Below are 55,470 nucleotides of genomic sequence, written 5' to 3'. Positions count from 1 at the left end.
GCACGCCCCAGAACAGCACGCGGTGCTGATGCAGGCGCGGAATGCCAAAGGCGCTGAAAATCATGGCGATGACGAAGACATTGTCCATCGCCAGGCTCTTCTCGATGGCGAAGCCGGTCAGGTAGTCCAGCCCGCTGTCCGCCCCCAGCCGCACCCAGACCCAGATCCCGAACAACAGGGCGACCGCAATATAGAAGGCTGAAAGCAGCAGGCTTTCGCGCACCCCGATCTCGTGCGCCTTGCGATGCAGGACGCCCAGATCAAAGGCCAGCAAGGCAACCACGATCACCAGAAAGGCCGCCCACATCCATGCGGGCTTGCCCATCCACTCGACTGTCAGGAACTCCATCGGGACCTCTGGACCGCATCAGCCGCCGACGTCCGAACGGACGACCGGCGCGGCCCGACATCACGACCAAGATCGCCAGAGGGGCCCGGTCCGCTGTGCCTAGAACGCGAAACTGACCGGGACGTTCAGAACGCTGTCCTCAGGGGCTACAGGGCGGATAGTGCGCGAAGTTGGTTTCATACTCCGCCAGCGTCTGGCGGAACCCCATTTCGGCTCGCCGCTTGTCGGCGTTAACGGGGTCCTCAAGGTTTTCACGATCAATGGCCCAGCGACCGTCCTTGCACGCCATCTGCGTGCCGTAGCGCTGCGGACGCTGCTCGTTGATGGCCAGACGGTCGTACATCAGGCCGAACTGCTGCCCATCAACTTCACCCGTCGCAACTAGCGGCTCAAGAACCGGCACGAAGCGACGCCATTGCTCAAGGTCAGAGTGTTGAATGATGAGAAAGGCGGTCTGCGACGGCCCTTCGCCATATCGGCTTTTATAGAACCACCCCTCGGGGGGCAGCATCTTCAGCAACGCGTCCAGATTGGCGTCATCGACAGCACTTTGCGCCGCCCACATGGCGCCCTCAGCCGCCTTTGCCTGATCCAAAGGCAGGTCGCTCAGATCCACGTCTTGCATGGCCTCGCGGCCGATCTGATCCAACCGATACATCCGCAGGAAGCGCTCGGTATCGTCAGCTGGCGGCGGGGCTTCAGCCTGACGTTTTTGTTCGTCTGCCAGGACCGCCAAGACAGGCGCGATCTTGGCACGTGCTTCGGCATCAAGCACGGTAGATGGGGCTGCTAGCCCGACCTGAACCAAGGCCAGCACAAATACGAAAGCTATCATCAGCCCCTCCCTTTCGGGATTGAAGCTGTAGATTTCAGGCAGAATTACGTCGTTCGACTAGTGCTCGCCCTCTGCCGCCGCGAGCGCCGCCGGGCGGTGGGCGCGCACGCACCAGACGACGCTGACGACCATCAGGATCATGGCCGCGATCTCGATCACGGTCGGCCCTCGGCCTTCCCACAGGAAGCCGTAGAGGAAGGCGAACAGGGTCTCGGACACGATCATCTGGCCTAGCATGGTCAGGGGCAGCAGACGGCTGGCCTGGTTCCAGAAGGCGTTGCCGATGATGGAGGCGAAGACGGCCACGCCAATGCTGACACCCAGGAACCGCACCCAGGCCTCGCCAGACCAGACGCCCAGGGTCAGGACCGCCGGGACCGCCAGCAGCAGGGCGAACCCGCCCGTCACGACGCCCGTCAGCAGCGACCAGTCATGCGGCGACACATCGGGCAGCCGCCCCATCCAGCGGCTGTTGCCCACCGCAAAAGCCGACCATGACAGCAGGGCCGCCAGGGCGCAGGCCAGACCAATCAGGGTCTGAACCCTGTCATGACCCGCATTGCAGGTCTGGCTCAGGGATTCCCAACCGATCAGGCCGACCGCCAGGGCCGCCACGAGGATCGGCGGCGCCACGCGCGTCAGCGGCGGCGAGTCCTTGTCCTTCAGCCCCCACAGGGCGACCACGACCGGCACCATGCCAACGATCAGGGCCGAGGCCCCGACGCCCGCAAAATGGACGCTGGCCACCAGAAAGACGAAATAGACGATGTTCCCGGCCAGGCTCAGCCAGGCCAAGGCCCGCCACGCCTTCCAGTCCAGCGCCGCCGTCACCCGCCGCCAGCGCGGTGCGATCAACAGGGCCGCTATCAAACCATAGGCAAGGTAGCGCCCCGCCGTCAGCATCATCGGCGAGGCCTCGGGCGCGACCTTGGGCGCCAGGAAGACCAGCCCCCACAGGGCGCCCGCCGCCATGCCGCTGGCGACGCCCCAGAAGCGCTGGGACTGCTTCAGGCTCACTGTTCGCCGGGCTCCACGATACGCCCGCCCGTCATGGGCTCGGGCACGCCCGTCGTGCCGGGGAAGCTGATCGGCAGGCCCAGCAGGCAGCGCGCCGCCAGGAAGGCGAAGGCCTCGGCCTCGATGCTATCGCCGCGCCACCCCTCGCCCTCGGCCGTCGTCACCGGCACGCCCGCGCGCTCGCGGATCGCCGCCAACAGGACCGGATTATGCCGTCCGCCGCCGCAGGCCACGACCTTGGTCGGCTTCTCCGAGCAACGCGCCACGCCCAGGGCCGCCGCCTCGGCGGCAAAGGCCGTCAACGTCGCCGCCGCGTCTTCCAGCGACAGGCCCGCCACCGGGTCCAGCGAGAAATCGAACCGGTCCAGCGACTTCGGCCCCGTCGCGGCGAAATAGGGATGGGCCAGATAGCCAGCCAGCACCGCCTGATCGACCGTCCCCGCCGCCGCCAGACGACCACCTTCGTCCATGCGCTTCTTGCCGCGCGACTGAACCAGCAGGTCGACCATGCCGTTGGCCGGGCCGGTGTCGAAGGCCTCCAGCCCACCGTCGGCGCGGATCAAGGTGATGTTTCCCACCCCGCCCAGGTTCAGCACGGCGACCGGCCCGCTCAGGCCCGCCTTCTTCACCAGGGCCGCGTGATAGACCGGGGCAAGCGGCGCCCCCTGCCCGCCCGCCGCCACGTCGGCGCTACGGAAATCATAGGCCGTGCGCACGCCCAGGCCCTCGGCCACGCTCAGAGCGTCGATCAACTGCACCGTGCGGCCCGGCAGTTCCGGCGTCGGCGCCTCGTGCAGCACCGTCTGGCCATGCACCCCGACCAGATCCAATGCGCTGGACTTCACGCCGTTGACCGCCATGAAGCTGAGCGCCGCCGCCAGATGGGCGTCGGCCACCGCCATGCGGGCGTCCTCGAAGCTGTCGGGCTCTTCCTCATCACGCTCCCAGTCCAGGGCGTCCTCGATGGCGTCCTCGACGATGGCGCGGGTTTCGGCGTCCAGCTTCATTTCGCCCGCCGGGCCGAAGCTGATGATGTTTTCGCCGTCGGTTTCGATCACCGCCATGTCCACGGCGTCGAGCGAGGTGCCGGTCATGAAGCCGAGCACGCGAAGGGTCTTTGTCGAGGAGGTCGTCATGGCGGGTTGACTGCCACGTCACGCACGCCGTAGCTAGCGCCCATGATCGCCGCCCGCGCCATTTCCGGCCTGTATTACCGTTCGCTGAGCTAGCGAGCGGCCGCGATCTCGTGCCGCCTTCGCTGGCGGCGCGACTTCCCGACAAGGAAGACGGCCGCCGGCATCCCTGCTACGGAGCCGTCCATGACCGACCAAGCCTTCAAGTCCGACTTCCTCAAGACCCTGCAATCGCGCGGCTATATCCACCAGGTGACCCACCCGGTGGAGTTGGACGACGCCGCCTCGAACGGGATCGTGACGGCCTACATCGGCTTCGACGCCACGGCGCCCAGCCTGCACGTCGGCAGCCTGATCCAGATCATGATGCTGCGCCGCCTGCAGCAGGCCGGGCACAAGCCCGTCGTCCTGATGGGCGGCGGCACCACCAAGGTCGGCGACCCGACCGGCAAGGACGCCTCGCGCCCGCAGCTGACCGACGAAACGATCCAGGCCAACATCGCCTCGATCAAGACCGTGTTCGAGAAGTTCCTGACCTTCGGCGACGGTCCGTCCGACGCCGTCATGGTCGACAACAACGACTGGCTGTCCAAGTTCGGCTACGTCGAGTTCCTGCGCGACTACGGCACGCATTTCACCATCAACCGGATGCTGAGCTTCGACTCGGTCAAGCTGCGCCTCGAGCGAGAGCAGCCGATGACCTTCCTCGAGTTCAACTACATGCTGATGCAGTCGGTGGACTTCCTGGAGCTGAACCGTTCGCTGAACGTGACGCTGCAGATGGGCGGCTCGGATCAGTGGGGCAACATCACCTCGGGCGTCGATCTGGTCCGCCGCGTGGACCAGAAGGCCTCCTTCGGCCTGACCACGCCGCTGCTAACCACGGCCTCGGGCGGCAAGATGGGCAAGACGGCGCAAGGCGCGGTCTGGCTGAACGCCGAGCAGCTCAGCCCCTATGACTACTGGCAGTTCTGGCGCAACGCCGAGGACGCCGACGTCGGCCGCTTCATGCGCCTGTTCACCGACCTGCCGCTGGATCAGATCGCGCTTTACGAAGCCATGGAAGGCGCCGGCATCAACGAGGCCAAGAAGGCTCTGGCAGACGCGGCCACCTCGATGCTGCACGGCTCGGAGGCGGCCCAAACAGCCCGCGCCGCCGCCGAGGCCGCCTTCGAGAAGGGCCAGCTTTCGGCCGATCTGCCGACCGTCGAACTGCCGAAGGATGAGGTGATCGGCGCCATGATCGCCGCCGTCGTGACCAAGGCTGGCCTGACCACGTCCAACGGCGAGGCGCGCCGCCTGGCCCAGGGCGGTGGTCTGCGTCTGAACGACGAAGCCATCGCCGACGGCGCCCGTCTGATCGAGGACGCCGACGTCAACGCCGACGGCGTGCTGAAGCTGGCAGCGGGCAAGAAGAAGATCGTGCTGGTGCGTCCCATCTAAACCCCGCTCATCCCGGCGGACGCCGGGATCCAGTGCTTTGGCTTCAAATGCAGCAGTTGGTTTTGCTGCCATCACTCAACCGGCGTCGCCGGGGCTCTCACTGGGTCCCGGCGTCCGCCGGGATGAGCGGAGAGATTGAGATGACCGACATCACCGAAGGCCAGGCCGCCCCCGCGTTCGATCTCGCCACCGACGGCGACGGCCGCGTCACGCTGGATGCGCTGAAGGGCAAGTCGTTCGTCCTCTACTTCTACCCCAAGGCCGATACCCCCGGCTGCACGACGGAAGGGTTGGACTTCTCGGCCCTGGCCGATCCGTTCGCTGCGGCGAACACCGTCGTCATCGGCGTCTCCCGCGACGCGGTGAAGAAGCTGGACCGCTTCAAGGCCAAGCACGACCTCAAGGTCATCCTCGGCTCGGACGAGGACGGCGTGGTCTGCGAGGCCTACGGCACTTGGATCATGAAGAAGCTCTACGGCCGGGAATATATGGGTGTCGAACGCGCCACCTTCCTGATCGACGGCACGGGCGTGGTGCGCCGCGTGTGGCGCAGCGTCAAGGTCAAGGGCCACGCCGAACAGGTGCTGGAAGCGGCCCAATCACTTTGATCCGCCGAATGCTCTGAGGCCAAGCTTGCCTCCATCGCCGACCTGCCCCTAACTGCCGCCCAAGGGGCAACAGTAGGATTAGGCCGGCCTTGCTGGCGAGATGCGGAGAGCACCATGTTCAACAAGAGCAAACCCTTCGACAACGGCCCGTCCAGCGGCATGGGCATTCCCCCTGCGCCGGAACCGACGCCCGCCGCCACGCCTTCGGTCACGCCTGCTGCACCGCGTGCGCCTGAGCCCTCGCGCCCGGCGGCGAGCTCGCGTTCGTCCAGCCTGTCGACCCTGTCGGCCGGGGTAAAATACGAGGGCAATATCTCGGGCGCGGGCGAACTTCAGGTCGATGGCTCGCTGAAGGGCGACATCCGCGTGGTGCGCGTCACCATCGGTGAAGGCGGCTCAGTAGAGGGCACCGTCCACGCCGACGTCCTGGATGTGCGCGGCCGCGTCTCGGGCGCCATCGTCGCCAAACAGGTCAAGCTGTTCGCCACAGCTCGCATCGAGGGCGACATCACCCAGGAGCAGTTGTCGATCGAACAGGGCGCCTGGTTCCAGGGCCGCTGCACCCAGGCCAAGCGCGACACGCCCGGCGCCAATATGCTGGATACGCCGGCTACGGCTGAAAAGCCCGCCGCCGCCAACGCCAAGACCGACAAGGTCGAGGCCAAGCCCGCCGCCTGAATCCGCCGATCGGACAAATGAAAAGGGGCGGCCCTGCTGGGCCGCCCCTTTTTTAGTTCCCGTCGCGGGTTTCTCCGACCCGGGCCGCCAGGGCTGCGCCCATGAACCTGTCCAGGTCGCCGTCCAGAACCCCTTGCGTGTCCGAGGTCTCAACCTCGGTGCGCAGGTCCTTGACCATCTGATACGGCTGCAGGACATAGGATCGGATCTGGTGACCCCATCCGATGTCGGTCTTGGCGTCAGCCAGGGCCTGAGCCGCCGCCTCACGCTTCTGCAGTTCCAGTTCGTACAGTCGGGCGCGCAGCATCTTCCACGCCATGTCGCGGTTCTGGTGCTGCGAACGACCAGCCTGACAGGCCACGACCGTGTTGGTCGGAACGTGGGTCAGACGCACGGCCGAGTCCGTCTTGTTGATGTGCTGACCGCCCGCGCCCGAAGCGCGATAGGTGTCGGTGCGCACATCCGACGGGTTGATATCGATCTCGATCGTATCGTCCACGACGGGCGACACCCCAATGGAGGCGAAGCTGGTGTGGCGCTTGGCCGCCGCATCATACGGGCTGATGCGGACCAGCCGGTGCACGCCCGATTCCGACTTCAGCCAGCCATAGGCGTTCGGTCCCTCGATCAGGATTGTGGCCGACTTGACCCCCGCCTGCTCGCCCTCTTCGTGGGCCTCGATCGTGACCTCATAGCCGTGGGCCTTGGCCCACCGCGAGTACATACGCAGCAACATGCCGGCCCAGTCGTTGGACTCGGTGCCGCCAGCGCCGGAGTTCACTTCCAGATAGGCGTCGTTGCCGTCAGCCTCGCCGGACAGCAGAGCTTCAAGCTCGGCGCGGGCGGCGCGATCCTTGACGCCGCGCAGCTGTTCTCGGGCCTCCTCAAGGGTGGCTTCGTCGCCCTCCTCGTCGGCCATTTCAGCCAGCATGACGCCATCTTCCAGATCGGTTTCCAGCGCACGAACGCTATTGATCTGACCTTCCAGGCGCGAGCGATCGCGGCTGACGGCCTGGGCCTGTTCAGGATTGTCCCAAAGGGTCGGATCTTCGACCCGAGCGTTCAGCTCATCCAGTTTTCGAAGCGAGACATCCCAGTCAAAGACGCCTCCTGAGCAGAGCGACGCTCTGCTCGATGTCGGCCTTCATGGCCTCGACATCCGGTCTCATCGCAAACTCCTGCGAAACAAACGCCCTCCCTCAAGCAGAGCCGCACCGCGTGCGGACCGATAGGGAAAGCAACGAAAATAAACGGCGCGCCTGCGAACAGGCGCGCCGGTTGATGGGTCTAACTAGAGCCTCAGTAGAGTCCGCTCAAGTCCTCGGCCGGTTCCTTCTTGGGCGGCGGCGGTGCAACGGGCGCCGGCGCGGCGCTGGACGGCGCTGGTCCCTTGGCGGCCTCCTGCTCGCGGCGGACCACGTCGTAGTAGTTCTGCGGCCCTTCCGGCTGGACAGGGCGCGGCGCTTCTTCGCGGATCTGGCGCTCGGTGCCGGGTCGGAAGGCCTCCTCGATACCGTTGACCGTGCGGAAGACAGCGTTCTTGGGTCGGACGAAGGGTCGTGCCGGACGTTCCTTCAGCGCGACCTGCATGAAGTCGGTGAAGATCGGCACGGCGGTCGCTGCCCCGGCCTCACCGCCGCCCAGCGAACGGTTGTCGTCAAAGCCGACGAAGACACCGACCACGATGTCGCTGGAGAAGCCGACGAACCAGGCCGAGCGGTATTCATTGGTCGTGCCAGTCTTGCCCCCCACCCACCGGCCCAGGCTACGCGCGCCTGCGCCGGTGCCGCGCTGGATCACGCCTTCCAGCATGGAGCTGATCTGATAGGCGGTGATCGGATCGATGACCTGGGTCCCGCGGTCCTGCAGACGCGGCGATTCCTGACCGCTGAAGCCCCGGCCGCAATCGCGGCACTGGCGACGGTCGGCGCGGTGGATGGTCTGGCCGTTTCGATCCTGAACCATCTCGATCAGATAGGGGTCGACGCGACGGCCGCCGTTGACGAAGGCCGCATAGGCAGCGGTCAAGCGATAGGGCGTCGTCTCCCCTGCCCCCAAGGATACGGACAGGTTGGGCTGCATATCATCAGCCACGCCCATCTTCTTGGACAGTTCAACGATGTTCTTCATGCCCACGGCCTGCGCCAGGCGGACGGTCATGACGTTGCGCGACAGCTCCAGCCCCCGTCGCAAGCTCTGAGGTCCGTAGTACTGACGGCTGTAGTTCTCAGGCGTCCAGCGGCCGCCATTGGCGCCGCCGGCAAAGCTGATCGGCGCGTCCAGCACGATGCTTGTCGGGTTGAAGTCGCCCTCAAGCGCCGCCGCATAGACGAAGGGCTTGTAAGCAGAACCGGGCTGGCGTTCGGCTTGGGTTGCTCGGTTGAAGCTGGACAGGGCGTAGGAATAGCCGCCGACCATTGCCAGGACACGGCCCGACTGGGGTTCGATGGCCACCAGGGCTCCGTTCACGGCTGGGACCTGTTTCAGCGCAAACTGGCCGCCTTGCGGCTCGACAAAGACCAGGTCGCCGCGCTTCAACTGGCGATTGGCGTTGGCCCAGGCGGCGTCGGAGACGATCAGCGAGCCCGTGCGGTTGTCCCGAGCCGTGCGAACGCGGACGTTGTTGCCGACGACGCTTTCGACGGCGGCGGCCTGCCAGGTACGGCGTTCGGGCGGGGTGTTCTTCTTGAGCGCGTCGGCCTGCCAGCCTTCAGCGAAGTCAGTCGTGCCCCAGGCGCCGCGCCAGCCGTGACGGCGGTCATAGCGTTCCAGCCCGTTCATCAGCGCGTCGCGGGCCGCGGACTGCAGTTTGGGGTCCAACGTGGTGCGCATGTAGTAGCCGCCGCGGTTGACCTCTTCCTGACCGAACAGGCCAATGGCGCGACGCCGCGCCTCTTCGACGAAGAAGTCAGCATCGGCGTATTCTGCCCGACGCGGGGCCGCGCGGGTGTTCAGCGGGCGCGCCAGAGCCGTCGCCAACTCTTCTTGCGTCAGCCACTTGTTGTCGGCCATCTCGCCCAGCACCCAGTCGCGACGCCCCTTGGCGGCCGCGGGGTGACGCTTGGGATTATAGTTGTTCGGTCCCTTGGGCAGGGCCGCCAGGAAGGCCGCCTCGTCCGGCGTCAGCTGGTTCAGCGACTTGCCGAAATAGTTGTAGGCCGCCGAAGCCACGCCATAGGAGCGATAACCCAGGTAGATCTCGTTCAGATACAGCTCAAGGATCTGTTCCTTAGTCAGAGTCGCTTCCAGGCGGCTGGAAAGGATGGCCTCTTTCAGCTTGCGGTTCAGACTGGATTCGTTGGTCAGCAGGACGTTCTTGGCTACCTGCTGAGTGATGGTCGAACCGCCCTCAAGGCGCCGCCCCGACACAACATTGAACACGTTCTTGAACATGGCCCGGCCGATGCCGGACACGTCGATGCCGCCGTGCTGGAAGAAGTGGCTGTCTTCGGCGGCCAGGAAAGCGTGGATCACCTGGTCCGGCACCTGGTCATAGGTGACGTAGATGCGCCGCTCGTCCGAGAACTCACCGATCAGGGTGCCGTCGCCGGCGAAGACGCGCGTGGCCGTCGCCGGGCGATAGTCCGCCAGCTCCGACGCATCCGGCATGTCGTGCAGGACCCAGGCCGCATAGATGGCCACGACCAGCCCGGCCACGGCAATGCCGCCCAGCAAGGCGACGCCCGCCATAACGAACCAGCGTTCGGCTATCTTCACCGTGAACTCCGCAAGACGCGCCCCAGGAATTGTCGTTTATCGCGCGTCGCCCGCGCCGCAAAGCGGAACCGCAAACTCAGCCCTTGTCGCGCAGCAGGCGAGCCTTGTCGCGCTGCCAGTCGCGTTCAGCCGAGGCCTCGCGCTTGTCGTGCAGCTTCTTGCCCTTGGCCAGCGCGATCTCGAGCTTGGCCTTGCCCTTTTCGTTCAGGTAGAGGCGCACAGGAATGATGGTCCGCCCGTCGCGCTGAACAGCGCCGATCAGCTTGTCGATCTGCTTGCGGTGCAACAGCAGCTTCCGGTGACGGCGCGGCTCGTGGTTGAAGCGGTTGGCCTGCTTGTAGGGCGGAATGTCCGAGTTGATCAGGACGATCTCGCGCCCCTCCACCGCCGCATAGCTCTCGGCGATATTGGCCCGACCGTCGCGCAGCGCCTTGATCTCGGTCCCCAGCAACTGGATCCCGGCCTCGATATAGTCCTCGAGGAAATAGTCGAAGCGCGCGCGCCGGTTCTCGGCGATCACCTTCTTGGGCGCATCGGCGGCCATCAGATGACCCCGGCTTCCGCCATGGCTTGATCTATGGCGGGTTTCACGGCGTCGCGGGTCAGGGACAGAGGCAGACGGACTTCCTCGCTGCACAGGCCGAGCCTGGCCAGGGCGTATTTGGCCGGTGACGGCGAGTTATCGAGGAACAGCGCCTTGTGCAGGCCGATCAGACGATCCTGCAAGGTCCGCGCTGTAGCGAAATCACCCGCGGCGACCGCGTCATACATGGCGACCATGGCTTCCGGCGCGACGTTGGAGGTGACCGAAATCACGCCCACGCCTCCGGTGGCGGCATAGCCCAGCCAGGTGGCGTCATCGCCGCTGATCAGGTCGAACGGGCCGTTGATATGGCTCCGCATCCAGCTCACTCGCGAGATGTCGCTGGTGGCGTCCTTGATGCCGACGATGTTCGGATTGTCCGCCAGATGCGCGACCGCCTCGTTCGACAGATCGACGCCGCATCGGCTCGGCACGTTGTAGAGCAGCATGGGAATCTGCACGGCGTCGGAGATCGCTTCGAAGTGGGCGATCATCCCTTCCTGCGAAGGCTTGTTGTAATAGGGCGTCACCACCAGGGTCGCGTCGGCGCCGACCTCCTTGGCGAAGGCCGACAGCTCGATGGCCTCATGCGTGGCGTTCGATCCCGCGCCGGCGATCACGCTTACGCGGCCCGCCGCGATGTTCACGCACTGCTCGATGACGCGTTTGTGCTCGTCCATCCTCAGGGTGGCGCTTTCCCCCGTCGTGCCGACCGGCACCACGCCATGGACGCCTGCGGCGATCTGGCGTTCCAGGAGTTTTTCGAATGCCCCTTCGTCCACGTTTCCGTCACGAAGAGGTGTGATCAAGGCGGTGATCACGCCCTTGAACAAGGGGGCGGTCATTGAAACAAGTTACCTGCGCGGTGTTTCGGGCGGCATGGGCCGTCCTTTTGAAGAGGCAGGGAGCGTAGGTTGCTCGCCGCTCGGCCGCAACCAGTGATGAATGAGGATCGGACATCTGATGATCGCGACGACCGTGGCCGCCGCCCTGGCGATTCTGACTCCGCCGACCCAGGACGTGTTGACCAGCACGCCTGTGGGCTATTCCTCCAGTCAGAATGGCGTCATCAGCGGCCAGGACATGGCCCTGTTCCAGCAAGGTCTGGCCTCGGCTCGCGCTCGCGATGTGATCGGCACGCAATCGGTGATGACGCGCATTTCCGATCCCACGGCCAGGAAGCTGGTCGAATGGGCCCTGGTCGATACCTCGGACAAGCAACTTTCCTACGCCGATCTCGCCCGCGCCCAATCGGACCTGGCCAACTGGCCCCGTAGTGATTCGCGTCGTGCGGCGGGCGAGCGCGCCCTGGGTCTGGCCAATGCGTCACCCGACACCGTCGTCGCCTTCTTCAACGGCTCGGCCCCCACGACTGCCGACGGCGCGATCGCCCTGGCCGGCGCGCTCGAACAAAAGGGCCAGCGCGACGAGGCTCAAGCCCTAATCCGCGACTGGTGGCGCACCCGTTCGTTCGAGGAAGCCCAGCAATCCGTCATCGCCAACCGCTGGGGCGGATGGCTCAACACTGACGATCACGCCACGCGCCTGAACATGCTGCTGCTCGGCCCGCACGGCCCGGCGACCCGCGCCATGGTCTATATGGTCCCGACCGACCGTCAGGCCGTCGCCAACGCCGCCATGGCCCTGCGCACCGCCTATTCGCCGGACGCCATCGTGGCCGGCCTGTCGCCCGCCGTCGCCAATGACCCGGCCGTGGTCCTGGAACGCGTCCGCCTGCTGCGCTCGGCCGGTCGCCAGTCCGAGGCCTTCCCCCTGCTGTCCGCCCTGCCCGCCGCGCCCTCGCACAAGGAGGGCCAGGACACGCTGTGGAGCGAACGCCGCAACTACTTCCTCGACGCCCTGCAACAGGGCAACCCCCGCGCCGCCTACGCCGCCATGAACGGCCATGGCTTCCCCTCGGGCGAGCGCAAGGTGGACGCCGAGTTCTTCGCCGGCTGGGTCGCCCTGACCAAGCTGAACGACCCGGCCGCCGCCGCACAGCATTTCGAGGTCCTGCGCAACAGCTCCTCGACCCCGATCACCCAGGGCCGCGCCCTCTACTGGCTGGGCCGCGCCGCCGAGGCGCGCGGCGACCGGCAGAACGCACAGGCCTATTATCAGGCGGGCGCCGAACACTGGCAGACCTTCTACGGCCAACTCGCCGCCGAGAAAGCCGGGATCACGACCCTGACCCTGCCCGGCGAGCCCGCCCCGACACCCGAGGACGTCAACAGATTCGAAGGCAATGAGGTCGTCCGCGCCACCCGCATCCTGGGCGCGGCCGGCGAAAAGACCCTGATGCGGGTCTTCGCCTACCACCTCGACGACACCCTGCCCTCGCCCTACGACCTGACCCAGTTGTTCGACCTGATGCAGGGCTATGGCGACCAGTTCGGCTCCATGATGGTTGGCCGCGCCGCCAGCCAGCGCGGCTTCGTCATGCCCGAGCGCATGTATCCGGTCCGCATGCCGCCCCAGACCTCGGGCGCCGCCCCCCTGGAATTCACCCTGGCCATCACGCGTCAGGAATCCAGCTTCGACCCCCTGGCCCGCTCGCACGCCGATGCGCGCGGCATGATGCAGCTTCTGCCCGCCACGGGTCAGGGCGTGGCCCGCCGCATGGGCATCGGGTACTCGGCTGAACAGCTGTGGGACCCCGACGCCAACATGCGTCTGGGCAGCTATCACCTCGGCGAACTGATCAACAACTTCGGCGGTTCGCCGCTTCTGGCCACGGTCGGCTACAACGCTGGTCCGGCCCGCCCGCCGCAATGGGTGGCCCGCTGTGGCGACCCGCGCAGCCAACAGGTCGATCCCATTGACTTCATCGAGTGCGCCCCCTTCACCGAGACGCGCAACTACATGATGCGGGTGATGGAAAACATGCAGGTCTATCGCGCCCGCCTGAACGGCGGCTCGGCCCCGCTGACGCCCTCGGCCGACTTGGCCCGCGGCACCCCGCCCAACAGCGGCCCGCGCGCCTATCAGCCGTAGCCGCGCCAGCATCGTCCCTTAGCCTTGACCGCAATGGGGTGAAAAACCGCCGTTGACTCAAGGCCTGTGGCCAGTATGCCTTGGCTGTTCGAGGAGGGGCGGCTTTTTAGATGCAGGGTAGAGATCCGGCGGCCGACCAGGCTCTGGCGCAAGCGCATGATCGACTGCTGAAAGACGATTCTCTTCAGTTTGATCGCATCGGTTTCGATCCACCCCCGCCGCCGGAGTGGTTTCGCTGGCTCGGAGATCTACTGCAGGCGATAGGGCCTGCCCTGAAATGGGTGTTCTGGATCGGACTGGCGCTTCTGGCGGGTTTGATCCTGTACGCCATCGTACGCGAGATTTTGCGTCTGCGCGCGCCACGCGCCAAACTGACCGCTCCGCCATCCATCCCCGACGAATGGCGGCCGAACGCTCAGGCGGCTCGAGATCTTCTGACGGAAGCCGACGCCCTGGCCGGTCGGGGCCTATACGCCGAGGCGGCCCACCTGCTGTTGCTGCGCAGCGTTCAGGACATCGAAAAGCGCCAGCCCCGCGCCGTCCGCGTCTCCCTGACGACACGCGAGATCGCTGCGCTGAAAGCCGTGCCCGACGCGGCGCGCCCCGCCTTCGCCCTGATCGGGGCCGTGGTCGAGCGCAGCCTGTTCGGTGGCGACGCCATTGGCGCGCCCGACTTCGCTGATTGCCGCCGGGCCTACGAAGCCTTCGCTCTGCCCGAAGGCTGGCGCGCGTGAGCCGCTCGGCGAAGGCCACTGGCGGAGCCTTTTCGCCCGCCGTCATGATCGTCGCCGTCCTGGTCGGGGTGGTCTGCTTTGCAGGCTTGGGGCTGCTCTCGGCCTATGCGCCGGAACTGAAGTCAGGAAACAACGGCGGCGAACATGCGCTGTCGCGCGCCGCCACGGGCTACGGAGCCCTGCCCAATCTTCTGCGTAATCTCGGCGTGCCGGTAGTGATGAACCGCGGCGTTCTGACCGAGAAAGCGAGCGACAGTCTTCTGGTGCTCACCCCCAATCCCGACACCCAACCCGAAGAGATTGAGGATATACGACATGACGGCGCCATCCTGATTGTCCTACCCAAATGGCAAGCTATTCCTGATGCCAAGCATCCGGGCTGGGTGCGGACAATCGGCGCCCTGCCGCCTGACGCAACGCTCGCCCCCCTTCCCGATGCCCTGCGCGAGAACTCAGAACTGATCGCACGCAAGGGACCAGCCACGGTCGCCCTGCGCCGCCCTTCCGGCACGCCCTTCGGCGCCGCGATCAAGGTTGAAGGCCTGCGCACCCTGTCCGGCCCACATTGGATTCCGGTCGTGGTCGATGACCAAAATCATCCGGTGCTGGTCATGCACAAGGAACTTCGCACCTATGTTCTGGCCGATCCGGACCTGATCAACACCCAGGGTTTGAAGACCCTGGCGGGCGCCAGGACGGGGGTTGCGCTAATTGACATCGCGCGGGCGCAGCCCTCGCCTGTGATCTTCGACCTCACCCTTCATGGCTTGAAGCGAAGCCGCAACCTGCTGCGCCTGATGCTGGAGCCCCCGCTGCTGGGCATGACCCTGGTCCTCGCAGCCTTGGCGGCGTTTGTCGGCTTCCAGGCGATCATCCGATTTGGTCCGGCCCAAGAAACTGGCCGCATCATAGCCCTGGGCAAGCGCGGCCTGGCTGACAACACGGCCGGTCTGGTGCGACTGGCACGGCGCGAGCATCATATGGCCGCGCCTTACGCGCTTCTGGTCCGCGCCGCAGTGGCGCGCGCGATCGGCGCGCCTCGACACCTGAGCGACGCATCGCTGGTCGCCTTCCTTGATCGGGTCGGACGAACCAACGGCGCCGCCGACACCTACTCAAGCCTGGCCGAACAGGCTCGGGCGGCCAAGACTGCCGGCGACCTGATGCGGGTCGCGGGCGCCCTATACCGATGGAACCAGGAGCTGACCCGTGGACGTCAATGAGGTGAAAACGATCGCCGAGCGCATCCGCGCCGAGATCGCCAAGGCCGTCGTGGGCCAGGACAGCGCCGTGGACCTGTTGCTGACGGCTCTGTTCGCTGGCGGCCACGTTCTGCTGGAGGGGCCGCCGGGAACCGCCAAGACCCTGTTGGCTCAGAGCTTCGCCCAGGCGGTCGGCCTGGATTACGGCCGGATCCAGTTCACGCCCGACCTGATGCCCGGCGACATCATCGGCTCCAACCTGTTCAACTTCCAGACGTCCAGCTTCACCCTGACGCATGGACCGATCTTCTGCGAGTTGCTGCTGGCTGATGAGATCAACCGGACCCCGCCGAAGACCCAAGCGGCTCTGCTGGAAGCCATGCAGGAACGCCAGATCACTATCGACGGTCAGGCCCATGCGCTGAACCCCCGCTTCACCGTCGTCGCGACTCAGAACCCGATCGAGCAACAGGGCACCTATCCCCTGCCCGAAGCTCAGTTGGATCGCTTCTTGTTCAAGCACGTCCTGGACTATCCGACGCTCGAGCAGGAACAGGCCATCATCGCCGCCCACGGCGCCCGCACCGGCCAGATGGACCCTGTCGCCCTCGGCGTTGCGGTTGTGGCCGAAAGTGCGGCGATCAACGCCGCCGTGGACACCGTCGCGAACGTGCGGCTGACCGAAGAGGTGGTCGCCTATGTCGCCGGCCTGGTCCGCGCAACGCGGGATTCGGCGGATGTCGAGACCGGGGCCTCGCCTCGTGCAGGGGCCATGCTGGCCGTCGCCGCCCGCGCCCGCGCAGCGCTGGACGGCCGCGACTACGTCATTCCGGACGATGTGAAGGCGCTGGCGATTCCGGCTCTGCGCCACCGCCTTGTGCTGTCACCGGCTGCCGAGATCGAGGGCAGACGGGTTGAACAGGTGCTGGCCGGTCTGGTGGATCAGGTGGCGGCCCCCCGGTGATCTATCCCAGCCGACGCGCGGTGATCGTCATGGCGGCAGGCGCGCCTGTGGCCCTGCTGGTGGGCGTTCTGACCCCCGCCGGATGGCTGGCGGGTCCGGTCTGGATCGCCGGATTGATGCTGCTCGTCGCCCTGGACGCCCTCTTGGCGGGATCGCGCGCCGGACTGTTATTGGACGAACCTGAACCCGTGCGAGCAGCCGTCGGACGTCCCGGCCTTGCAGGACTGGCGATCCGTTTCTCGCCCTCTGGACGTGCCCCGCGTCAGGTGGAGGCGGCCCTGTCGGGAGAGGGGCGACTGGGTCTCGACCACGCCCCGCGTCGTGCCGAGGTCGTGGAAAAAAGCGCCGTCCTCGCCTTCCCCTTCACGCCTACGCGCAGAGGCGCCGCCAGCCTGGACGCGCTATGGGTCCGTTGGCGAGGGCCGATGGGACTGGCCTGGAAACAGAAGGTATTCAGCCTAAGCCTGCCCGCACCCGTGCTGACCGACCTGCAATGGGTGCGTGATGAGGCCGTGCGCCTGTTCGCGCGAGACGCAGAGTTCGGGACCAAGACCCAACTCGAAATCGGAGAAGGCTCTGAGTTTCAGGCCCTGCGCGACTATCAGCCGGGCATGGATCGTCGCGCCATCGACTGGAAGCAGTCAGCCCGGCACTCGGCACTGATGGCCAAGGAGTTCCGCACCGAGCGCAACCACAACGTCATCATGGCTCTGGACTGCGGTCGTGCTGCCTGCGAGCCGGTCGGGGGCATGCCGCGCATAGACCGCTTCATCCACGCCGGCCTGTTGCTGTCCTATGCCTGCCTGCGTGGCGGCGACCGGGCGGGTCTCTTCGCCTTTGACTCCCGTCCCCGCATCTCGACCGGCGCCCTGGGCGGCGTGGATGCCTTCCGCACCTTGCAAGCCGTGGCGGGGCGGATCGACTACTCTGCGCATGAGACCAACTACACCCTCGCTCTGGCCACCCTGTCGGGCCAACTTCGGCGTCGCTCCTTGATCGTCGTCTTCACCGACTTCACCGATCCGACCGCAGCTGAGCTGATGCTGGAAGCCCTGTCTCCGATGCTGAAGCGCCACCTTGCCCTCTTCGTCGTCCTGCGCGACGACGAATTGGAGGGTCTGGCGGCCGCCGCACCTGAATCACCCGAAGACGTCGCCAGAGCCGTCGTGGCTGGGACGCTGCTACGCGAGCGCGAGACCGTCCTTGGGCGACTGCGCCGCATGGGCGCCCACATCGTCGACGCCCCGGCAGACCGCATCGGGCCCGAAGTCGTCAACGCCTATCTGGACCTGAAGCGGAGGGATCTGCTGTGACCGAGACCCGACCGTCCGGCCTGTTGAAAAGCCAGCGCTTCCGTCAGGCCCGCGAGGACGACTGGCGTCGTCTGGAACGGTTGATGGACAAGGCCGAAAAGGGCTCCGCCGCCAAACTGACCGACGCCGAAATCCTGGCGGTTCCGGTGCTGTACCGCTCGACCCTTTCGGCTCTTTCGGTAGCGCGCGAAACCTCGCTGGACCAGGGTCTGATCGACTATCTGGAGACCCTTGCCGCCCGCGCCTACTTCTTTGTCTATGGTTCACGGGCGACCCTGCAGGACCGTCTTACGTCCTTCTTCCGTCACGACTGGCCCAGGGCCGTTCAGGGCATATGGCGCGAGACCCTAGTCGCGGCGGCTTTGATGGCGCTGGGCGCGGTCGTCGCTGGCTGGCTGGTGATACATGAGCCCGAGTGGTTCTACGCCTTTGTGCCCAGCGATCTGGGCGGTGGTCGCGATCCGGCCGCTTCGACGGCGTCGCTGCGCGCCACGTTGGACGGCACGGAAGACGCGGACGGCCTGTCGGTCTTCGCGGCCTTCCTGTTCACCCATAACGCCCAGGTCGCCCTGCTGGCCTTCGCGTTAGGGTTCGCCCTTTGCCTGCCGACTGCCCTTCTGGTTCTCTACAATGGCGCCACTCTCGGGGCCTTCTTCGCCCTGTTCGCCAGTAGAGGTCTAGGCGTCGAGCTGGGCGGTTGGCTTTTGATCCACGGCGTGACTGAGCTGTTCGCTGTGATCCTGGCCGGCGCCGCTGGTTTGCGCATCGGCTGGTCCATCGCCTTCCCAGGCCAGAAGCGGCGCCTGGACGCCGCCGTCGAGGCCGGACGAACGGCAGGGACCGTCATGGGCGGGGTTGTGGTCATGCTGTTGCTGGCCGGCTTGCTGGAAGGCTTCGGTCGACAGTTGATCGTCGACACAGGCGCCCGCTACGCCGTGGCGGCGACGACCGCCGTGGTGTGGGGCCTCTACTTCTATGCCCGCCGTCGCGAGGCCGCTCATGTCCGCTGAGCCCATCCGCCCTCGCTCGACTGAACGCGCCTTCATCACGCCGGAAGGGGTCGATCTGCGCCTGAATATCGGCGATGCGGGTCAACGGGCCGCCGCCTTCATGCTGGACGCGGCCATCATCGTCGCCGTCCTGGTCGTTTTCACCCTGGTCGTCATCTTCACCGGCATCGGAGCGATCGGCGCGGCGGGCCGGGCCGGCGCTGAGATGATCGCCGTGCTCTGGCTGGTCGTCTTCTTCCTGCTGCGGAACTTCTATTTCACGGCGTTCGAGCTATCGGCCGCCGCCGCCACGCCGGGCAAGCGGATCATGGGCCTGCGCGTCGCCTCACGCGACGGCGGGCGGCTGAGGGCCGAATCCGTCTTCGCCCGCAACGCCATGCGCGAGTTGGAGGTCTTCCTGCCCCTGTCGGTGCTGTTCGCCCGCGCCAGCGAGGGCGGCGTGGACAGCTGGATGTATCTCCTAGCCTTCGTCTGGGCGGGAATTTTCGTCTTCTTCCCCCTGTTCAACAAGGACCGGCTGCGCCTTGGCGATCTGGTCGGCGGCACCTGGGTCGTACGGACGCCACGCCGCAAGCTGACCCGCGACATGGCGGACGACGGCGCGCCACGTCGAACCGCCTACGACTTCACTCCGGCCCAGATCGACGCCTATGGCGCCAAGGAACTACATGTTCTTGAATCGGTCCTGCGCCAAGGCGACCGCAAAACCAAACGCGCCGTGGCTGACCGTATCGCGACCAAGATCGGCTGGACCCGTGATCCGATCCAAAGCGACAGTGACTTCCTCAGCGCCTATTACGCCGCCTTGCGCGGCCGTCTCGAGGAAAAGCTGCTGATGGGTGTCAGACGCCGCGACAAGCACGACGTCTGATCGCTGCCGGATCAGTCGAAGATCGAGGCCAGATCCTCGGGGCCAGCGCCTTCCTTGGCAGTGCGCAACTCGTAGTAGAGCGACGCCACGCCCGCCGAGGCCACGACGCCGGACAGGACATTGACAATTGGCGTGGTGATCAGGTTGAGGCCGAGATTGGGACTGGCGTCAAAGCTGCCGCCAAGCGCCAGGTTCAATCCGCCAATCGCCCCGCCGACAATCCAGCTCAGAACCAGATAGATCACCAGAAGGCCGAAAACCGGCCAGCGATAACCCCGCGTCAGATCGCGACTGCGTTGCAACCCCTCCATGATGCCGCGCTTCTCGACCACGACGGCCGGAGCCGCCACGGACCACAGCACCGTGAGCATCACGCCGGGCACGATCAGAAGGAAATAGCCTAGCATCATTCCCAAACCCGCCACGATTCCCAGGCCCAACAGAGGCAGGAACATCTGAATGCCGACGCCGAGCGCGCTGTCGAACGAAGTGGACTTGCCGTTGAAACCATTGACGGCCGCCTTCACCACGACGCCCTGCAGAATATAGAGGCCGACGAGGTAGAGCACCGTTCCAAAGGCTACGAACAGGAAAGATGAGCCGGACGCGGTTGTCAGCAAGTCCCCCTGCCCAAAGGCTGCGAGCACACTGGGTACGCCGACCAGCAGGGCCGCCGCGCCAAAGAAGACCACCGCATTTTGACTGATGCTCGTAAAAGTCCTCTGGATCACACGACCCAGATCGAACTGCCCGCGCCGAACGGCTGTAGAGTTCGTGTCCCTATCCGGCGCCACAGGACGCATAACAAAGATTTCCTTCGCCTGTCGGTCCTCGCCCGCGACGAAATCGACCCGCTGCCCCGGCTCCAACGGCGATGACGAAGATTGAACGTCCACGCCGGCGAAGCGATAGCGAGCGCCGTCGTCTCCGACGATCGCTCCCTCGTCCGTTTCCCTGTCAAACGACAGCACCTGTCCGCGCATGGGCCCCTCCTTGCTCGCATCGTGGCCGCAAACCCTAGAGTCGTCAGCCGCCGTTCGCCAGCACCTTCGCAGCATCCATCTCGCAATCGGAGACAGTGAAAGGGCTGCGGCCGATTAAGCCGCCCGCCGCACGTTCATGCCATCACATCAAAACCAGGCCTTGATCCCGACCACGAAGCGCGTCGCGTCCGCGTCGTCGCCGCGCGCCTTGGCGTAGTCGGCGGTGTCGCCGAACGAACGGCTCCACTCGACCCCGACATAGGGCGCGAACTCCTTGCGGATTTCGTAGCGCAGACGCAGCCCCGCCGTGACCGAGGTCAGGCCCGACCCGATCTCCAGCTCGGGGATATCGCTGGCCGAGAAGGCGACTTCGACGGCCGGTTGCAGGATCCATTTCTGGGTGATGCGCTGGTCGTATTCGGCCTCGGCACGGGCGGTCAGATCGCCCTCGGTCGAGAGGAAGGCGGCCGCGCTCATCTCGAACCAGTAGGGCGCCACGCCCTGCACCCCGACGGTCAGGTGGGTGGTGTCGTAGCCATCAGGACGGAAGTCCTGTCGAACGCCCGCCTGCACGTCCCAGAAGGGGGCGACGGCGCGGCTGTAGAGGGCCTGAACCTCGGCGTCGTGCAGCTTGCCGTCGAAGGCGCCCTCCCCTTCAGTCTTCCACCAGAAGCGGTTGATGTCGCCGCCGGTCCAGCCCTGGGCGTTCCAGCTGTAGCCTTCTTCGCCGTCGCTGAAGCCGGCCTCGATGGCGTCAATCAGCACCGCCGTCGTCCGCACGTCGCCGTTCTCGACCAGAAGCTGCTTCCTCGACGCCGCCATGACGGCGGGGTCGAACAGCAGGTCCGCCGCATGAGCCGGCGCGGCGCGGGCCGCGGCGGGCGGCGGCGTTTCGACCATGCGCCCGCCGACGGCGTCCACGCTGGTCGGGATATTGGGCGCGCCGCCGGTCATGGCCGACATGTCATGCCTGGCGTGGGGATCAGCGGCGGGCGTCTGGTCCATCTTGTGATCCGCGTGAGGATCATTAGCCGGCGTCTGGATCGGCGCCGTCTGCATCCCGCTCATATCGTGACCGGCGTGCGGGTCAGCCGTTGCCGCCGGAGTCGCACCCATATTGTGACCGGCATGAGGGTCAGCAGCGGGCGCCGTGGCTGGAGCCATCCCGCTCATGTCATGGCCAGCATGGGGATCAGCCGACGAGGCGCCGGGTATGGCGCAGTCATGGGCCGCGCCGCCCTCGGCGCATTTCGGGCAGGTGCAGGTCTTGTCCGTCGTTTGAGGCGCCGTGGCCGGAGCCATGTTGTGACCGGCATGAGGATCAGCCGCCGGCGTCTGTGCCGGGGCCATTCGCATCCCGCCCATGTCATGACCGGCGTGGGGGTCGGCCGCGGCCGCCGGAGCGGCGCCCATGGTGTGACCAGCATGAGGGTCGGCGGCGGGCGTCTGGACCGGCGGCGCGACGCGCTGGGGCTGAGGCGCGGCGGCGCGCGGCTTGGGCTTGGGCGTCGGCCGGGCTTGCGGCGGACGCGCTTGAGAAGGGCGGGCGGGTGCAGCGTGGGCGCCGTGACCGGCATGGCCCCCGTGGCTCTGAGCGACGGCGGACCCGGCGGCCAGCATCAGGGGCAGAACCGCGACGGCGGCGAACAGGGCGCGGCTCATCGGGCGGCTCCTTCCAGCGGACGAACCGTGACGACGTTGAACATCCCCGCGTGCATATGCATCAGCAGATGGCAGTGGAAGGCCCAGTCGCCCGGCGCATTGGCCGTCAGGTCGAAGGTCACTTTCGAACCCGGGGCGACGTTGACTGTGTGCTTCAACGGTTGATGGCCGTCGTGGCCGTTGACCAGCTCGAAGAAGTGGCCGTGCAGGTGGATGGGGTGGGCCATCATGGTGTCGTTGACCAGGGTGACGCGCACCCGCTCGTTCAACTCGAAGCGGATGGGTTCGACCAACTCCGAGAACTTGCGACCGTCAAAGCCCCACATGAACCGCTCCATATTGCCGGTCAGGTGGATTTCCATCGAACGCGACGGCGCGCGGGTGTCGGTGTTCGGCGTCAGCGAGCGCAGGTCGGTATAGACCAGCACCCGGTGGTCGACATCCTGAAGCCCCTGTGGTCGCTCGCCCAGGCGGTTGGCCGGCGCGGGCGCGATGGCGTCCACCCCGACCCCGACCGCCATGTCGGCGGGGGCGTTGTTCGGGTCGCGCATGCTCATGCCGCTGTGGTCCATCGGCGCGGCGGCGGCTCCGGCGGCGGCGCCATGACCCATCGCAGCGTGGTCCATACCGGCCATCGCGCCATGGTCCATGCCGCCCATGCCCATGTCCTTCATGGTCAGGTTCGGTACCTTGCGCAGGGGCGGCACCTCCGCGGTCATGCCCATGCGCGGGGTCAGGGTGGCGCGACCCATGCCCGAGCGGTCGATAGCTTCGGACACGATGGTGTAGGCGCGGTCCTCGGTGGGGCGAACGATGACGTCATAGGTCTCGGCCACCGAGATCTGGAACTCGTCGACCTCGACCGGGCGCACGTGCTCGCCGTCGGCCTGAACCACGGTCATGGCCAGGCCGGGGATGCGGACGTTGAAGATCGACATGGCCGAGGCGTTGATGACGCGCAGACGCACCCGCTCGCCAGGCCGGAACAAACCGGTCCAGTTCTCCTCCGGACCGTGGCCGTTGATCAGATAGGTATAGGTCGTGCCGTTGACGTCCAGGATGTCGCGCGGATCCATCCGCATCCCGCCCCAGATCCGGCGCTCTTCCAGGTTCAGGCGATCCGAACCATCCAGCAAGCCCGCCAGCGTCGTCTTCTGCATGTTGAAGTAGCCGGGGCTCTTCTTCAGCTTGGCCAGGATTTCGTGCGGATGCATGAAGCTCCAGTCCGACAGAACCAGAACATGCTCGCGGTCATAGCCGACCGGGTCGACGCCCGCCGGGTCGATGACGATGGGGCCATAGTGGCCCATGGCCTCCTGCAGGCCCGAATGGCTGTGATACCAGTAGGTGCCCGACTGCTTGATCGGGAACTCATAGACAAAGGTCTCGCGCGGCTTGATGCCGGGGAAGCTGACGCCCGGCACGCCGTCCATCTGGAAGGGCAGCAGCAGGCCATGCCAGTGGATCGAGGTGTCCTCGTCCAGGGTATTGGTCACCGACAGGCGCACGTTCTGCCCCTCGCGCATCCGCAACAGGGGCGCAGGCAGCAGGCCGTTGACGGTGAAGGCGTGGCCGGTGCGGCCCCCGACGGTGAAGTTCGAATGCCCCACGCTCAGGTCGATGTTCGGCCCCGTCAGGGTCGGCAGATCGGCGCGCAAGCCCGGCGATCCGGTTTGGGCCCAGGCGGGCAGCAGGCCCTGCAGGCCAAGCATGCCGCCCCCCAGGGCGGCGCCGCGCAGCAGAGTTCGACGGTCCAGAGATGTCAGCGCCATGAAGTCAGGTCTCGATAAGATGGCGCCTGCCGAAAGCGAGGCGCGTAAGGGGTCTGACTGGGCTTACGCGAGAAACGGCGTCGCCCCTCAAACCTGCCTTGCGTCAGGGCGCCGCAGCATGGGCCCAAGTCGGGTGCACGACCAGTCTGCGTATCAGTCGTGACGTTGCGACAGGGCCATATTCAGCTTCTGGCGGGCGCGGGCGATACGCGTCTCCACCGCCTTGGGCGTTATCCCTAGCATCTCGGCGATTTCAGCATGTGAGCGCCCTTCCAGCGAGGCCAGCAGCAGCGGCGCCTTCAGCTTGTCCGGCAGGTCGGCCAGAGCGCGATCTAGCTCAGCCATGCGCCGCCGGTCATCCAGCCCAGCTTCGGGCCCCGGTTCGTCCATACCCACCGCCATGGCCTCGGGCGCATCGAGCCCCATGGCCCCACGGATGAAGCGCCGGACAGTGCGCTTTCGCCCCCAGTCACGACACTTGTTGACGGCGATAACTCGCAGCCAGGCCGTAAACGGGCGCGCCGGATCATAGCGCCGGATCGCCAGCCAGGCTGAGGCATAGGTTTCCTGCAGCAGGTCGTGCGCCTCTTCGGCGTCCCCGACATAGCGACGGATAAAGCGATAGAGGTCCCCCATGGTGGCGGACATGAGGGCGGAAAAGGCGACGCGATCGCCCCGCGTCGCGCGCGCTTCATCCGTATCGCCCTCAACCGTCACCTCGATCTTACCGAGACTCTTGCGTAAGGGCGCCGGCGATTTCCGCGTCAAAGACCCGCGCCTGCTCGGGCGTCAGCACCGAACGCATTTCAAAGACGTGGGCGATAGTGGCCTTCTGCAGCGCGCCCATGGCGTCGTGGAAGTGATCGACAGCCGCGCGAACTTCGGGGCTGTCGCCCTTGCTGGCGGCAATAGCCTGGGCCAGCTCGCGGTTGGCGGCGCGAACGTCGGCCTCCAGCGCCGGGCGGCGGGCGGCGAAGCGGGCTTCGATCTGGTCCAGCCGAACGTCCTGGTCGGCGCTCAGGTCCAGTTTGCGGTGCACGATCTCGTGCAGGCCTGGCGCTTCATGCTGCTTCATCATCCAGCCGGCGCCCAGCCAGGCGCCCGCGACGCTTGCCAAAGCGGCCAGAACGACCGTGACGACGATCGACTTCCAGTTCGCGATCATCCGCCGACCTCAAAGTTGGCCATCGGCGACAGACCCGCCGAGACGCTGAATATCTGAATGTCCGATGGGCGCGGTTTGATGACCTGACCCAGAACACCGCCGTTAGCCATGCCGACCAGCAGAGCCATAGCCGTCACGGCCAGACGAACTTGCCCCATGCGGCGCTGCGACTGACGCTGTTCGATCCGTTGCCACACGCCGCCTTCCAGATCCGCCAGACGCGCCGTGTCCTCGGCGAAGAGCGGCGCCGCCAGCCTGTCCTCGATATTGTCCGTCATTCTCAACCATCCTCGCGACCCCGCCTGTAATACGCACGCTGACGCCCTTCCCCTTGAAAGCGCATGAGGGCGCGCACGTCGATAGGCGTATAGATCTGAAACGGCCTCATGGGCCGCGACGCCTTGAGCTTGGGGGAAGCGATGAAGGTCCTGCGTTATTCGACCCAGATCCACAAATGGGTCGGCCTAGTGGTGGGCATACAGGTGCTGTTCTGGGTCGGGGGCGGCCTGGTCATGACCGCCATTCCGATCGAGACCGTGCGCAGCGAGCACCGTATCAAGACGCCGCCGCCCATCGCCCTGCCATTGGATCGCGCCCTGCCGCTGGCAGAGGTCGCGCGCCTGTCCGGCGTATCGCCGATGCGGGCCGAACTTAAGACTACCCAACGCGGCCCCGCCTGGGTGCTGACCTCCACAGACGGCAAGCCGGTCGTCCTCGCCGCAGACACGGGGCGACCGTTCGGCGCCATGACAGCGAGCGAGGCTTCGCATCTGGCCGTCGCGGCCTATAGGGGCCAAGCCGCGCCCTCGCCGGCGGTCCTGCTGGATCAGGCCCCCAAGGAGACCGGACGCGACGGCCCCCTATGGCGCGTCGACTTCCACGACGCGGAACGGACGACTTTCTACTTGTCGCCGGAGACCGGCGAGGTGGTCACTCGGCGCTCGGGCGTCTGGCGCATCTATGACTTCTTCTGGCGGCTGCACATTCTGGATTTCAAGACTGGCGAGAACTTCAACCATCCGACCCTGGTCGCCATCACCGCCCTGACCCTCGGCGTGGCGATCACCGGCATCATCCTTCTGTGGATCAAGCTGTCGCGAGACTGGAAGGTCCATCGGGCGACACGCCGCAAGCTGGCGCAAAAGGCCTAAAGCCGCGATCAGAGGGATGCCGGCGGCGCCAGCATCCCCATCGCTCCAACCAGGGCCAGGATCAGAAGCCCCAGCACCAGTTCTGCGCCAAGGCTGAGGCGCAGGCCGCCCCGACCGCCCTGCCCGCGTTCCAGCGCCGGGGCCGAGCGAAACCGGTGCAGCGCCGCCAGACCCAGCATGGCCGCAAAGGCCGCCAACTTGACCGCCAGCAGGCGGCCATAGGGCGTCTCGGTCAGGCTGAAGATCCGCTCGATCCCGACCAGATAGGCGCTGTTGATCAGTCCGGTGACCAGCAGCACGGCGACACAGATCGTCCCCACCCGCGCAAAGCCGCCCAGCACCGTCGCCAGTTCGGCCTTGGACGCCGCATCCCCGGCGATCCGTCGCGAGGCCATGACCACAAAGGCGGAGACGGCCCCCAGCCAGACCAAGGCGGCGACGGCGTGGGCGATGTCAGAGGCCAGGTGCAGGTCATGGCCCGGCCCCTCGGTCGCCGCGCCGTGACCGGTCCAGGCGAAGCTGGCGGCGACGATCAGGCCGAGAACCGCCGCGACCGACCACAGACCTCGCCCCGGACGCAAAGCCAGAACCGCCAGCAACAGCAACAGGCTGGCTCCGATCCGCGCCGCATAGGCCGCGCCCAGGGCCGTGCCGCCGACGACAAAGCCCAGGGCCTCGGGATTCAGCGCCTGATCCAGCGCCCCGGCCATCACCCCCGTCTGCAAGGCCAGGGCCGCCGTCGCCAGCAGCGCCAGCACCGCCGCGCTCCAGCCCAGGGCCGGACGCGCCCAGCGAGGCGGTCGCCCCCCGAAGACGCGACCGCCGTACAGCATGAAGGCGGGCAGCCCCAGGGCCACGGCGGCCGCGGCGTACTGGGCCGCCCGCAGCCCCATCAGCCACGCCTCCATGCTCAGCGCACCGTGAAGGGAACGGCGCCGGTCATGCGGTGGCCGTCGCTGGAGGCCAGTCGCCAGTTGATCACATAGGCGCCCGCCGCCAGCGGTCGGGCCACGGGCGCGCTCAGCGTCTTGCCGTCCTCGCTGACCGTGGTCCGCACCGGGATCTTCACGCCCGCCGCATTGACCACCTCGAAGGTCGAAAAGGCCGGGGCCATCTTCTCGCTGAAGGTCAGGCTGAGGACGCGCGGCGAGGCCGAGCTTGATCCGGCGACGGGGGTCGAGCTGACCAGACGCGCATGGGCGGCCGCAACGGACGGCAGCATCAGGGCCGCAGTGACAGCCACGGCGGGTAGAAGACGAAACAGGGTCATGAGGGGCTCCAAGGAAAATCAGGTCTCCAAACGCCTACGCGCCGCCCCGTTCCGCCCCTCGCAAAAGGGCTGTTGACCTTACCATGATGGGAAGGTTTAGAAGGTTCAGGCTGTAAATGACGAAAGGCTCCCGCCCATGTCCGACGCCTCCCTGAAAGTCCTCGATCTGCCGGTCCTCGGCATGACCTGCGCCAGCTGTGTCGGTCGGGTCGAGAAGGCCGTGCGCGCCGTGCCCGGCGTGGCCGAGGCCAACGTCAACCTGGCGGCCGAGCGCGCCCATGTGGTTCTGAACGCTGACGGAAACCCCGCCGCCATCGCCGCCGCCATCCGCACCGCCGGCTACGAGCCGATGGAGGAAGAGGTCGTCTATCCGGTCCGCGAGATGACCTGCGCCAGCTGCGTCGGTCGCGTGGAAAAGGCCCTGGCCGCCGTGCCGGGCGTGCTGAGCGCCAGCGTCAACCTGGCCACCGAACGCGCCACAGTCCGCTTCCTCTCGGGCGCCGTATCCTTCCGCAACCTGGCCGCCGCCGTGCAGCAGGCGGGCTATGTGCTGGAGCAGCCGGAACAGGCCGGCCTCGACGCCGCCGACCGCGAACAGGCCGCCCGCGCCGCCGACATCCGCAACCTGGGCCGCGCCGTCCTGATCGCGGGCGCCGCCACCCTGCCCCTGTTCGTGCTGGAGATGGGCTCGCACTTCATCCCCGGCATGCACCACTGGCTGGAACAGACCATAGGGACGCAGAACTGGCGGCTGATCAGCTTCGTCCTCGCCAGCTTCGTCCTGTTCGTCCCCGGCCTGATCTTCTTCCGCAAGGGCGTGCCGGCCCTGCTACGCCGCGCGCCGGACATGAACTCGCTGGTGGTGCTGGGGGCCAGCGCGGCCTGGGCCTTCTCGACGGTCGCGACCTTCGCCCCCGCCCTGCTGCCCGCCGGCACGGCCAACGTCTATTTCGAGGCGGCGGCGGTCATAGTCACCCTGATCCTGGTCGGCCGCTGGATCGAGGCCCGCGCCAAGGGTCAGACCAGCCAGGCCATCCGCCGCCTGATGTCAATGCAGGCCAAGACCGCCCGCGTCGTGCGCGACGGCGTCGAACAGGACGTGTCGATCGACACCGTCCAGGCCGGCGACATCATCGTGGTGCGCCCCGGCGAGCGTGTCCCCGTCGACGGCGTGGTGACCGAGGGCTCCTCCTACATCGACGAGTCCATGCTGACCGGCGAACCCATCCCGGTCGAAAAGAGCGCGGGCGCCAAGGTCGTCGGCGGCACCCTGAACACCACGGGCGCCTTCCGCTTCGAGGCGCAGCAGGTCGGCGCCGAAACCGTCCTGGCCCAGATCGTCCGCATGGTCGAAACCGCCCAGGGCGCCAAGCTGCCCATTCAGGCCCTGGTCGATCGCATCACCGGCTGGTTCGTGCCGGTCGTCATGGGCGTGGCCGTCCTGACCTTCGCCGTCTGGTATCTGTTCGCGCCCGATCCGGCCCTGGGCATGGCCCTGGTCGCCGCCGTCTCGGTGCTGATCATCGCCTGCCCCTGCGCCATGGGTCTGGCGACGCCGACCTCGATCATGGTCGGCGTGGGCCGCGCCGCCGAGCTGGGCGTCCTGTTCCGCAAGGGCGAGGCCCTTCAGGCCCTGCAAGGGGTCGAGGTCATCGCCTTCGACAAGACCGGCACGCTGACCGCCGGCCGCCCCGAGCTGACCGACCTGAGCGTCGCCGACGGCTTCGAGGAGGCCGAGGTTCTGGCCCTGGTCGCCGCCGTCGAGGGCCAGTCCGAACACCCCGTGGCCCGCGCCCTGGTCGAAGCCGCCTCTGCGCGCGGCCTGAGCGTCGCCCGCCCCGAGGCCTTCGATTCCGTGCCCGGCAAGGGCGTGGCGGGCGTGGTCTCGGGCCGCCGCATCGCGGTCGGCGCTGACCGCTACATGGCCGAGCTGGGCCACGACGTCGCCGTCTTCGCCGAGGCCGCCGCCCGTCTGGGCGACGAGGGCAAGACGCCGCTCTACGCCGCCATCGACGGAAAACTCGCCGCCGTCATCGCCGTGGCTGACCCCATCAAACCGACCACCGCCGCCGCCATCCAGGCCATGCACGGCCTGGGGCTGAAGGTGGCCATGATCACCGGCGACAACCGCCGCACCGCCGCCGCCGTCGCCCGCCTTCTGGGCATCGACGAGGTCCACGCCGAGGTCATGCCCGACGGCAAGGTCGCCGCCATCAACGCCCTGAAGGCTGGCGGCCGCCGCGTCGCCTTCGTCGGCGACGGGGTCAACGACGCGCCCGCGCTCGCCTCCGCCGATGTCGGCCTGGCGGTCGGCGGCGGCGCCGACGTGGCCATCGAAAGCGCCGACGTGGTCCTGACCGGCGGCGACCTGCGCGGCGCCGTCAGCGCCATCGGCCTGTCGCGCGCCACCATGAGCAATATCCGCCAGAACCTGGCCTGGGCCTTTGGCTACAATGTCCTGCTGATCCCGGTCGCCGCGGGCGTCCTCTATCCCGCCTTCGGCTACATGCTGTCGCCCATGCTGGCGGCGGGGGCCATGGCCCTGTCCAGCGTCAGCGTGGTGTTGAACGCTCTGCGCCTGCGCGCCTTCAAACCCCAGGTCGCCAAACCCCAAATTGAAGGAGCCGCCCAATGAACATCGGCAAGGCCTCCGCAGCCACCGGCGTCACCGCCAAGATGATCCGATACTACGAATCCGTCGGCCTGATCCGGCCGTCCGAGCGGACCGAGAGCAACTATCGCGACTTCAACGAGCGCGACCTGAACGACCTGCGCTTCATCCGCCGTGCGCGGGGTCTGGGCTTCTCGGTCGATGAGATCACCCGCCTTCTATCCCTGTGGCGCGACCGCAACCGGCCCAGCCGCGAGGTCAAGGCCCTGGCCGAGAAACACGTCGCCGACCTCGACGCCCGCATCGCCGAAATGCAGGCCATGGCCGATACGCTGCGCAATCTGTCGCATTGCTGCGCCGGCGACGACCGGCCCGACTGTCCCATCCTGTCCGACCTGGCGGGTTCGCCCGCCGCCGCTTCTGAAGGAGCTCCCCAATGATCGTCCTGACCATCCCCAAGATCCGCTGCGAAGGCTGCGTCGCCTCCGTCGAAAAGGCCATCCATTCAGTGGACGCCACCGCCGCCATCAAGGCCGACATTGAGGCCCGCCGCGTCGAGGTGACGACCGACGCCGACCGTCAGGCTCTGCTGGCCGCGCTGGACGCCGCCGGCTATCCGGCCGAGGCCGCCTGACCATGAACAAGATGAAGATCGCCACCCTCGCCTTCGGCGCCGCCCTCCTCGGCGGCGCGGGTTTCCTGCTGAACGGCCTGCCCACCGTGGCCCAGGCCTCAGACATGACCGTCTACAAGAGCGATTCCTGCGGCTGCTGCGGCGGTTGGGTCGAACATATGCGCAAGGCCGGCTACGCCATCACCGTCGTTCCCACCGACGACCTGGCCCCGGTCAAGGTCCGCCTCGGCGTGCCGCAATCCCTCTGGGCCTGCCACACCGCCGTCGTCGACGGCAAGGTGATCGAGGGCCACGTCCCCGCCGCCGCCGTCGACGCCTTCCTCAAGGCGCCGGGCGCTTCACGCGGGATCGGCGTCGGCGGCATGCCGACCGGCTCGCCCGGCATGGAGGCCCCTGGCTACGCCCCCGAACGCTATGACGTCATGCGCTTCGGTGCGGGTCAGCCTGCCCGCTTCATGACCTTCGAGGGCGCGACCCCGGTTCGTCCTTAAGGTTTGAAACTAGAAAAGCCCTGGCGGAGCGCATCCGCCAGGGCTTTTGAATTCAGGCTAGATGGAAGAGGCGCGCTACAACCCTGGCCACAGCCCCCGCCGCGCCAAGGCTCGCGATCATTCCAAGGATCAGCACGACCTTGAAATGCCGATGCAGGAAATAGAGGATTTCACCCGCCATCTGCGTTCACCCAATGATTGCGACCCATAATGGCACAACACTGGATGAACGCTGCAACAACCGTGCGTGAACAGTCGCCCTAGACGAGGCGGCTTTGCACCAGGGCGGCGCCGATAAAGCTGGCGAAGAGCGGGTGCGGCTTGAACGGGCGGCTCTTCAGTTCCGGGTGGTACTGAACGCCGATAAACCACGGGTGGTCCGGGCGCTCGACCGTCTCGGGCAGGACTCCGTCAGGCGACAGACCGGCGAAGACCAGGCCCGCCTTCTGCTCGATCGCCTCGCGATAGTTGATGTTCACCTCGTAGCGGTGACGGTGACGCTCGCTGATCTCGGTCGAGCCATAGATCTCGGCGATCTTGGACCCGGCGATCAGCGTCGAGTCATAGGCGCCCAGGCGCATGGTGCCGCCCAGGTCCCCGCCCTGCTGGCGCAGAACGCGCTGGTTGCCTTGCGTCCACTCGGTCATCAGGCCGACCACGGGTTCGTCCGCCGGGCCGAACTCGGTCGAGGTCGCCTTGGGGAAGCCCGCCAGGTTCCGCGCCGCCTCGATCACCGCCATCTGCATGCCGAAGCAGATGCCGAAGTAGGGAATTTTGCGCTCGCGGGCGAAGCGCGCCGCCTCGATCTTGCCTTCGGCCCCGCGTTCGCCGAAGCCGCCTGGGACCAGAACTGCATGGGCGCCCGCCAGGCGGGTCTCGCAGGCCTCAGGATCGCCTTCGAAGGTGTCAGCCTCGACCCAGTCGATATTGACCTTGACGTTGTTGGCCACGCCGCCGTGGTGCAGGGCCTCGATCAGGGACTTATAGGCGTCCTTGAGCACAGTGTACTTGCCGACGACGGCGATGGTGACTTCGCCATCCGGGTGCAGGCGGCGACGCACGATCTCTTCCCAGCCGGTCAGGTCGGGCTGGGGGGCGTCGATGATGCCGAAGTGAGCCAGGACTTCGCTGTCCAGCCCTTCGCGGTGATAGTCCAGCGGCACGGCGTAGATGTCGGCCGAGTCCATCGCCTGGATCACGCCGCTCTCGCGCACGTTGCAGAACTGGCCGATCTTGCGCTTTTCCTCAGCCGGGATCGGCTGCTCGCAACGGCACAGCAGGATGTCAGGCTGGATGCCGATGGAGCGCAGTTCCTTGACCGAGTGCTGCGTCGGCTTGGTCTTCATCTCGCCGGCCGTCTTGATGAACGGCAGCAGCGTCAGGTGGACGAAGCAGGACTGGCCGCGCGGCAGGTCCTGGCCCAGTTGGCGGATGGCCTCGAAGAAGGGCAGGCCCTCGATGTCGCCGACGGTGCCGCCGATCTCGACCAGGACGAAGTCCACGTCCTCGCCGTCATCGGTCTTGGCGGGGCTGAGACAGAACTGTTTGATCTGGTCCGTGACGTGCGGAATCACCTGAACGGTCGCGCCCAGATAGTCGCCGCGACGTTCCTTCTCCAGGATGGTCGAATAGATGCGACCGGTCGTGACGTTGTCCGACTTGGCGGCCGAGACGCCGGTAAAGCGCTCATAGTGGCCCAGATCGAGGTCGGTCTCTGCGCCGTCGTCGGTCACGAAGACCTCGCCGTGCTGATAGGGGCTCATCGTCCCCGGATCGACGTTCAGATAAGGGTCCAGCTTGCGCAGACGGACCTTATAACCTCGTGCCTGCAAAAGAGCGCCGAGAGCGGCGGAGGCGAGGCCTTTTCCTAGCGAGGAAACCACGCCGCCGGTGATGAACACATAGCGAGCCATGGGCGGACACCTTACTCCATGATTCGCGGCGGGAGCATGGCCCGACGCAAAACAACTGTTGAACAAAAGAAGAAAGCGCGCCCTGCGGCGCGCTTTCGGGGATTTCGTAGCTGTCGGCGGCTTACTGCGCCGGCGCGGGGGTCGGAGCCGGTGCGGAAGCGGCCGGGAGGCTGGCTTCCAGATCATCCAGCGACGGTGCGACCGGAGCGGCCGGCGTCGGAGCCGCAGGTTCGGCCGGAGCCGTCTGTTGCTCATTGCCCACCGCGATGGCACCCACGGCGTCCGCGTCGATCACCGAACGCGAACCGCGAGCAAAGTTGCCCGCGATGGTCAGGCTGATGGCGCAGACGAAGAAGGCGATCGCCAAGATCGACGTGGCGCGCGTCAGCAGATTGCCCGCGCCGCGCGCGGTCATGAAGCCCGACGGGCCCCCGCCCATGCCCAGGGCGCCGCCCTCAGAGCGTTGCAGCAGGATCACGGCCGTCAGGGCGACCGAGATCAGGATCATGGCGACGAGCAAGATGGTCTGGAGCATGGTGTCAATCATGTGGGCGCGCAGATGCGCCGATCAAGCGGCGGCGTCTAACACCGATGCGGGACCGGGGCAAACGCCGAACGAACTGTGGCTAGAAATCCTCGCCTAGGCGGCGCGGATAATGCCGAGGAAATCCTCAGCCTTCAGCGAGGCGCCGCCGACCAGGGCCCCGCCGACCTCGGCCACGGCCAGGATTTCCGCCGCGTTCGACGGCTTGACCGAACCGCCATAGAGGATCGGCGCGACGCGACCGCCCTCGCCCAGCCTGGCGACCATGGCTGCGCGCACGGCGGCGTGGACTTCCTCGATCTGTTCCAGCGTCGGCGTCAGGCCGGTGCCTATGGCCCAGACCGGCTCATAGGCGACGGCGAAGACCTTGCCCGCCAGCGACGAGGGCAGCGAACCGGCCACCTGACGGCTGACGACCGCGACCGCCTGCCCGGCTTCGCGCTCAGCCAGGGTTTCACCGATGCAGATGATGGGCTCCAGTCCAGCCGCCAGCGCGGCCTCGACCTTGGCGGCGACGTCGGCGTCGGTCTCGCCGAAACCGGCACGACGTTCCGAGTGGCCGAGAATCACCAGGGTCGCCCCGGCGTCGGTCAGCATGGGGGCGGACACCGACCCGGTGAAAGCGCCCGAATCCTCGGCGTGGCAGTCCTGACCGCCCAGTTCGACGGGGGCGCCGACCACGACACCCGCCATGCGGTCGAGCAGCGTCGCGGGCGGGCACAGGGCCACACGACAGGCCGCAGCCTGTTCCTGCAAGGCTTTCGCCAGAATTTCCGCCTCGCCCAGGCTCGCGCCCAGGCCGTTCATTTTCCAATTGCCGGCGACCAGCTTCACAGATTGTTTCATGCGGCCTGTTTAGGCGCCGTTGTCGTGGAAGCCAAGATGTTGAGGCGCGTCCGCTTGCGGCGCCCTAGGGACTGCCCCTATACGCGACCGTGGCGCCCCTTTGACGCCGGCCCTCGTCAGGTTCTTGTCTCGATGATCACGCTGTTCCGCAACTTCTCCAAGTCGAAATGGGCTGCGGGCCTGTTCGCCTTGATCATCCTTAGCTTCCTGATCGTAGGCGGCTCGCAAACCGATGTCTTCTCCAGCTTCGGCCCGAAGCATGTGATTGACGCCGGTGAGCGCAGCGTCGATGGCCCCCGCTTCCGCGCCGATTTCGAGCGCGTTCGCGCCAACCTGCAGGAGCAGGCAGGCCGCCCCGTGTCGTTCGACGACATGGTCAAGGAGAACATCCACACCCAGTATCTGGACAGCCAGACGCAGCGTCTGGGCTTCCTGGCCTGGGCCTGGAACGCCGGCATCCGCCCTGGCAAGGAACTGGTGCTGAAGCAGATTCGCCAGATCCCCGCCTTCTTCAACCAGGTGTCGGGCCAGTTCGATCAGGACCGCTATGAGCAAGCCCTGGCCGAGCAAGGCATGACGTCGGAAATGCTGGAGCAGGACCTGCGCGACCAATACGTCGCCAGCCAGTTCGGCGCCGCCGTCTTCGCCGGCGCGCGCGTCCCGCGCATTTACGGCGCCCTGCTCGCCGGGCAGGCCCTGGAAACGCGCGATGGTCGTTGGTTCACCGTGACCCAGGCCATGGCCGGTTCCGCTCCCGCCCCCACCGATGCTCAACTGACCGCATTCCTGAACGAGAACGCCGCTCAACTGCGCCGCCCTGAATTCCGCATGATCTCGATCGCGCTGTTCAACCCGGCCCCGAACAGCCAGGCCGCGCCGATCACCGAGGAGCGCATTCGCGAACGCTTCGAGTTCCGCAAGGCCGCTCTGATCAATCCGGAAAAGCGCACCTTCGTGACGCTGACCGTCCCGACCAAGGCCGCCGCTGACCGCGTCGTGGCGGAACTGCGCGCCGGCAAGACCCCGACCGAAGTCGCCGCCGCCAACAAGATCGAAGCCGCCGCCTATAATGACACGCCGCAAAGCGCCCTGGGCGACCCCGCCGTCGGCGCTGCCGTCTTCGGCCTGTCCGCCAACCAGGTCTCGAACCCGATCCAGAGCCGCGTCGGCTTTACGGTCGCCAAGGTGACAGGCGTCACCGCCGGCGCCCCCGCCACCCTGGAAAGCGTCCGCAGCGCCCTGATCGACGAACTGCGCGCCGAAGACGTGAAGGGCGCGACCTACGCCAAGGTCGAACAGTACGAAAAGGCTCGTCAGGACGGCAAGAACATGGCCGACGCCGCTCAGGCCGTCGGCGCTCGCCTGGTGCAGCTGCCGCCATTCACCGCTGACGGTCGTCTGCCGGATGGTCAACCGCTGAACGCTCCGCGCCAGATCTTCGAGTCGGCCTACGCCCTCTCCAAGGGTGGCGAGAGCGACATCATCGATGCCGGCGAAGGCCAGTATTTCGCGGTCCGCGTCGATGACATTCGTCCGGCCTCCCTGCCGACCCTGGCCGAAGTCCGCGCGCCCCTGGCCCAGCAATGGACCTTGCGTGAAAACGCCCGCCGTCTATCCGCCAAGGCTGAAGAACTGGCCGGTCGTATTCGCGCCGGCGAGGACATCGCCAAAGTGGCCGCTTCGGCGGGCGCTCAACTGTCGACCCGCGCCGGCGTTCAGCAGAGCCAGGCCAGCCAGACCGAACTGGGCGAAGGCGTCCTGCGCGGCCTGTTCGGCCAAGGCAAGGGTCAGGTCTTCACCGGCGCCCAGTCGGCCAACAGCTTCGTGGTCGGCCATGTCGACGCCATCCACGCCGCCGTCCCGGCTCTGGCCGCCCCGCTGGTCGAACAGGTTCGTCCGCGCCTGACCCAAGCGATGGCCAACGCCATGGTCGAGCAAAGCTTCAATGCCGCCGCGGCGCGCGTGAAGGCCAAGAACGACCCGGCCGCCGCCATCCTCGCCCTGGGCATCGAAGCCCCGGCCGCTGCTCCTGCGGCTCCGGCCGCCCCTGCGCCCGCCAAGAAATGAGCGCAGGCGTCGGACAGGAAGCTGAACGCGCTGCGTTTGTCTCAGGCCTGACTTCAGGCCGCCCTCAGGTCGTCGTTCGCCGATTGATCGACGACCTGGAGACGCCCGTCTCGGCCTTCCTCAAGGTCGGACACGGGCGTCCCTACGCCAGCCTGCTGGAGTCGGTCGAAGGCGGCGCAGTCAACGGCCGCTATTCGATCGTCACCCTGGCCCCCGACGTTGTCTGGCGCTGCCGCGACGGCAAGGCCGAGATGGCGCGGGGCGAGGCCGTTCTGGCCGACCGCTTCACCGCCGAAGACCGGCCCGCGCTGGACTCCCTGCGCGCCCTGATCGCCGCCACCAAGTTCGACCTGCCCGACGACCTGCCGCCCATGGCCGCCGGCCTTTTCGGCGTCTTCGGCTACGACATGGTGCGTCTGCTGGAGCCGCTGGGCCCGGCCAATCCCGATCCGCTGAACCTGCCCGACGCCGTCATGGCGCGGCCGTCGCTGGTCGCCATCTTCGATTCGGTGAAGCACGAGATCGTCCTGATCGCCGCCGCCTATCCCGACAGCGGCGCGGACGCGGACACAGCTTTCTCGGCCGCCATCGCGCGCCTCGACGAGTTCGAGGACCGCCTGCGCAGCCCGCTGCCGATCCAGCGGGAGGCCGAGCCGGTCCCCGCGCCCGATTTCCACACCCCCGTCGACGCTGATGGCTTCGACGCCATGGTCGCCAAGGCCAAGGACTACATCACCGCCGGCGACATCTTCCAGGTCGTCTTGGCCCACCGCTTCTCGGCGCCGTGGAGCCAGGACCCGTTCGCGTTTTACCGGTCGCTGCGTCGCGGCAACCCGTCGCCCTATCTCTTCTTCCTCGACTACGTCGATTTCCAGCTGGCCGGCTCCAGCCCCGAAATCCTTGTCCGACTGAAGGACGGTCGGGTCACCATCCGCCCCCTGGCTGGCACCCGTCCGCGCGGCGCCACGCCCGAACTGGATCAGGCGCTGGAAGCCGAACTGCTGGCCGATCCCAAGGAACGCGCCGAGCACCTGATGCTTCTGGACCTGGGCCGCAACGACGTGGGCCGTGTCTCCTCGCCCGGCTCGGTCGAGGTCACGGAAAGCTTCGTCGTCGAGCGCTACAGCCAGGTCATGCACATCGTCTCCAACGTGCACGGCGCCGCTGATCCCAAGCTGGACGCGGTGGACACGCTTCTGGCCGCCCTGCCCGCCGGCACCCTGTCAGGCGCGCCCAAGGTGCGGGCCATGGAGATCATCGACGAACTGGAGACCGAGAAGCGCGGCGTCGGCTATGGCGGCGGCGTGGGCTATATCTCGGCCAATGGCGAGGCGGACATCTGCATCGTCCTGCGCACCGCCATGTTCGCCCAGAACAAGATCTTCGTTCAGGCCGGCGCCGGCGTCGTCGCCGACAGCGACCCTGCAGCCGAATACGCCGAAACCCTGGCCAAGGCCCGCGCCCCGATGAAGGCGGCCGAGGACGCGTGGCGTTTCAACGCAACGACTCGCGGCCAGGGCGCCGACGGCAAGATCTAAGGATTGGAAACCGTGGAACCCTGGTCGAACGACACGCCGGGGCCCACGACCATGGTCCCCGCCAGCAGCACCGCCGCCGTTGCGGCGAAGGCCGCCGCCGCCAGCAGGCGCAGCGGCTTGGGTTGTTCGATGGCCGGCGGGTTCAGCAGGGCCTGGGCGTCGCGGATAGCTTCTAAGCGGGTCAAGACGGATTTCTTCCGATGGCGATGCTCCTGTATCGCGCGGACAGCTTAACGTCCGCTTTCAATCCGCCTTCGCTTGGCGCGTCGTCCCTCCCGTCCTAAGAACCCTGTCATGATCCTCGTCGTCGATAACTACGACAGCTTTACCTACAACCTCGTCCACTACCTCGCGGAGTTGGGCGCCCAGACGCACGTCGTCCGCAACGATGACCTGACGGTGGACGAAGCCTGGGCGCTGAAGCCCGAGGCCGTGCTGCTGTCGCCCGGTCCCTGCGCCCCCGATCAGGCCGGCATCTGCCTGCCCATCCTGAAGACCGCGCCGCTGGATATGCCCATCTTCGGCGTCTGCCTGGGCCATCAGGCCATTGGTCAGGCCTTTGGCGGCGAGGTGATCCGCGCCAAGACCCTGATGCACGGCAAGACCTCGCCGATCGAGCATGAGGGCCGCAGCCTGTTCAAGGGCCTCCCCTCGCCCTTCACCGCCACCCGCTATCACTCCCTGGCCGTGCGCCGAGAGACCCTGCCGGACGAGCTGGAAGTCACCGCCTGGACCGCCGATGGCGAGATCATGGGCCTGGCCCACCGCACTCGGCCGATCCACGGCGTGCAGTTCCACCCGGAATCCATCGCCACCGAGCACGGCCACGCCATGATCGCCAACTTCCTCGATCTGGCGGGCGTCAAACGACTGGCGACGGTCTGACGCCATGGACGGTTTCAAGCCTCTGCTGGGCAAGCTGGTGGACGGGCGCGTCCTGACGCCGGATGAAGCCCACGCCTTCTTCTCCGCCTGCCTGCGCGGCGAGCCCACCCCGTCACAGGTCGCCGCCGCTGTCACCGCCCTGCGCATCCGCGGTGAGACGGTGGACGAGATCGTCGCCTTCGCCACCGCCATGCGCGAGGCGGCCTTGTCGCTGGAGCACCCCTTTGACGAGGTGATCGACACCTGCGGCACCGGCGGCGACGGCCAGCACACCTATAATGTCTCGACGGCGGCCGCCTTCGTCCTGGCGGCCGCGGGGCTCAAGGTCGCCAAACACGGCAACCGCGCCATCAGCTCCAAATCCGGCTCCTCCGACGTGCTGGCCGCGCTGGGCGTCAACCTGGACGCCACCATCCCGCAACAGGCCCGCGCCCTGGATCAAGCCGGCATCGCCTTCCTGTTCGCCCCCACCTACCACGGGGCCATGCGCCACGTCGGCCCGGTGCGCGCCGAGATCGGTTTCCGCACGGTTTTCAACCTTCTGGGACCGCTTTGTAATCCAGCGCACGCAAACCGACAGGTCATGGGCGTCTATGATCCCGCCCTGCTGGAGCCTCTAGCCGAGGTCCTGGGCCGCCTCGGCGCCCGTCGCGCCTGGACCGTCCATGGTCAGGGGCTGGACGAGCTGACCACCACAGGTTCGACCGAGGTAGCCGAGTGGAAGGACGGCGCCGTCCGCCGCTTCACCGTCACCCCCGCCGACGCCGGACTGCCTCTGGCCACGCTGGACGACCTGCGCGGCGGCGACGCCGAGCATAATGCGGCGGCGCTGAAGGCCCTGCTGGCCGGTGAACGCAGCCCCTATCGCGACATCGTCGTGCTGAACGCCGCCGCCGCCCTGGTCGTGGCCGACCGCGCCGCCGACCTGCGTCAAGGCGCCGAATTGGCCGCCGCCGTCATCGACGACGGTCGCGCCGCCCGCGCGCTGGAAACCCTGGTGCGCGTCACCAACACCCCTATCGATCCTGACGAGGCTGCATGACCGACGTTCTGGCGAAGATCGCCGCCTACAAGCGCGACGACGTGGCCGCCCGCAAGCTCGCCACCCCCCAGAACGCCATCGAGGCCCTCGCCCGCGAAGCCTCGCCCCCGCGCGGCTTCCGCGCCGCGCTGGAACGGGTCGCAGAGGAAACCGGCCGCCCCGCCCTGATCGCCGAGATCAAGAAGGCCAGCCCGTCCAAGGGCCTGATCCGCGCCGACTTCGACCCGCCCGCGCTCGCCAAAGCCTATGAGCGCGGCGGCGCCACCTGCCTGTCCGTCCTGACCGACGGCCCCAGCTTCCAGGGCGACGACGCCTTCCTGGCCGCCGCCCGCGACGCGGTCGCCCTGCCCTGTCTGCGCAAGGACTTCCTGGTCGATCCCTGGCAGGTGGCCGAGAGCCGCGCCCTGGGCGCCGACTGCATCCTCATCATCCTGGCCATGGTGGACGACGCCCTGGCCGCCGACCTGCTGGCCGAGGCCGAGCGATTCGGAATGGACGCCCTGATCGAGACCCACGACGAGGCCGAGATGGCCCGCGCCTGCAAGCTCGGCGGCGATCTGGTCGGGGTGAACAACCGCTCCTTGCGCACCTTCGAGGTCGACCTCGACGCCACCGAACGCCTGTCCATGCTCAGCCCGGTCAAGGCCCTGCTCGTCGCCGAAAGCGGCATCTTCACCGCCGATGATGTCCAGCGCGTCGCCGACGCCCACGCCCAGGCCATCCTCGTCGGCGAAAGCCTGATGCGTCAGGATGACGTGGAAGCGGCGACGAAGGCCCTGCTGTCGCTGGGCTAATGTCGGATATCGGCTAAGCAGGAAGTGTGGGCTTCCGACCCGTTACTGTCATTGCCCGCCCGCCATCCTCGCTGGTGTCGAATTGGCCGCCCAGCGCAAAGGAGGCTATCTTCTCCAGTGCGGGCAGTTCGAAGAGTTTAAGGCGAAGCCGCCATAGCCCGCACTGACAGGACCGATCATGTTGGCGACCGCCCTTGCGATCCTCGCACTACAGTCTCAGGCTCAGACCGAGTCTGTCGTCATCAGTCCGAAGTTCAGGGACGGCGTCCACTTCGCCTGTGAGGCCAGATTCGATGTCTACGTGCTGGACACGGCGTATTTCCGAGGTCAACCGGTTGCGGTGTCAGGGAGCTTCACCTTCTACAATTGGCCGGATCAGAGCCGGGTATTCGTCGGAATGAAGCTCGGCGTTCTGGCCGTGGAGAATGGCGGCTGGCGGCCCCCAGCAAACGCATACGTGGTCAACGGCTACCGGACCAACCTGTCGGAGCAGCAGGCGAACATTGAGGCCGAAGATCCGAATTTTCGGCTCTTCGTTTACGACTTCACCGGCGATGAGACGATGAACGCCATGACCCGTTTATCCACCGAAGGCCAGCTTAATGTCGCCTACACGATGGAAGGCGGCTCAATGCCAACCACCTTCCCCGTTATGCTGACGGATGAACAGGCCCGGCAATGGGCTGAGTGCGCCCGTGCGCTCGCGAGCCGCGACCAGTAGCCGTTGACGAAGGCATAACGAGGCCGCGATCAGGCCGCTTGTAAATCGCGCCGGAGAAACGTCCGCTTCCCCCCCTAGTCGACATCCAGAGAGGCTGCTTGGAGCGGCAGCGCCCTCTCAATGCGGCCGAGTTGACATTCAGCAAGAACACTTACAGAACATCCTCAACGGTTCACGCCTTGTTCTGGAAGCCTTGCGCCCATGCTCACCAAGAAGCAGCACGAACTCCTGATGTTCATTCACGAACGGATTCAGGAAACGGGCGTCTCGCCCTCCTTCGACGAGATGAAGGAGGCGCTGGATCTGGCGTCCAAGTCGGGCATCCACCGCCTGATCACGGCGCTGGAGGAACGCGGCTTCATCCGCCGTCTGGCCCACCGCGCCCGCGCCCTGGAAGTGACCAAGCTGCCGGAACAGGCCACGGCGGGCGCGCCGCGCGGCCACGCGGGCTTCAAGCCCGGCGTCATCGAGGGCGGCGGTCGTCCCAAGGCGGCTGAGCCCGCCAACGACACCCGCGAACTGGCCCTGATGGGCAAGATCGCCGCCGGCACCCCCATCGACGCCATCGAGCATGAAACCGCCCGCTATCCGGTGCCGGAAGCCATGCTGGGCGCCGGCGAACACTATCTGCTCGAGATCGAGGGCGACTCGATGATCGAGGCGGGCATCCTCAACGGCGACATGGTCATCATCAAATCGACCGGCGACGCCTCGTCGGGCGAGATCGTGGTGGCCCTGGTTGAGGGCGAGCAGGCCACGCTGAAGCGCCTGCGCAAGAAGGGCGCCTCCATCGCCCTGGAGCCCGCCAACCGCAACTACGAGACCAAGATCTACGGTTCGGATCAGGTCGCGGTTCAGGGCAAGCTGGTCGGCCTTATCCGCCGCTATCACTGAAGTCGGGATCGGCCTGACGGGTCCAGGGCCTGCGCCCGCGCACGTCGGCCGCCCACACCGCCTTCCAGCCCGCTTCCGCGCGCCACAGCTCGACCGAGCCGCCGCGCGCATAGTCCACGCCATCCAGCACCAGCCGCCCGGTGCATGACGCGGGCAGCGACGTCAGTTCGGCCCGACTGCTGACGACCGCCGCCGAACGGCACATCGCCTCCAACTGCTCCACTGACGGCGCCTTCTTGCCCCACCACAGCGCCACCGGCCCCGCCTCGGACACGTCCGGCGTGCAGAAGGACCGCTTGCAGGTCCAGCCTTCCTCCGGCCTTGGCGTCAGTTCCAGCCCTCGACGTCGGGACCACAGGTCCGCCGCGAACTGGCGCTCGCCCGGACGCACCACGACCGCCGCCTCGGCCTGCCGCCAGGCCGCATTGGTCCCCCCATCGCCGATCCACAGATCCGGCGCCGCCGGACGCGGCCAGATCAGAACCGCCGCCGCCAGCGGCAGGCCCAGCCAGCGCAAACGCCCCCGCCACAGGCAGATGAACAGAATGCCGAGGAAAGCGATCGGCAGGGCCGCCGCCGGCGCGCTGGCCACCGTCTGCACCGCGCCTGGCAGGCCCGCCGTCCAGTGACCGATGGCCAGCATCAGATCGACCCCCTTGCCCGCCAGCCACAGGAAGGGCGCGCCCAACCCCAGCGGCTCCAGCGCGGCCCCGAGCGCCAGGGCCGGCATCAGCATGAAATCCGCGACCGGCGCCGTGCCCAGATTGGCGATCAGGCCATAGACGGCGGTGCGGTTGAAATGCTGCATGGCGAACGGCCCCGTCGCCATGCCCGCCACCAGGCTGGCGGTGCAGGCGATCAGCAGCCAGCTCCCCAGCCGCTGCGCCGCCACGATGGGCCAGGGCGCCGAAATCTCCTTGACCCGACGCGGCCAGACCTCGGCCAGCGCCACCAGCGTCGCCGTCGCCGCAAACGACATCTGGAACCCCGGCGTGACGATGGCCTCGGGCTGCAGCAACAACACCGCAAAAGCCGCGACCGCCAGGGCGTGCATGGTCACCGCCTGTCGATCCAGCAGGATGGCGAAAAAGGCGATGGAGGCCGTGATCGCCGACCGCTCGGCCGGCGGCGGCGACCCCGACACCACCAGATAGGTCCCGACCGCGATCAGGCCGGCGACCGCCGCGACCTTCTTGCCCGACACCCTGAGCGCCAGCCACGGCCAGGCCGCCACGCCCAACCGCACGCCGAAGAAGACGAAGCCGCCAACGATGGCCATGTGCAGGCCCGAGATCGACAGGATGTGCGCCAGCCCGGAATCGCGCATGGCGTCCAGATCCTCGCGCCCGATCCAGGCCTCATGCCCGGTGGTCATGGCGGCGGCGATCCCGCCGGTCCGCTCGCCCAGCCTCGCCACGATCCGCTGCGCCAAGGCATAGCGCGCCGCATTGACCTTCATCGCCATCCGCACCCGCCACGGCGGCTCAGGCAGGGCCGTGGGTCGCGTCTGGCCCAGAGCAAACAGCGTCCCGCCCATGCCCTGGAAATAGGCGTTGCGGCCAAAGTCATAGGCCCCTGGACTGGCCGGAGCCGGCGGCGGGTTCAGGATGCCGAACAGCCGCACCGCCTCGCCCGGCGCCGGCGGCTCGCCCCGCACCGTAGCCCGTAGCCGCACCGGCGTCGCCTCTGGCGCCAATCCCCTGATCCGCACCGGCGCCACGACTATTCGCGCGCCCCGCTCGCCGGGACTATCGACATCCATGACCCAGGCCTCGACCACGGTTGGCTCGGCCAGGGACGGCGCAATCGGCCCGCTGACCGCCTCGGTCCGCAGCTTGGCCACCGCCGCCCCGCCGCACAGACAGGCCAGCATCAGCAGGATCAGGGTCCAGCGCCGCGCCAGCCCGAACCGCCGCGCCCCCAGCCAGGCCGCGCCCGCCAGCACCGCCGCGACCATCAGGGGCCACCCGGCCGGTTCGGCCCTCAAAGCGAAATAGGCCGCGCCCCCCCCGCCGAAGAAGACCGGCGCCCACAACCGCCACCGGTCCGTCTGATCCGCGACCTCGGCGCGCAGCCTCTCAATAACCCTTACGGCAAGGCTTCGCTTTGGCGCGCGCGGGCGTATAAGGGCCTCCGCAACGGACCCTTCCTGAATGACCTCCCCCTCCTCGACTGTCGTCACCCGCTTCGCCCCCTCGCCCACAGGCTACCTGCATATCGGCGGGGCGAGAACCGCGTTATTCAACTGGCTATACGCCAAGAGCCGGGGCGGGAAATTCCTGATCCGCGTCGAGGACACGGACCGCGAGCGTTCGACCGACGACGCGGTCAAGGCCATCTTCGACGGCTTGTCCTGGCTGGAGCTGTTCGGCGACGAAGAACCCGTCTTCCAGTTCGCTCGCGCCGACCGCCACCGCGAGGTCGCCGAGCAACTGCTAGCCGCGGGCCATGCCTACCGCGACTTCCTGAGCGCCGATGAGACCAACGCCCTGCGCGACGCCGCCAAGGCCGAGGGCCGCGACTTCGTCTCGCCCTGGCGCGACCGCGAACCGACCGTCGACGATCTGGCCAAGCCCTCCACCATCCGCTTCCGCCGCCCGCTGGATCAGGCTGTCGTCGTCGATGACGCGGTGCAAGGCAGCGTGCGCTGGGAATCCTCGTCCCTGGATGATCTGGTCATCGTCCGCTCGGACGGCGCCCCGACCTACAACCTGGCTGTTGTGGTGGACGACCATGACATGGGCGTGACGCACGTCATTCGCGGCGACGATCACCTGAACAACGCCGCTCGTCAGAGCCTGATCTATGACGCGCTTGGCTGGACCCGTCCGACCTTCGCCCACATTCCGCTGATCCATGGACCGGATGGCGCCAAGCTCAGCAAGCGCCACGGCGCACAAGCGGTGCATGAATACGCCGAGATGGGCTATCTGCCTGAGGCCATGCGCAACTATCTGGCGCGCCTGGGCTGGGCCCACGGTGATCATGAGCTGTTCAGCGACGAACAGGCCATCGAATGGTTCGACCTGCCGGGCATCGGCAAGGCACCTGCCCGCCTCGACTTCGACAAGTTGGCCCACGTCAACGCCCACTGGATCCGTCTGGCCGAGGACGACCGTCTGGCCAAGCTGACGCTGGACGCTCATCTGTCCAAGGGCCGCGCTCTGCAGCCCGATGACGAGGCCCGCCTGATGCGCGCCATGCCCTTCGTCAAGGATCGGGCCAAGACCATTGTGGAACTGGCCTCCCAGACAGAGTTCGTGCTCAAGGCTCGCCCGCTCGCTCTCGACGAGAAAACACGGGGCCTCCTGACCGGCGAAGGCGGCGAAAGAATTTCACGACTCCGTGAACGACTCCGTCTTTTCCAGAGTTGGGACGTTTTCGCCCTCGAAGCCGAGCTTAAGGCATTCGCCGAAGAAGAAGGCGTAGGCTTCGGAAAAATTGGACCTTCCATGCGCGGCACTCTGACCGGCGGGTCCGTGTCGCCGGACATTGCGAGAATTCTTGCCGCCCTGGGACGCGACGAAGGTCTGGGGCGCTTGGATGATGCGCTGCAACAGACTAAGTGAACACCCATAACCATGCAGGCTGGACGCCTCCCCGCGCCCGGCCCGAAGAAAAATAAGGGGCCTAGATGACTGAACAAGCGAAACCCGCCGGCACGGCGACCTTCACCTACGGCGACAAGAACGTCGAACTTCCTGTCCTCGCGGGCTCCACCGGACCGGACGTCATCGACATCCGCAAGCTGTACGGCGCGACCGGCGCCTTCACCTTCGACCCCGGCTTCACCTCGACGGCGGCCTGCGAAAGCGCCCTGACCTTCATCGACGGCGACGAAGGCATCCTGCTGCACCGCGGCTATCCCATCGACCAGCTGGCGTCGAAGTCCAACTTCATCGAAGTCTGCCACCTGCTGCTGCACGGCGAACTGCCGACCGCCGCCCAATACGAGAAGTTCGAAAACAGCATCACCATGCACACCATGTTGCATGCGCAGTTTGATCGCTTCTTCGAAGGTTTCCGCCGCGACGCCCACCCCATGTCGATCATGGTCGGCACCGTCGGCGCCCTGTCGGCCTTCTATCACGACAGCCTGGACATCCACGATCCGGTACAGCGCGACATCTCGGCCATCCGCCTGATCGCCAAGATGCCGACCATCGCGGCCCGCGCCTACAAGTACCACATCGGCCAGCCCTTCATCTCGCCGCGCAACGACCTGTCGTACGCCGAGAACTTCCTGCGCATGTGCTTCGCCGTTCCGGCGGAGGACTATGTGGTCGATCCGGCCCTGGTTCGCGCCATGGACCGCATCTTCACCCTGCACGCCGACCACGAACAGAACGCCTCGACCTCGACCGTCCGTCTGGCCGGTTCGTCGGGCGCCAACCCGTTCGCCTGTATCGCCGCCGGCATCGCCTGCCTGTGGGGCCCGTCGCACGGCGGCGCCAACGAAGAAGCGCTGAACATGCTCAAGGAAATCGGCACGCCGGACCGCATTCCTGAGTTCATTCAGGGCGTTAAGGACAAGAAATACAAGCTGATGGGCTTCGGCCATCGCGTGTACAAGAACTACGATCCGCGCGCCAAGGTCATGCAGCAGTCGGCCTACGAAGTGCTGGCCGCCACGGGCCGCGAGAACGATCCGCTGTTCCAGGTCGCCAAGGAACTGGAGCGCGTCGCCCTGTCGGACGAGTACTTCACCTCGCGCAAGCTGTTCCCGAACGTCGACTTCTACTCGGGCATCACCCTGTCGGCGATGGGCTTCCCGACCACCATGTTCACCGTCCTGTTCGCCCTGGCCCGCACCGTGGGCTGGATCTCGCAGTGGCAGGAAATGATGGCCGACCCCTCGCAGAAGATCGGTCGCCCGCGTCAGCTCTACACCGGCCCGACGCAACGCGACTACGTGCCGATCGAACAGCGCGGCTAAAGCCGTGTCTCGGGCTGCGTCGGGTCGAAAAGGCGAAGCCTTTTGACCGCAGCCCACCAAGAATGAAAAACGCCGGGGCGAAAGCTCCGGCGTTTTTTGTTCGCAGAAGAAGGCCGCTGAAACGGCCCCGCTGTGCTAGGTGTTCGACATGAGCGACCAAAACGACGACACGCCCGCCGCCGAGACCCCGGCCCAGAAGGCGCTGCGCCTGAAACAAGCCGCGCTGAAAGCCCGCTCCGGTCCGCCGCAAAAGGGCGGCCTGAAGCGCGACCAGTCGGTCACGGTGAAGTCCGGCTCCAACAAGCCCTGGATGACACGCTAGGCGGCCGTCTTGGATGTCGCCTCAGGGTGGGAAGCAGACGTTAAACGTGGGATGCGTCAGGCATGATATCGTCGGCACTCATAGCTCTCATGACTGTTTTGCAGGTTGAGGCATCACGCCCTCAGCCGCCAGTTGCTGAGATTTCGGGTCGTGCCACGGCGATCAGCGCGGACACCATAGAGCTCAGGGGAGAACGCATTCGGCTCGCGGGAATCATGGGTCCGGATATCGGTCAAACCTGTGAGCTACAGGGCGCTCCGACACGGTGTGGTGAACAGTCAGCCCAGCAATTGCGCGCTGCAATCGGAGGCGAGTTCGTGTTTTGCGACCACCTCGAAGTGAATGCAGCGGGCGTGAGGGTCGGGCGGTGCTGGTTGGCCATACCAGCGGTCCCGTCCGCGCCGGATCTCAACCTCAACCGGTTCATGGTGCGATCGGGTTGGGATGGACCACGCCCCAAAGCGAATACGCCCCCGATGAGGAATACGCCCGACGAAACCGACTAGGGCTGTGGAGCGATCAGTAGCTGATGGAGAGTTTGGTCGGCTATGGGGCGCGAGCCGAAGTTCGCTTAAAGGTGGATTGCGGAAGTGTAACTTGCAGCCGGAACGACAGCGTCTAGCTTAACCGTGAGAACGGCACTGGTCCGCCTCGTCGCTGGTCTGTTACCATGGCCGATAGAAATCTCGGTATGATGCGATCCCTTCTACTAGGCTTCACGCTTCTTGTTGTCGCCTCCTCCGCAGAGGCCATCGTCATCAGGCATGATGTCGACGACCGCAGGTATCGGATACCTGCGTCCGATTTTCCGGCGCTCGCGGACATGCCGTCCGAAGGTCACGGCGTGCTGATTGCCCCGCGATGGGTGATTACAGCAGCTCACGCAGTCCCTCGAAACGCTACCCTGAAAGACATTGAGATCGGCGGTGTGCCGAGAGAAGTACAAAAGGTCTTCATCCACTCTGGAGCGAAACAGCCGCCGCAGGGGATGATTGATCAGGCCCTTTCCACGGGCGATTGGATCCTTGCGGTCTTTTCCATTGCGTCGTCTAACGATATTGCGCTGATCAAGTTGACGCACGCCGTAACCGACGTTGAGCCAGTTCCTATCTACGATGGCGATGGCGAGGTTGGCAGCGTCGTCAAAATTATCGGGAAGGGTGCGACGGGAACGGGATTATCCGGCCACAGCCCGCAAGGTCCGAACCGGACAGCGCTGCGTCGTGCTTTCAACACCATAACCAGCGCCGATGATCGGTGGATTTGTTACGTCTTCGATGACCCTGCCAAGGCCCTGCCCCTTGAAGGCAAGACGGGCAGCGGCGACAGCGGCGGACCGGCATTAATTGAAGAGGGCGGCGAGTGGAAGTTAGCGGGGCTGGCTTCTTGGGGGTTCATCTTCGGCGACGTCAAGACTACCAACCCGGGGCTCTATGGACAGTTGACCTGCAATGTTCGCATCAGTCGTTACACCGACTGGATCAGGAGTGTGATGGCAGAGCCTTCTGATGCTGCAGGCAGGTCTGCGCGGTGAACAGTTCTGTCAGCCCAGCGCGGTGACAGGACGTCCCAGCTATCACCATCCGAATGGTCGAACCGAGCAAACGGTTTCGGACCTGAAACCCGCCGAAGGTGACCGGACGGTGTGACGATCTACGCAAAGCACACGTCGGGAATGCGGATAACGAAATACCCGCAACGGGTGGGGAGCGGATATCAGGAAATGCGGGTTCAGCTTACCGTTCGGTGGGGTTATCCAGCTCTGCACGAAGCCCTGCTAAGACCCGCTCAAACGCCTCGGTCTCAGACCGCCCGTTAGCCGCATAGGCTCTAGCTGCGTGACGAGCCAAGTCCGCGAGCAAGAGCCCCCAGGCTGCAGGATCATCCCATGTCGGCTGCAATGTGAACTGCTGTGGAGAACCCTCGGCTGCCCAAACCCTGAGAACCTCAACCGCGTTTGGCGCTGCTGCGAGCGAAGGAGTCGAGAGCTCTTTCATCCGCCAACAGTATGGCTGGTCAAGCTAGTGTCCGCAACGGGTCGAAAGCGGACGCGCTTTCAGCAGAGACACGCCGACATTGCTGATTGCACCTTCAGCCCTTCGTCGCCGCAATCACCCGCAGCACCGCATCCGCCGCCAGTTCCGAAGGATCGGGACCGCCACGGCCCATCAGGTCCAGGGCCGCCGTTTGGCGCGCGGCCTGTTCGGCGGCGGCCTGCGGGTCAGCAAGGAGATGACCGACGACTTCGGACAGCTTCTCGGGCGTGGCGTCGTTCTGAATGAACTCGGGGGCGATCCGGTCGTCGGCGGCGATGTTGAACAGGGTGATGTGCTTGGCGGTCACCAGGTTCTTCATCAGTAGGTATGACAGCCCGTCGATCTTGTAGGCGATGACCATGGGCGCGCCGGCCAGGGCCAGCTCGGTCGAGACGGTGCCGCTGGTGGCCAGGGCCACATTGGCCGCCTTCATCGCATCATACTTGTCCGCCTCCTGCACCAGATGAGCGCGGAAGGGCCAGGCGGCGACGCGGCCGGCGACATCGGCGGCGACCGTGCCGGCGGCGACCACGGCGACCTCCAGCGACGGGTTCGCCGCCTTGAGACGCTTCACCGTCGCCTCGAAAACGGGCGTCATGCGGGTGATCTCGCTGGGCCGACTGCCCGGCAGGACCAGCAGCAGGGGCGCTTCGGCGGCGATGCCGCGCGCGGCACGGAACCGAGCGCCATCAGCGCTGGCCATATCGACGTGCAGGGCCTGTGACCCCACAACCGTCGTCGGCAGACCCTCGCGCTCGAACCAGGGCGCGTCGAAACTGTAGAGAGACAGCAGGTGATCGACGCTGGCGGCCAGGGTCTTGGCCCGGCCCGGACGCGAGGCCCAGACCTGCGGCCCCACATACTTGATCAAGGGCACGCCCGGCAGGACCTCGCGCAGGGCCTTGGCCACACGGATGGTGAAGCCCCAACTGTCGATCAGAACGACGGCGTCCGGCCGCTCGGCTTTGGCCAGCGCGACCGTGTCGGCCACCCGACGCTTGACCAGGCCATAGGCCTTCAGCCCCTCGATCCAGCCCAGGATGGACAGTTCGGCGATGTCGAAGGGGCTGACCACGCCCTCGGCCGCCATCTTGGGCCCTCCGACGCCGACGAAGGTGACGTCCGGTCCCAAACGCGCCTTCAAGGCTTGCGCCAGACCGGCGCCCAAGGCGTCGCCGGACGCCTCGGCGGCGACCAGCATGATCTTCAGGGGACGGCTCATCGTTCAACGCCCCAGACAAACAGGCCCAGACGGTTCGCCGCGGCTACCAGTGCCTCATGGTCGATGATGATCAACCGCCCGGCGAAGCCGCCGATACCCGCCAGACCCGCAGCGGCCGCCAGTTCAACGGTCGTTGGGCCGATCACCGGCATGTCCACGCGCAGGTCCTGGATCGGCTTGGGCGCCTTGCCCAGCGCGCCCTTCAGCGCGCCCGGCGCGCCATGCAGGTCGGCGGGCAGCCCCGCCACGCGGCGCAGCATCTCGTCCGTGCCTTCCTGCGCCTCGACCGCCAAAACCAGTCCGTCGCAAACAACCGCGCCCTGGCCAATATCTAGTTCGCCTGATTTTTCAGCAACATGCAGCGCCTTCTTCAGGTCCGCCAGTTGCACCGCCGTCGGCGACACCGCGCCCAGCGCGCCGGGCGCCAGCGCTTCGCCGCCCAGAATATCGTCCGCGCCCTCGACCGCGTAGCCTTCAGCCTCGAACACCGACAGGATCTTGCGCAGCAGGGCGTCATCGCCCTTGGTCGCCGCCGCCACGATGCCGGGCAGCAGGGTCGCACCCTTGAAGTCGGGCTTCAGGTTCTTGAAGTCGGGCCGGTTCACATAGCCGGCCAGACAGACGGCCTCGCAGCCTTCGGCCTTCATCGTCTTCAGGATACGGCCGATCTCGGCCATGCCGAACTCGGCGCCGGGCCAGCGGACCAGATGTTCGTCGGCGAAGCCCGCCAGACGGATGATGAAGACCGCCCGGCCCTCAGCCTCGCACCGCGCCGCGATCCGGGCCGGCAGATCGCCGCCCCCGGCGATCAGGCCCAGCTTGGGCGCCGCCTTCATTCCTTGCCCGGCAGGCAGAGTGGTCGCTTGGCGCCGTCGCGGATGAAGGCGACGATCTCCATGATCTCGGGCAGGTCGGCATAGGTCGCCTCAACCTGGTCCAGACGCTCGGCGAAGACGCCTTCGCCCTCGAACAGGTCGCGGAAGGCAGCCAGCAGGCGACGCACGGCGTCCTTGCCGTAGCCTTTACGCTTCAATCCGATCAGGTTGAGGCCGTGCAGGCTGGCGTGGTTGCCCCAGGCCGAGCCGTAGGGGATGACGTCGCGCGTCACGGCGGCCAGACCGCCGACGATGGCGCCCTGCCCCACGCGGCCGTTCTGGTGCACGGCGCACAGGCCGCCCAGGAAGACCTTGTCGCCGATCTGAGCGTGACCGCCCAGGGTCGCGTTGTTGGCCATGACGACATTGTCGCCGACCACGCAGTCGTGACCCACGTGGGCGCCGGTCATGAACAGACCGTTCGATCCAACGCGCGTCACGCCCGTGCCCTGCGGCGTGCCCCGATTGAAGCTGGCATGTTCACGGATGACGTTGTCCGAGCCGATCTCCAGCCGCACCGGCTCGCCCTTGTAGCCATTGTGCTGCGGGTCGCCGCCGATGACGGCGAAGGGATGGATGACCGTCCGCGCGCCAACGCTGGTGTCCTGCTGGACCACCACATGGCTGACCAGCTTCACGCCCTCGGCCAGGATCACGCCCGGACCGACGATGCACCAGGGGCCGATCACCACGTCCTCGGCGATCTGGGCCGAGGCGTCGATCACGGCGGTCGGGTGGATGGTCACTGGGCAGGCTCCGCCACGGTCACGACCATGGCCATGAACTCGGCCTCGGCGGCCAGCTTGCCGTCGATGAAGGTCTCGCCTCGGAACTTGTAGGCGTCGCCGCGCGCGCGGATCACCTTGACCTCCATGCGCAGTTGGTCGCCCGGGCGGGCCGGTTTGCGGAAGCGCACGCCGTCGATCGACATGAACATGATGACCTTATCGGCCACCGCCACGTCCAGGGATTTGGACATCAGCAGGGCGCCCGTCTGGGCCATGGCTTCGACGATCAGGACGCCCGGCATGACCGGGTCGATCGGGAAGTGACCGGGGAAGAAGGGCTCATTGTGGGTGACGTTCTTGATGCCCACGATGGAGGTCGCCGCCACGAAGTCCTCGGCCTTGTCGACCAGCAGGAAGGGATAGCGGTGCGGCAGGCGACGCATCACCTCGGCGTAATCGATCTTGTTGTCTTCGCTCATTCTTTCGATTCCTTCGCGCCCTTCTTCTGGGACGCCTGTTTGGACAGCCACACCGTCTCGCGCAAGAATTGGCGAAGCGGTTTGGCGGGATAGCCGGACCAGATTTCGCCCGGCGGGATATTGGCCAGAACGCCGCCGCCGGCCGCGACACGCGCGCCCTCGCCGATGGTGATGTGGTCGCCCACGCCCGCCCGGCCGCCGAAGATGCAGTTGTCGCCGCTGGTGACCGAGCCCGAGATGCCGGTGTGAGCCGCCATCAGGTTGTTTCGACCGATGACGCAGTTGTGGCCGATCATGACCAGGTTATCGATCTTGGTGTTCTCACCAATGACCGTGTCGTCATAGGCGCCCCGATCGATGCAAGAATTGGCGCCGATCGTGACGCCGTCCTGCAGGATGACGCGGCCCAGTTGTGGAATATCGACTGGACCGGTTTTCGACCCGGCGGCGCCGAAGCCCGCTTCGCCGATCCGCGCCCCGGCCAACAGCTTCACCCGGTCGCCCAACAGAGCGAAACCGACAGTGACATTCGAGCTGATCAGGCAATCGCGACCGATCTGGACACCTGGCCCGATCACGGTGTTGGCGCCAATGCGGCTGCCGCGACCGATACGGACACCCTCGCCCAGGATGGCGCCCGGCTCGACGACGACCGTGTCATCCTCGGCGGCCTCTGCGACCGTGATGGCGCGCTCCAACCGGACGGGGCGATGCAGCAGGGCCGAAGCCCGCGCCCACGAGGCCTGGGCCTCGCCCGAGACGATGACGGCGACGCCGGCCGGCGCCAGATCGACGGCCGAAGCCGGCACGATCACGCACCCCGCCTGGGTTTCCGCCAAGGCGGCGGCGAATTTGCGATCGCCCATAAACGCAATCGCGCCCCGGTCCGCACTGGACAGGGGCGCAACGGCCGAGATGACGATCTCGCCGCCCCGGACCACCTCCCCGCCGATATGTTCGGCAAGGGCGGCGACCGTCAGGGGCGACAGGGTCTGAAAGAACCTCGGATCGGGCATGGCCCGCCTTACGACTGCGGCTGAGCCGGAACCGGCATGCGGTTGAAGCTAAGCGTCGGCAGGGCCGTGTTCAGGCGCTGGATGACCAGCGGCGTGACGTCCATGGCCGGATTCATGATGAAGACGCTCTCACGGTCGACCAGGATGCCGCAGCCCTTTTCCTGATAGACGGCGACCAGGATCGGCTCGATGGCTTCCGAAATCTTCCGGCGTTGCTCGGCCAGAGTGTAGCGCAGCTCGCCGTCGCGGGTCTGCTCCAGTTGTTGGGCTTCCTGAGCGCGCTGTTGCAGGGCCTGGCGGCGCTGGTTCATCTGCTCAGCCGGGATGGTCGAGGCGCCGGCCTGCAGGGCCTGATACTCGGTCTGCAGTTGAGTGGCGTAAGGGGCGATCTCGCCCTGAACTTCCTGGGCCAGTTGTTCCATGCGCGTCTGCACAGCCTGACCAACGGTCGATTGGGCCAGAGCCTGCTGGTTGAAATAGACGCAGACGCCGGGGATCACCGGGCCAGGGTTGGCCGGGCCTTGGGCTTGGGCCAGAGCCGACGAAGCGGCGAGCGAAGCGATGGCGAAAGCGCCAATGGCAAACAGTTTCATCTTGAACCTTTGAGCAGACAGGAAGGCTGCAGTTAGAACTGGGTCGAAGTGGAGAAGCGGAAAGTCTCGGTCTTGTCGTAGTCTTCCTTGGACAGAACCTTGGACAGGTCGAAACGGATCGGTCCCATTGGCGAGCGCCAGTGGATGCTAAGGCCCGCAGCGGCGCGAAGCGCCAGGTTATCGACGATGTTCGGATCGGGCACGCCCGTGGTGGAGTTCACCATATAGCGGTCATCCAGCATGCCCAGGGTGCCGACATCGGCGAACAGCGAGGTCTTGATGCCGTACTCGTCGGGCAGATAGTTCGGCACCGTCAGTTCAACCGTGCCGATGGCGTAGAAGTTGCCGCCGAGGGCGTCGGTCGTGGTCAGATCTCGCGCGCCCATGCCGGCGGTTTCAAAGCCGCGGAAGGTGTTGCCGCCCTTGAAGAAGCGGTCGTTGATCCGGATCGGATCGCCGTTCCAGCCCGACACATAGCCCGTCGATCCCTGCAGGCTGACCACCCATTTCGGCGTGATGCCATAGTACCAAGAGGCGTCGGCCTCGGTCTTCAGGTAGTTCACGTCGCCGCCGATGCCGGCGAAGTCCTGACGCAAGGAGGCCGACCAGCCACGCGTCGGGCGAACCGGATCATTCGTCCGATTGACCATCAGCGTATAGCCCGCCGACGAGTTCAGGAACGAACCTGCTTGATCGCAGAGCGCCGACGAGCCGGTGCCATTGCAATAGCCCGAAGGGATGATGACCTCATCGGACTTCAGGAAGTAGCGCACGCTGAAGGAGGAGTAGCCGTTCAGCGGATAGCTGAGCCGCAGGCCGCCGCCGGTCG

55 protein-coding genes (2 of these 55 running past the window's edge) are annotated in these 55,470 nt (G+C 66.6%); 26 read left to right on the top strand and 29 right to left on the bottom strand.

Annotation, left to right across the window (positions count from 1 at the left end; all coding sequences use genetic code 11):
* The 4 genes from CQ039_RS05305 to CQ039_RS05290 form a co-directional block, all read right to left on the bottom strand.
* Positions 1–349 carry the beginning of a TerC family protein gene (locus CQ039_RS05305; protein WP_105564946.1) on the bottom strand. Its footprint begins 629 nt before the window's first position, so 349 of the gene's 978 nt are visible here — the first part of the coding sequence; its start codon is at positions 347–349; its stop codon lies off the left edge, out of view.
* Between the two features lie 139 nt (positions 350–488).
* The gene (locus CQ039_RS05300) at positions 489–1,184 is read right to left on the bottom strand and encodes a DUF6624 domain-containing protein (RefSeq protein ID WP_105564947.1); all 696 of its coding nucleotides are present in this window, start codon (positions 1,182–1,184) and stop codon (positions 489–491) included.
* 57 nt (positions 1,185–1,241) lie between these two features.
* Positions 1,242–2,201 (bottom strand): DMT family transporter, encoded by a 960-nt coding sequence (locus CQ039_RS05295; RefSeq protein WP_233190335.1) that lies wholly within the window; start codon positions 2,199–2,201, stop codon positions 1,242–1,244.
* Positions 2,198–3,337: an anhydro-N-acetylmuramic acid kinase gene (locus CQ039_RS05290; RefSeq protein ID WP_105564948.1), complete on the bottom strand. Its 1,140-nt coding sequence runs from the start codon at positions 3,335–3,337 to the stop codon at positions 2,198–2,200. Before CQ039_RS05290 ends, CQ039_RS05295 begins: the two co-directional genes overlap by 4 nt.
* Positions 3,338–3,520: 183 nt before the next feature.
* Between CQ039_RS05290 and tyrS the strand changes: the two genes are divergently transcribed.
* The 3 genes from tyrS (at position 3,521) to CQ039_RS05275 (ending at position 6,063) form a co-directional block, all read left to right on the top strand.
* On the top strand, positions 3,521–4,777 hold the full coding sequence (gene tyrS, locus CQ039_RS05285) for a tyrosine--tRNA ligase (RefSeq protein ID WP_105564949.1): 1,257 nt from the start codon (positions 3,521–3,523) through the stop codon (positions 4,775–4,777).
* Positions 4,778–4,917: 140 nt separating this feature from the next.
* Positions 4,918–5,385: a peroxiredoxin gene (locus CQ039_RS05280; protein ID WP_105563364.1), complete on the top strand. Its 468-nt coding sequence runs from the start codon at positions 4,918–4,920 to the stop codon at positions 5,383–5,385.
* A gap of 114 nt (positions 5,386–5,499) precedes the next feature.
* Complete coding sequence (locus CQ039_RS05275; RefSeq protein WP_105563365.1) at positions 5,500–6,063, top strand: polymer-forming cytoskeletal protein; 564 nt, start codon at positions 5,500–5,502, stop codon at positions 6,061–6,063.
* 52 nt (positions 6,064–6,115) lie between these two features.
* Here CQ039_RS05275 and prfB read toward each other — a convergent pair.
* The 4 genes from prfB to dapA form a co-directional block, all read right to left on the bottom strand.
* Positions 6,116–7,232, bottom strand: a protein-coding gene (prfB, locus tag CQ039_RS05270) for a peptide chain release factor 2 (RefSeq protein ID WP_105563366.1) whose coding sequence is annotated in 2 segments (ribosomal slippage) — positions 6,116–7,162 and positions 7,164–7,232 — 1,116 coding nt in all. Because the reading frame shifts where the segments join, the coding sequence is not laid out codon by codon here.
* A gap of 130 nt (positions 7,233–7,362) precedes the next feature.
* Positions 7,363–9,753, bottom strand: coding sequence for a penicillin-binding protein 1A (locus CQ039_RS05265; RefSeq protein WP_105563367.1), 2,391 nt, complete (start codon positions 9,751–9,753; stop codon positions 7,363–7,365).
* A 103-nt stretch (positions 9,754–9,856) separates the two neighbouring features.
* Entirely contained in the window at positions 9,857–10,324 is a 468-nt protein-coding gene (gene smpB, locus CQ039_RS05260; protein WP_105563368.1) for an SsrA-binding protein SmpB, read from the bottom strand.
* Positions 10,324–11,208 carry a 4-hydroxy-tetrahydrodipicolinate synthase gene (dapA, locus tag CQ039_RS05255; protein ID WP_105563369.1) on the bottom strand — a complete coding sequence of 295 codons (885 nt, stop codon included), beginning with the start codon at positions 11,206–11,208 and terminating at the stop codon, positions 10,324–10,326. The genes smpB and dapA overlap by 1 nt, the downstream gene beginning before the upstream one ends.
* A 118-nt stretch (positions 11,209–11,326) precedes the next feature.
* Between dapA and CQ039_RS05250 the strand changes: the two genes are divergently transcribed.
* From CQ039_RS05250 to CQ039_RS05220, 7 genes are all read left to right on the top strand, one after another.
* A complete protein-coding gene (locus CQ039_RS05250) occupies positions 11,327–13,357 on the top strand; it encodes a lytic transglycosylase domain-containing protein (protein ID WP_233190208.1) in 2,031 nt (676 codons plus the stop codon).
* A 110-nt stretch (positions 13,358–13,467) separates the two neighbouring features.
* Entirely contained in the window at positions 13,468–14,091 is a 624-nt protein-coding gene (locus CQ039_RS05245) for a hypothetical protein (protein WP_105563371.1), read from the top strand.
* The gene (locus CQ039_RS05240; RefSeq protein ID WP_233190209.1) at positions 14,088–15,314 is read left to right on the top strand and encodes a DUF4350 domain-containing protein; all 1,227 of its coding nucleotides are present in this window, start codon (positions 14,088–14,090) and stop codon (positions 15,312–15,314) included. The genes CQ039_RS05245 and CQ039_RS05240 overlap by 4 nt, the downstream gene beginning before the upstream one ends.
* Entirely contained in the window at positions 15,301–16,257 is a 957-nt protein-coding gene (locus CQ039_RS05235; RefSeq protein ID WP_105563372.1) for a MoxR family ATPase, read from the top strand. The genes CQ039_RS05240 and CQ039_RS05235 overlap by 14 nt, the downstream gene beginning before the upstream one ends.
* Positions 16,254–17,570, top strand: a complete 1,317-nt coding sequence (locus tag CQ039_RS05230) for a DUF58 domain-containing protein (RefSeq protein ID WP_105563373.1) — start codon at positions 16,254–16,256, stop codon at positions 17,568–17,570. Before CQ039_RS05235 ends, CQ039_RS05230 begins: the two co-directional genes overlap by 4 nt.
* Complete coding sequence (locus CQ039_RS05225; RefSeq protein ID WP_233190210.1) at positions 17,567–18,580, top strand: stage II sporulation protein M; 1,014 nt, start codon at positions 17,567–17,569, stop codon at positions 18,578–18,580. Before CQ039_RS05230 ends, CQ039_RS05225 begins: the two co-directional genes overlap by 4 nt.
* Positions 18,570–19,451, top strand: coding sequence for an RDD family protein (locus tag CQ039_RS05220; protein ID WP_105563374.1), 882 nt, complete (start codon positions 18,570–18,572; stop codon positions 19,449–19,451). Before CQ039_RS05225 ends, CQ039_RS05220 begins: the two co-directional genes overlap by 11 nt.
* A gap of 11 nt (positions 19,452–19,462) precedes the next feature.
* On the opposite strand, the gene CQ039_RS05215 is transcribed toward CQ039_RS05220, so the two are convergent.
* The 6 genes from CQ039_RS05215 to CQ039_RS05190 form a co-directional block, all read right to left on the bottom strand.
* Positions 19,463–20,434, bottom strand: coding sequence for a hypothetical protein (locus tag CQ039_RS05215; RefSeq protein ID WP_105563375.1), 972 nt, complete (start codon positions 20,432–20,434; stop codon positions 19,463–19,465).
* 147 nt (positions 20,435–20,581) lie between these two features.
* Complete coding sequence (locus CQ039_RS16805; RefSeq protein ID WP_233190211.1) at positions 20,582–22,096, bottom strand: copper resistance protein B; 1,515 nt, start codon at positions 22,094–22,096, stop codon at positions 20,582–20,584.
* Entirely contained in the window at positions 22,093–23,868 is a 1,776-nt protein-coding gene (locus tag CQ039_RS05205; RefSeq protein ID WP_105563376.1) for a copper resistance system multicopper oxidase, read from the bottom strand. The genes CQ039_RS16805 and CQ039_RS05205 overlap by 4 nt, the downstream gene beginning before the upstream one ends.
* Before the next feature lie 153 nt (positions 23,869–24,021).
* Positions 24,022–24,585, bottom strand: a complete 564-nt coding sequence (locus CQ039_RS05200) for an RNA polymerase sigma factor (protein WP_105563377.1) — start codon at positions 24,583–24,585, stop codon at positions 24,022–24,024.
* A 7-nt stretch (positions 24,586–24,592) separates the two neighbouring features.
* On the bottom strand, positions 24,593–25,033 hold the full coding sequence (locus tag CQ039_RS05195; RefSeq protein ID WP_105563378.1) for a Spy/CpxP family protein refolding chaperone: 441 nt from the start codon (positions 25,031–25,033) through the stop codon (positions 24,593–24,595).
* Entirely contained in the window at positions 25,030–25,311 is a 282-nt protein-coding gene (locus tag CQ039_RS05190; protein ID WP_105563379.1) for a hypothetical protein, read from the bottom strand. The genes CQ039_RS05195 and CQ039_RS05190 overlap by 4 nt, the downstream gene beginning before the upstream one ends.
* A gap of 141 nt (positions 25,312–25,452) precedes the next feature.
* On the opposite strand from CQ039_RS05190, the gene CQ039_RS05185 reads away from it, so the two are divergent.
* Positions 25,453–26,184, top strand: coding sequence for a PepSY domain-containing protein (locus tag CQ039_RS05185; RefSeq protein WP_105563474.1), 732 nt, complete (start codon positions 25,453–25,455; stop codon positions 26,182–26,184).
* Between the two features lie 8 nt (positions 26,185–26,192).
* On the opposite strand, the gene copD is transcribed toward CQ039_RS05185, so the two are convergent.
* Both copD and copC read right to left on the bottom strand, forming a co-directional pair.
* Positions 26,193–27,077 (bottom strand): copper homeostasis membrane protein CopD, encoded by an 885-nt coding sequence (gene copD / locus CQ039_RS05180; protein WP_233191904.1) that lies wholly within the window; start codon positions 27,075–27,077, stop codon positions 26,193–26,195.
* 17 nt (positions 27,078–27,094) lie between these two features.
* Positions 27,095–27,454: a copper homeostasis periplasmic binding protein CopC gene (gene copC, locus CQ039_RS05175; protein ID WP_105563381.1), complete on the bottom strand. Its 360-nt coding sequence runs from the start codon at positions 27,452–27,454 to the stop codon at positions 27,095–27,097.
* A 136-nt stretch (positions 27,455–27,590) separates the two neighbouring features.
* Here copC and CQ039_RS05170 point away from each other — a divergent pair, with 136 nt between their 5' ends.
* From CQ039_RS05170 to CQ039_RS05155, 4 genes are read left to right on the top strand one after another with little or no spacing between them, the layout of a single operon-like run.
* Positions 27,591–30,089, top strand: coding sequence for a heavy metal translocating P-type ATPase (locus CQ039_RS05170; RefSeq protein ID WP_105563382.1), 2,499 nt, complete (start codon positions 27,591–27,593; stop codon positions 30,087–30,089).
* Positions 30,086–30,505, top strand: coding sequence for a Cu(I)-responsive transcriptional regulator (gene cueR, locus CQ039_RS05165; RefSeq protein WP_105563383.1), 420 nt, complete (start codon positions 30,086–30,088; stop codon positions 30,503–30,505). Before CQ039_RS05170 ends, cueR begins: the two co-directional genes overlap by 4 nt.
* A complete protein-coding gene (locus tag CQ039_RS05160; protein ID WP_105563384.1) occupies positions 30,502–30,699 on the top strand; it encodes a heavy-metal-associated domain-containing protein in 198 nt (65 codons plus the stop codon). Before cueR ends, CQ039_RS05160 begins: the two co-directional genes overlap by 4 nt.
* A 2-nt stretch (positions 30,700–30,701) precedes the next feature.
* The gene (locus tag CQ039_RS05155) at positions 30,702–31,190 is read left to right on the top strand and encodes a DUF411 domain-containing protein (protein WP_105563385.1); all 489 of its coding nucleotides are present in this window, start codon (positions 30,702–30,704) and stop codon (positions 31,188–31,190) included.
* Between the two features lie 260 nt (positions 31,191–31,450).
* Here the strand turns inward: CQ039_RS05155 and CQ039_RS05150 are convergent, their stop codons facing one another.
* The 3 genes from CQ039_RS05150 to tpiA form a co-directional block, all read right to left on the bottom strand.
* Positions 31,451–33,103: a CTP synthase gene (locus CQ039_RS05150; protein WP_105563386.1), complete on the bottom strand. Its 1,653-nt coding sequence runs from the start codon at positions 33,101–33,103 to the stop codon at positions 31,451–31,453.
* 121 nt (positions 33,104–33,224) lie between these two features.
* The gene (gene secG / locus CQ039_RS05145; protein WP_369831543.1) at positions 33,225–33,638 is read right to left on the bottom strand and encodes a preprotein translocase subunit SecG; all 414 of its coding nucleotides are present in this window, start codon (positions 33,636–33,638) and stop codon (positions 33,225–33,227) included.
* Positions 33,639–33,743: 105 nt separating this feature from the next.
* Positions 33,744–34,493, bottom strand: a complete 750-nt coding sequence (gene tpiA / locus CQ039_RS05140; protein ID WP_105563388.1) for a triose-phosphate isomerase — start codon at positions 34,491–34,493, stop codon at positions 33,744–33,746.
* Between the two features lie 132 nt (positions 34,494–34,625).
* Here tpiA and CQ039_RS05135 point away from each other — a divergent pair, with 132 nt between their 5' ends.
* Positions 34,626–36,560 (top strand): peptidylprolyl isomerase, encoded by a 1,935-nt coding sequence (locus CQ039_RS05135; protein ID WP_105563389.1) that lies wholly within the window; start codon positions 34,626–34,628, stop codon positions 36,558–36,560.
* A complete protein-coding gene (trpE, locus tag CQ039_RS05130) occupies positions 36,557–38,098 on the top strand; it encodes an anthranilate synthase component I (RefSeq protein WP_105563390.1) in 1,542 nt (513 codons plus the stop codon). The genes CQ039_RS05135 and trpE overlap by 4 nt, the downstream gene beginning before the upstream one ends.
* On the opposite strand, the gene CQ039_RS05125 is transcribed toward trpE, so the two are convergent.
* Entirely contained in the window at positions 38,095–38,283 is a 189-nt protein-coding gene (locus tag CQ039_RS05125; protein ID WP_105563391.1) for a hypothetical protein, read from the bottom strand. The two genes, trpE and CQ039_RS05125, sit on opposite strands and share 4 nt — an antisense overlap.
* 109 nt (positions 38,284–38,392) lie before the next feature.
* On the opposite strand from CQ039_RS05125, the gene CQ039_RS05120 reads away from it, so the two are divergent.
* From CQ039_RS05120 to lexA, 5 genes are all read left to right on the top strand, one after another.
* Positions 38,393–38,983, top strand: a complete 591-nt coding sequence (locus CQ039_RS05120; protein WP_105563392.1) for an aminodeoxychorismate/anthranilate synthase component II — start codon at positions 38,393–38,395, stop codon at positions 38,981–38,983.
* A gap of 4 nt (positions 38,984–38,987) precedes the next feature.
* Positions 38,988–40,025: an anthranilate phosphoribosyltransferase gene (gene trpD / locus CQ039_RS05115; protein WP_105563393.1), complete on the top strand. Its 1,038-nt coding sequence runs from the start codon at positions 38,988–38,990 to the stop codon at positions 40,023–40,025.
* Positions 40,022–40,819 carry an indole-3-glycerol phosphate synthase TrpC gene (trpC, locus tag CQ039_RS05110; protein WP_105563394.1) on the top strand — a complete coding sequence of 266 codons (798 nt, stop codon included), beginning with the start codon at positions 40,022–40,024 and terminating at the stop codon, positions 40,817–40,819. The genes trpD and trpC overlap by 4 nt, the downstream gene beginning before the upstream one ends.
* Positions 40,820–40,997: 178 nt before the next feature.
* Entirely contained in the window at positions 40,998–41,540 is a 543-nt protein-coding gene (locus CQ039_RS05105) for a hypothetical protein (protein WP_105563395.1), read from the top strand.
* 201 nt (positions 41,541–41,741) lie between these two features.
* Entirely contained in the window at positions 41,742–42,434 is a 693-nt protein-coding gene (gene lexA, locus CQ039_RS05100) for a transcriptional repressor LexA (RefSeq protein ID WP_105563396.1), read from the top strand.
* Here lexA and CQ039_RS05095 read toward each other — a convergent pair.
* Complete coding sequence (locus CQ039_RS05095; protein WP_304529186.1) at positions 42,415–44,391, bottom strand: ComEC/Rec2 family competence protein; 1,977 nt, start codon at positions 44,389–44,391, stop codon at positions 42,415–42,417. The genes lexA and CQ039_RS05095 overlap by 20 nt on opposite strands.
* 196 nt (positions 44,392–44,587) lie before the next feature.
* On the opposite strand from CQ039_RS05095, the gene gltX reads away from it, so the two are divergent.
* From gltX to CQ039_RS05075, 4 genes are all read left to right on the top strand, one after another.
* A complete protein-coding gene (gene gltX, locus CQ039_RS05090; RefSeq protein WP_105563397.1) occupies positions 44,588–46,003 on the top strand; it encodes a glutamate--tRNA ligase in 1,416 nt (471 codons plus the stop codon).
* A gap of 65 nt (positions 46,004–46,068) precedes the next feature.
* Positions 46,069–47,370, top strand: a complete 1,302-nt coding sequence (gene gltA / locus CQ039_RS05085; protein ID WP_105563398.1) for a citrate synthase — start codon at positions 46,069–46,071, stop codon at positions 47,368–47,370.
* Positions 47,371–47,518: 148 nt separating this feature from the next.
* Positions 47,519–47,692, top strand: a complete 174-nt coding sequence (locus CQ039_RS16695; protein ID WP_199183556.1) for a hypothetical protein — start codon at positions 47,519–47,521, stop codon at positions 47,690–47,692.
* Positions 47,693–48,383: 691 nt separating this feature from the next.
* Positions 48,384–49,226 carry a trypsin-like serine protease gene (locus tag CQ039_RS05075; RefSeq protein WP_105563400.1) on the top strand — a complete coding sequence of 281 codons (843 nt, stop codon included), beginning with the start codon at positions 48,384–48,386 and terminating at the stop codon, positions 49,224–49,226.
* 202 nt (positions 49,227–49,428) lie between these two features.
* On the opposite strand, the gene CQ039_RS16965 is transcribed toward CQ039_RS05075, so the two are convergent.
* From CQ039_RS16965 to bamA, 8 genes are all read right to left on the bottom strand, one after another.
* Positions 49,429–49,689: a DUF5076 domain-containing protein gene (locus tag CQ039_RS16965; RefSeq protein ID WP_105563401.1), complete on the bottom strand. Its 261-nt coding sequence runs from the start codon at positions 49,687–49,689 to the stop codon at positions 49,429–49,431.
* Positions 49,690–49,783: 94 nt separating this feature from the next.
* On the bottom strand, positions 49,784–50,950 hold the full coding sequence (gene lpxB / locus CQ039_RS05065) for a lipid-A-disaccharide synthase (RefSeq protein WP_105563402.1): 1,167 nt from the start codon (positions 50,948–50,950) through the stop codon (positions 49,784–49,786).
* On the bottom strand, positions 50,947–51,786 hold the full coding sequence (locus tag CQ039_RS05060) for an LpxI family protein (RefSeq protein WP_105563403.1): 840 nt from the start codon (positions 51,784–51,786) through the stop codon (positions 50,947–50,949). The genes lpxB and CQ039_RS05060 overlap by 4 nt, the downstream gene beginning before the upstream one ends.
* The gene (lpxA, locus tag CQ039_RS05055; protein WP_105563404.1) at positions 51,783–52,571 is read right to left on the bottom strand and encodes an acyl-ACP--UDP-N-acetylglucosamine O-acyltransferase; all 789 of its coding nucleotides are present in this window, start codon (positions 52,569–52,571) and stop codon (positions 51,783–51,785) included. Before lpxA ends, CQ039_RS05060 begins: the two co-directional genes overlap by 4 nt.
* Positions 52,568–53,032, bottom strand: coding sequence for a 3-hydroxyacyl-ACP dehydratase FabZ (fabZ, locus tag CQ039_RS05050; protein ID WP_025977361.1), 465 nt, complete (start codon positions 53,030–53,032; stop codon positions 52,568–52,570). Before fabZ ends, lpxA begins: the two co-directional genes overlap by 4 nt.
* A complete protein-coding gene (gene lpxD, locus CQ039_RS05045) occupies positions 53,029–54,048 on the bottom strand; it encodes a UDP-3-O-(3-hydroxymyristoyl)glucosamine N-acyltransferase (protein WP_105563405.1) in 1,020 nt (339 codons plus the stop codon). Before lpxD ends, fabZ begins: the two co-directional genes overlap by 4 nt.
* An 8-nt stretch (positions 54,049–54,056) precedes the next feature.
* Entirely contained in the window at positions 54,057–54,641 is a 585-nt protein-coding gene (locus CQ039_RS05040) for an OmpH family outer membrane protein (RefSeq protein WP_105563406.1), read from the bottom strand.
* Between the two features lie 32 nt (positions 54,642–54,673).
* Positions 54,674–55,470, bottom strand: partial view of an outer membrane protein assembly factor BamA gene (gene bamA, locus CQ039_RS05035; protein WP_233190212.1) — the 3' portion only. The gene runs 1,600 nt beyond the window's last position; only the last 797 of its 2,397 coding nucleotides appear in the window; the start codon falls outside the window, past its right edge — the gene reads right to left on this strand; it ends in the stop codon at positions 54,674–54,676.

Origin of the sequence: Brevundimonas sp. MYb52 (assembly GCF_002979535.1) — a bacterium.
In the GTDB taxonomy this organism is placed as follows: domain Bacteria; phylum Pseudomonadota; class Alphaproteobacteria; order Caulobacterales; family Caulobacteraceae; genus Brevundimonas.
Note: the sequence above shows the minus strand (reverse complement) of the source record. Positions and strands in the feature narration are given on the sequence as shown.

Excerpts from the sequence above, each read along its gene's own strand:
- CQ039_RS05220 (WP_105563374.1), top strand. The coding sequence starts at position 18,570 with ATGTCCGCTGAGCCCATCCGCCCTCGCTCGACTGAACGCGCCTTCATC.
- CQ039_RS05185 (WP_105563474.1), top strand. The coding sequence starts at position 25,453 with ATGAAGGTCCTGCGTTATTCGACCCAGATCCACAAATGGGTCGGCCTA.
- CQ039_RS05195 (WP_105563378.1), bottom strand. The coding sequence starts at position 25,033 with ATGATCGCGAACTGGAAGTCGATCGTCGTCACGGTCGTTCTGGCCGCT.
- CQ039_RS05300 (WP_105564947.1), bottom strand. The coding sequence starts at position 1,184 with ATGATAGCTTTCGTATTTGTGCTGGCCTTGGTTCAGGTCGGGCTAGCA.
- CQ039_RS05160 (WP_105563384.1), top strand. The coding sequence starts at position 30,502 with ATGATCGTCCTGACCATCCCCAAGATCCGCTGCGAAGGCTGCGTCGCC.
- CQ039_RS05275 (WP_105563365.1), top strand. The coding sequence starts at position 5,500 with ATGTTCAACAAGAGCAAACCCTTCGACAACGGCCCGTCCAGCGGCATG.
- CQ039_RS05040 (WP_105563406.1), bottom strand. The coding sequence starts at position 54,641 with ATGAAACTGTTTGCCATTGGCGCTTTCGCCATCGCTTCGCTCGCCGCT.
- trpD (WP_105563393.1), top strand. The coding sequence starts at position 38,988 with ATGGACGGTTTCAAGCCTCTGCTGGGCAAGCTGGTGGACGGGCGCGTC.
- fabZ (WP_025977361.1), bottom strand. The coding sequence starts at position 53,032 with ATGAGCGAAGACAACAAGATCGATTACGCCGAGGTGATGCGTCGCCTG.
- CQ039_RS05215 (WP_105563375.1), bottom strand. The coding sequence starts at position 20,434 with ATGCGCGGACAGGTGCTGTCGTTTGACAGGGAAACGGACGAGGGAGCG.
- gltA (WP_105563398.1), top strand. The coding sequence starts at position 46,069 with ATGACTGAACAAGCGAAACCCGCCGGCACGGCGACCTTCACCTACGGC.
- secG (WP_369831543.1), bottom strand. The coding sequence starts at position 33,638 with ATGCTCCAGACCATCTTGCTCGTCGCCATGATCCTGATCTCGGTCGCC.
- dapA (WP_105563369.1), bottom strand. The coding sequence starts at position 11,208 with ATGACCGCCCCCTTGTTCAAGGGCGTGATCACCGCCTTGATCACACCT.
- CQ039_RS16805 (WP_233190211.1), bottom strand. The coding sequence starts at position 22,096 with ATGAGCCGCGCCCTGTTCGCCGCCGTCGCGGTTCTGCCCCTGATGCTG.
- CQ039_RS16965 (WP_105563401.1), bottom strand. The coding sequence starts at position 49,689 with ATGAAAGAGCTCTCGACTCCTTCGCTCGCAGCAGCGCCAAACGCGGTT.
- CQ039_RS05170 (WP_105563382.1), top strand. The coding sequence starts at position 27,591 with ATGTCCGACGCCTCCCTGAAAGTCCTCGATCTGCCGGTCCTCGGCATG.
- CQ039_RS05290 (WP_105564948.1), bottom strand. The coding sequence starts at position 3,337 with ATGACGACCTCCTCGACAAAGACCCTTCGCGTGCTCGGCTTCATGACC.
- copC (WP_105563381.1), bottom strand. The coding sequence starts at position 27,454 with ATGACCCTGTTTCGTCTTCTACCCGCCGTGGCTGTCACTGCGGCCCTG.
- CQ039_RS05060 (WP_105563403.1), bottom strand. The coding sequence starts at position 51,786 with ATGAAGGCGGCGCCCAAGCTGGGCCTGATCGCCGGGGGCGGCGATCTG.
- CQ039_RS05075 (WP_105563400.1), top strand. The coding sequence starts at position 48,384 with ATGATGCGATCCCTTCTACTAGGCTTCACGCTTCTTGTTGTCGCCTCC.
- CQ039_RS05280 (WP_105563364.1), top strand. The coding sequence starts at position 4,918 with ATGACCGACATCACCGAAGGCCAGGCCGCCCCCGCGTTCGATCTCGCC.
- CQ039_RS05095 (WP_304529186.1), bottom strand. The coding sequence starts at position 44,391 with ATGGTCGCGGCGGTGCTGGCGGGCGCGGCCTGGCTGGGGGCGCGGCGG.
- smpB (WP_105563368.1), bottom strand. The coding sequence starts at position 10,324 with ATGGCCGCCGATGCGCCCAAGAAGGTGATCGCCGAGAACCGGCGCGCG.
- CQ039_RS05190 (WP_105563379.1), bottom strand. The coding sequence starts at position 25,311 with ATGACGGACAATATCGAGGACAGGCTGGCGGCGCCGCTCTTCGCCGAG.
- lpxD (WP_105563405.1), bottom strand. The coding sequence starts at position 54,048 with ATGCCCGATCCGAGGTTCTTTCAGACCCTGTCGCCCCTGACGGTCGCC.
- CQ039_RS05155 (WP_105563385.1), top strand. The coding sequence starts at position 30,702 with ATGAACAAGATGAAGATCGCCACCCTCGCCTTCGGCGCCGCCCTCCTC.
- CQ039_RS05265 (WP_105563367.1), bottom strand. The coding sequence starts at position 9,753 with ATGGCGGGCGTCGCCTTGCTGGGCGGCATTGCCGTGGCCGGGCTGGTC.
- gltX (WP_105563397.1), top strand. The coding sequence starts at position 44,588 with ATGACCTCCCCCTCCTCGACTGTCGTCACCCGCTTCGCCCCCTCGCCC.
- CQ039_RS05250 (WP_233190208.1), top strand. The coding sequence starts at position 11,327 with ATGATCGCGACGACCGTGGCCGCCGCCCTGGCGATTCTGACTCCGCCG.
- CQ039_RS05120 (WP_105563392.1), top strand. The coding sequence starts at position 38,393 with ATGATCCTCGTCGTCGATAACTACGACAGCTTTACCTACAACCTCGTC.
- CQ039_RS05135 (WP_105563389.1), top strand. The coding sequence starts at position 34,626 with ATGATCACGCTGTTCCGCAACTTCTCCAAGTCGAAATGGGCTGCGGGC.
- lexA (WP_105563396.1), top strand. The coding sequence starts at position 41,742 with ATGCTCACCAAGAAGCAGCACGAACTCCTGATGTTCATTCACGAACGG.
- trpE (WP_105563390.1), top strand. The coding sequence starts at position 36,557 with ATGAGCGCAGGCGTCGGACAGGAAGCTGAACGCGCTGCGTTTGTCTCA.
- CQ039_RS05105 (WP_105563395.1), top strand. The coding sequence starts at position 40,998 with ATGTTGGCGACCGCCCTTGCGATCCTCGCACTACAGTCTCAGGCTCAG.
- CQ039_RS16695 (WP_199183556.1), top strand. The coding sequence starts at position 47,519 with ATGAGCGACCAAAACGACGACACGCCCGCCGCCGAGACCCCGGCCCAG.
- lpxB (WP_105563402.1), bottom strand. The coding sequence starts at position 50,950 with ATGAGCCGTCCCCTGAAGATCATGCTGGTCGCCGCCGAGGCGTCCGGC.
- tpiA (WP_105563388.1), bottom strand. The coding sequence starts at position 34,493 with ATGAAACAATCTGTGAAGCTGGTCGCCGGCAATTGGAAAATGAACGGC.
- CQ039_RS05245 (WP_105563371.1), top strand. The coding sequence starts at position 13,468 with ATGCAGGGTAGAGATCCGGCGGCCGACCAGGCTCTGGCGCAAGCGCAT.
- cueR (WP_105563383.1), top strand. The coding sequence starts at position 30,086 with ATGAACATCGGCAAGGCCTCCGCAGCCACCGGCGTCACCGCCAAGATG.
- CQ039_RS05205 (WP_105563376.1), bottom strand. The coding sequence starts at position 23,868 with ATGGCGCTGACATCTCTGGACCGTCGAACTCTGCTGCGCGGCGCCGCC.
- copD (WP_233191904.1), bottom strand. The coding sequence starts at position 27,077 with ATGGGGCTGCGGGCGGCCCAGTACGCCGCGGCCGCCGTGGCCCTGGGG.
- CQ039_RS05150 (WP_105563386.1), bottom strand. The coding sequence starts at position 33,103 with ATGGCTCGCTATGTGTTCATCACCGGCGGCGTGGTTTCCTCGCTAGGA.
- tyrS (WP_105564949.1), top strand. The coding sequence starts at position 3,521 with ATGACCGACCAAGCCTTCAAGTCCGACTTCCTCAAGACCCTGCAATCG.
- trpC (WP_105563394.1), top strand. The coding sequence starts at position 40,022 with ATGACCGACGTTCTGGCGAAGATCGCCGCCTACAAGCGCGACGACGTG.